The 57671-nt window shown below is 71.2% G+C and carries 53 protein-coding genes (2 of these 53 cut by a window edge); 47 read left to right on the top strand and 6 right to left on the bottom strand.

From position 1 onward, the window contains the following. Together thrS and KUM32_RS08180 are read left to right on the top strand one after the other, a co-directional pair. On the top strand, positions 1-488 hold the 3' end of the coding sequence (gene thrS / locus KUM32_RS08185) for a threonine--tRNA ligase (protein ID WP_217141130.1). The gene continues 1489 nt to the left of window position 1, outside the view; 488 of the gene's 1977 nt are visible here — the last part of the coding sequence; its start codon lies off the left edge, out of view; the stop codon is at positions 486-488. Positions 489-574: 86 nt separating this feature from the next. Then, the gene (locus KUM32_RS08180) at positions 575-1123 is read left to right on the top strand and encodes an HIT domain-containing protein (protein ID WP_217141129.1); all 549 of its coding nucleotides are present in this window, start codon (positions 575-577) and stop codon (positions 1121-1123) included. Between the two features lie 70 nt (positions 1124-1193). On the opposite strand, the gene KUM32_RS08175 is transcribed toward KUM32_RS08180, so the two are convergent. Both KUM32_RS08175 and KUM32_RS08170 read right to left on the bottom strand, forming a co-directional pair. Then, positions 1194-2855: a hypothetical protein gene (locus tag KUM32_RS08175; RefSeq protein ID WP_217141128.1), complete on the bottom strand. Its 1662-nt coding sequence runs from the start codon at positions 2853-2855 to the stop codon at positions 1194-1196. Between the two features lie 221 nt (positions 2856-3076). Then, on the bottom strand, positions 3077-5284 hold the full coding sequence (locus KUM32_RS08170) for an elongation factor G-like protein EF-G2 (RefSeq protein WP_217141127.1): 2208 nt from the start codon (positions 5282-5284) through the stop codon (positions 3077-3079). 206 nt (positions 5285-5490) lie between these two features. Here KUM32_RS08170 and pgsA point away from each other — a divergent pair, with 206 nt between their 5' ends. The 15 genes from pgsA (at position 5491) to relA (ending at position 20960) form a co-directional block, all read left to right on the top strand. Further along, positions 5491-6216, top strand: a complete 726-nt coding sequence (gene pgsA, locus KUM32_RS08165) for a phosphatidylinositol phosphate synthase (protein WP_217141144.1) — start codon at positions 5491-5493, stop codon at positions 6214-6216. Next, positions 6213-7142: a phosphatidylinositol mannoside acyltransferase gene (locus KUM32_RS08160; protein WP_217141126.1), complete on the top strand. Its 930-nt coding sequence runs from the start codon at positions 6213-6215 to the stop codon at positions 7140-7142. The genes pgsA and KUM32_RS08160 overlap by 4 nt, the downstream gene beginning before the upstream one ends. After that, complete coding sequence (locus tag KUM32_RS08155) at positions 7139-8302, top strand: glycosyltransferase family 4 protein (protein ID WP_217141125.1); 1164 nt, start codon at positions 7139-7141, stop codon at positions 8300-8302. Before KUM32_RS08160 ends, KUM32_RS08155 begins: the two co-directional genes overlap by 4 nt. A gap of 165 nt (positions 8303-8467) precedes the next feature. Then, the gene (locus tag KUM32_RS08150) at positions 8468-9010 is read left to right on the top strand and encodes a hypothetical protein (protein WP_217141124.1); all 543 of its coding nucleotides are present in this window, start codon (positions 8468-8470) and stop codon (positions 9008-9010) included. A 158-nt stretch (positions 9011-9168) separates the two neighbouring features. Next, a complete protein-coding gene (gene pdxS / locus KUM32_RS08145) occupies positions 9169-10080 on the top strand; it encodes a pyridoxal 5'-phosphate synthase lyase subunit PdxS (RefSeq protein WP_217141123.1) in 912 nt (303 codons plus the stop codon). 32 nt (positions 10081-10112) lie between these two features. Then, positions 10113-10721, top strand: coding sequence for a pyridoxal 5'-phosphate synthase glutaminase subunit PdxT (gene pdxT / locus KUM32_RS08140; RefSeq protein ID WP_217141122.1), 609 nt, complete (start codon positions 10113-10115; stop codon positions 10719-10721). A gap of 47 nt (positions 10722-10768) precedes the next feature. Beyond that, positions 10769-11521 carry a YebC/PmpR family DNA-binding transcriptional regulator gene (locus tag KUM32_RS08135; protein WP_217141121.1) on the top strand — a complete coding sequence of 251 codons (753 nt, stop codon included), beginning with the start codon at positions 10769-10771 and terminating at the stop codon, positions 11519-11521. Between the two features lie 120 nt (positions 11522-11641). Then, entirely contained in the window at positions 11642-12226 is a 585-nt protein-coding gene (gene ruvC, locus KUM32_RS08130; RefSeq protein ID WP_217141120.1) for a crossover junction endodeoxyribonuclease RuvC, read from the top strand. Continuing rightward, positions 12223-12828: a Holliday junction branch migration protein RuvA gene (ruvA, locus tag KUM32_RS08125; RefSeq protein WP_217141119.1), complete on the top strand. Its 606-nt coding sequence runs from the start codon at positions 12223-12225 to the stop codon at positions 12826-12828. The genes ruvC and ruvA overlap by 4 nt, the downstream gene beginning before the upstream one ends. Positions 12829-12872: 44 nt before the next feature. Then, positions 12873-13946, top strand: coding sequence for a Holliday junction branch migration DNA helicase RuvB (gene ruvB, locus KUM32_RS08120; RefSeq protein ID WP_217141118.1), 1074 nt, complete (start codon positions 12873-12875; stop codon positions 13944-13946). Positions 13947-14133: 187 nt separating this feature from the next. Further along, on the top strand, positions 14134-14637 hold the full coding sequence (gene yajC, locus KUM32_RS08115) for a preprotein translocase subunit YajC (protein WP_217141117.1): 504 nt from the start codon (positions 14134-14136) through the stop codon (positions 14635-14637). A 132-nt stretch (positions 14638-14769) separates the two neighbouring features. Continuing rightward, positions 14770-16572 carry a protein translocase subunit SecD gene (gene secD, locus KUM32_RS08110; RefSeq protein ID WP_217141116.1) on the top strand — a complete coding sequence of 601 codons (1803 nt, stop codon included), beginning with the start codon at positions 14770-14772 and terminating at the stop codon, positions 16570-16572. Positions 16573-16575: 3 nt separating this feature from the next. Next, a complete protein-coding gene (gene secF, locus KUM32_RS08105) occupies positions 16576-17697 on the top strand; it encodes a protein translocase subunit SecF (RefSeq protein ID WP_217141115.1) in 1122 nt (373 codons plus the stop codon). Then, positions 17694-18242: an adenine phosphoribosyltransferase gene (locus tag KUM32_RS08100; protein ID WP_217141114.1), complete on the top strand. Its 549-nt coding sequence runs from the start codon at positions 17694-17696 to the stop codon at positions 18240-18242. The genes secF and KUM32_RS08100 overlap by 4 nt, the downstream gene beginning before the upstream one ends. Positions 18243-18416: 174 nt before the next feature. Then, positions 18417-20960 carry a GTP pyrophosphokinase gene (gene relA / locus KUM32_RS08095; protein WP_217141113.1) on the top strand — a complete coding sequence of 848 codons (2544 nt, stop codon included), beginning with the start codon at positions 18417-18419 and terminating at the stop codon, positions 20958-20960. Positions 20961-21032: 72 nt separating this feature from the next. On the opposite strand, the gene KUM32_RS08090 is transcribed toward relA, so the two are convergent. Further along, positions 21033-22262 carry a DUF349 domain-containing protein gene (locus KUM32_RS08090; protein WP_217141112.1) on the bottom strand — a complete coding sequence of 410 codons (1230 nt, stop codon included), beginning with the start codon at positions 22260-22262 and terminating at the stop codon, positions 21033-21035. 135 nt (positions 22263-22397) lie between these two features. After that, positions 22398-23222 (bottom strand): peptidylprolyl isomerase, encoded by an 825-nt coding sequence (locus KUM32_RS08085; protein ID WP_217141111.1) that lies wholly within the window; start codon positions 23220-23222, stop codon positions 22398-22400. A gap of 183 nt (positions 23223-23405) precedes the next feature. Between KUM32_RS08085 and KUM32_RS08080 the strand changes: the two genes are divergently transcribed. The 5 genes from KUM32_RS08080 (at position 23406) to rpsD (ending at position 28620) form a co-directional block, all read left to right on the top strand. Then, on the top strand, positions 23406-24122 hold the full coding sequence (locus KUM32_RS08080; RefSeq protein ID WP_217141110.1) for an MBL fold metallo-hydrolase: 717 nt from the start codon (positions 23406-23408) through the stop codon (positions 24120-24122). 13 nt (positions 24123-24135) lie between these two features. Beyond that, positions 24136-25398, top strand: a complete 1263-nt coding sequence (hisS, locus tag KUM32_RS08075) for a histidine--tRNA ligase (RefSeq protein ID WP_217141109.1) — start codon at positions 24136-24138, stop codon at positions 25396-25398. A 200-nt stretch (positions 25399-25598) separates the two neighbouring features. Further along, a complete protein-coding gene (locus KUM32_RS08070; RefSeq protein ID WP_217141108.1) occupies positions 25599-26261 on the top strand; it encodes a vitamin K epoxide reductase family protein in 663 nt (220 codons plus the stop codon). A gap of 92 nt (positions 26262-26353) precedes the next feature. Beyond that, entirely contained in the window at positions 26354-27709 is a 1356-nt protein-coding gene (locus KUM32_RS08065) for a replication-associated recombination protein A (protein WP_217141107.1), read from the top strand. A gap of 296 nt (positions 27710-28005) precedes the next feature. Continuing rightward, positions 28006-28620, top strand: coding sequence for a 30S ribosomal protein S4 (gene rpsD, locus KUM32_RS08060; RefSeq protein ID WP_030973190.1), 615 nt, complete (start codon positions 28006-28008; stop codon positions 28618-28620). Positions 28621-28652: 32 nt separating this feature from the next. Here rpsD and KUM32_RS08055 read toward each other — a convergent pair whose 3' ends face one another. After that, the gene (locus KUM32_RS08055) at positions 28653-30839 is read right to left on the bottom strand and encodes an AAA family ATPase (RefSeq protein ID WP_217141106.1); all 2187 of its coding nucleotides are present in this window, start codon (positions 30837-30839) and stop codon (positions 28653-28655) included. Between the two features lie 162 nt (positions 30840-31001). Here KUM32_RS08055 and KUM32_RS08050 point away from each other — a divergent pair, with 162 nt between their 5' ends. From KUM32_RS08050 to nusB, 13 genes are all read left to right on the top strand, one after another. Beyond that, a complete protein-coding gene (locus KUM32_RS08050; protein ID WP_217141105.1) occupies positions 31002-31436 on the top strand; it encodes a DUF948 domain-containing protein in 435 nt (144 codons plus the stop codon). A gap of 7 nt (positions 31437-31443) precedes the next feature. Next, positions 31444-31806 (top strand): hypothetical protein, encoded by a 363-nt coding sequence (locus KUM32_RS08045; protein ID WP_217141104.1) that lies wholly within the window; start codon positions 31444-31446, stop codon positions 31804-31806. Beyond that, on the top strand, positions 31806-34478 hold the full coding sequence (gene alaS / locus KUM32_RS08040; RefSeq protein WP_217141103.1) for an alanine--tRNA ligase: 2673 nt from the start codon (positions 31806-31808) through the stop codon (positions 34476-34478). Before KUM32_RS08045 ends, alaS begins: the two co-directional genes overlap by 1 nt. Beyond that, entirely contained in the window at positions 34475-34969 is a 495-nt protein-coding gene (gene ruvX / locus KUM32_RS08035) for a Holliday junction resolvase RuvX (RefSeq protein WP_217141102.1), read from the top strand. Before alaS ends, ruvX begins: the two co-directional genes overlap by 4 nt. A gap of 127 nt (positions 34970-35096) precedes the next feature. Further along, the gene (mltG, locus tag KUM32_RS08030) at positions 35097-36920 is read left to right on the top strand and encodes an endolytic transglycosylase MltG (RefSeq protein ID WP_217141101.1); all 1824 of its coding nucleotides are present in this window, start codon (positions 35097-35099) and stop codon (positions 36918-36920) included. Next, entirely contained in the window at positions 36901-37740 is an 840-nt protein-coding gene (locus KUM32_RS08025) for a shikimate dehydrogenase (RefSeq protein WP_217141100.1), read from the top strand. Before mltG ends, KUM32_RS08025 begins: the two co-directional genes overlap by 20 nt. A 229-nt stretch (positions 37741-37969) precedes the next feature. Beyond that, positions 37970-39154: a chorismate synthase gene (gene aroC, locus KUM32_RS08020; RefSeq protein WP_217141099.1), complete on the top strand. Its 1185-nt coding sequence runs from the start codon at positions 37970-37972 to the stop codon at positions 39152-39154. Then, positions 39151-39666 (top strand): shikimate kinase, encoded by a 516-nt coding sequence (locus KUM32_RS08015; RefSeq protein WP_217141098.1) that lies wholly within the window; start codon positions 39151-39153, stop codon positions 39664-39666. The genes aroC and KUM32_RS08015 overlap by 4 nt, the downstream gene beginning before the upstream one ends. Next, positions 39663-40754, top strand: a complete 1092-nt coding sequence (gene aroB / locus KUM32_RS08010) for a 3-dehydroquinate synthase (protein ID WP_217141097.1) — start codon at positions 39663-39665, stop codon at positions 40752-40754. Before KUM32_RS08015 ends, aroB begins: the two co-directional genes overlap by 4 nt. Positions 40755-40953: 199 nt before the next feature. After that, complete coding sequence (locus KUM32_RS08005; protein WP_217141096.1) at positions 40954-41874, top strand: Pro-rich N-terminal domain-containing protein; 921 nt, start codon at positions 40954-40956, stop codon at positions 41872-41874. Between the two features lie 193 nt (positions 41875-42067). After that, on the top strand, positions 42068-43174 hold the full coding sequence (locus tag KUM32_RS08000) for an aminopeptidase P family protein (RefSeq protein ID WP_217141095.1): 1107 nt from the start codon (positions 42068-42070) through the stop codon (positions 43172-43174). Positions 43175-43237: 63 nt separating this feature from the next. Further along, positions 43238-43804, top strand: a complete 567-nt coding sequence (gene efp, locus KUM32_RS07995; RefSeq protein ID WP_217141094.1) for an elongation factor P — start codon at positions 43238-43240, stop codon at positions 43802-43804. 2 nt (positions 43805-43806) lie between these two features. Further along, positions 43807-44241, top strand: a complete 435-nt coding sequence (nusB, locus tag KUM32_RS07990; protein WP_217141093.1) for a transcription antitermination factor NusB — start codon at positions 43807-43809, stop codon at positions 44239-44241. Between the two features lie 173 nt (positions 44242-44414). Here nusB and bldD read toward each other — a convergent pair whose 3' ends face one another. Then, positions 44415-44918, bottom strand: coding sequence for a transcriptional regulator BldD (gene bldD, locus KUM32_RS07985; RefSeq protein WP_006131213.1), 504 nt, complete (start codon positions 44916-44918; stop codon positions 44415-44417). Between the two features lie 297 nt (positions 44919-45215). On the opposite strand from bldD, the gene pyrR reads away from it, so the two are divergent. From pyrR to coaBC, 12 genes are all read left to right on the top strand, one after another. Further along, a complete protein-coding gene (pyrR, locus tag KUM32_RS07980) occupies positions 45216-45809 on the top strand; it encodes a bifunctional pyr operon transcriptional regulator/uracil phosphoribosyltransferase PyrR (protein WP_217141092.1) in 594 nt (197 codons plus the stop codon). Between the two features lie 124 nt (positions 45810-45933). Continuing rightward, positions 45934-46914: an aspartate carbamoyltransferase catalytic subunit gene (locus tag KUM32_RS07975; RefSeq protein WP_217141091.1), complete on the top strand. Its 981-nt coding sequence runs from the start codon at positions 45934-45936 to the stop codon at positions 46912-46914. Between the two features lie 5 nt (positions 46915-46919). Continuing rightward, the gene (locus KUM32_RS07970) at positions 46920-48206 is read left to right on the top strand and encodes a dihydroorotase (RefSeq protein ID WP_217141090.1); all 1287 of its coding nucleotides are present in this window, start codon (positions 46920-46922) and stop codon (positions 48204-48206) included. Continuing rightward, positions 48203-48778 (top strand): hypothetical protein, encoded by a 576-nt coding sequence (locus tag KUM32_RS07965; RefSeq protein WP_217141089.1) that lies wholly within the window; start codon positions 48203-48205, stop codon positions 48776-48778. Before KUM32_RS07970 ends, KUM32_RS07965 begins: the two co-directional genes overlap by 4 nt. Then, a complete protein-coding gene (gene carA / locus KUM32_RS07960) occupies positions 48775-49917 on the top strand; it encodes a glutamine-hydrolyzing carbamoyl-phosphate synthase small subunit (protein ID WP_217141088.1) in 1143 nt (380 codons plus the stop codon). Before KUM32_RS07965 ends, carA begins: the two co-directional genes overlap by 4 nt. Beyond that, positions 49910-53218, top strand: a complete 3309-nt coding sequence (carB, locus tag KUM32_RS07955) for a carbamoyl-phosphate synthase large subunit (RefSeq protein WP_217141087.1) — start codon at positions 49910-49912, stop codon at positions 53216-53218. The genes carA and carB overlap by 8 nt, the downstream gene beginning before the upstream one ends. 97 nt (positions 53219-53315) lie before the next feature. Continuing rightward, positions 53316-54422, top strand: coding sequence for a quinone-dependent dihydroorotate dehydrogenase (locus KUM32_RS07950; RefSeq protein WP_217141086.1), 1107 nt, complete (start codon positions 53316-53318; stop codon positions 54420-54422). After that, positions 54419-55264, top strand: a complete 846-nt coding sequence (pyrF, locus tag KUM32_RS07945) for an orotidine-5'-phosphate decarboxylase (protein WP_217141085.1) — start codon at positions 54419-54421, stop codon at positions 55262-55264. Before KUM32_RS07950 ends, pyrF begins: the two co-directional genes overlap by 4 nt. Before the next feature lie 265 nt (positions 55265-55529). Continuing rightward, the gene (locus KUM32_RS07940; RefSeq protein WP_003977346.1) at positions 55530-55853 is read left to right on the top strand and encodes an integration host factor; all 324 of its coding nucleotides are present in this window, start codon (positions 55530-55532) and stop codon (positions 55851-55853) included. Positions 55854-55890: 37 nt separating this feature from the next. Then, positions 55891-56484, top strand: coding sequence for a guanylate kinase (gene gmk / locus KUM32_RS07935; protein ID WP_217141084.1), 594 nt, complete (start codon positions 55891-55893; stop codon positions 56482-56484). A gap of 81 nt (positions 56485-56565) precedes the next feature. Next, entirely contained in the window at positions 56566-56838 is a 273-nt protein-coding gene (rpoZ, locus tag KUM32_RS07930) for a DNA-directed RNA polymerase subunit omega (protein ID WP_003977348.1), read from the top strand. A 144-nt stretch (positions 56839-56982) separates the two neighbouring features. Next, positions 56983-57671, top strand: partial view of a bifunctional phosphopantothenoylcysteine decarboxylase/phosphopantothenate--cysteine ligase CoaBC gene (coaBC, locus tag KUM32_RS07925; protein ID WP_217141083.1) — the 5' portion only. The gene runs 514 nt beyond the window's last position; only the first 689 of its 1203 coding nucleotides appear in the window; the start codon lies at positions 56983-56985; its stop codon lies beyond the right edge, outside the window.

Here is a 57671-nt window from a genome sequence, read left to right as displayed (position 1 = left end):
CCTGGCAGATGTCGACCATCCAGCTCGACTTCAACCTGCCCGAGCGCTTCGACCTGGAGTACACGGCGGCGGACGGCACGAAGACCCGCCCGGTCATGATCCACCGCGCGTTGTTCGGCTCCATCGAGCGCTTCTTCGCGGTGCTCCTGGAGCACTACGCGGGTGCCTTCCCGGCCTGGCTCGCGCCGGTGCAGGCGATCGGCATCCCGATCGGCGACGCGCACGTCGAGTACCTGGAGAAGTTCGCCGCGGCGGCCCGCAAGCAGGGCCTGCGCGTCGAGGTCGACTCCTCCTCCGACCGGATGCAGAAGAAGATCCGCAACGCCCAGAAGCAGAAGGTGCCCTTCATGGTCATCGCGGGCGACGAGGACATGGCCAACGGCGCGGTCTCCTTCCGCTACCGCGACGGCTCCCAGGAGAACGGCATTCCCGTCGACGAGGCCATCGCGAAAATCGCGAAGGTCGTCGAGGAGCGGGTGCAGGTCTGATCGCGGGGTTCGACAGGGCGTGACGGGCCCCCGGTGATCCCGGGGGCCTTGCCCTGTCGTCGTACGCGACGCCATATGCTGCACGTATGACGAGTGAGCCGGAGCAGCAGTTGGGAGTGGGGACGCAGGACGCGTTCCAGCGCCTGTGGACGCCCCACCGGATGGCCTACATCCAGGGGGAGAACAAGCCGAGCGGCCCCGGCGCCGACGACGGCTGCCCCTTCTGCTCGATCCCGGCCAAGTCCGACGAGGACGGGCTGGTCATCCGGCGCGGCGAGCACGTGTACGCGGTGCTCAACCTCTACCCGTACAACGGCGGCCACCTGATGACCGTGCCGTACCGGCACGTCGCCGACTACACCGACCTGACCGGCGCGGAGACCGCGGAGCTCGCCGAGCTGACCAAGCAGGCGATGAGGGCGCTGCGCACCGCCTCCGGTGCCCATGGCTTCAACATCGGCATGAACCAGGGCTCGGTGGCCGGCGCGGGCATCGCCGCCCACCTCCACCAGCACATCGTGCCCCGCTGGGGCGGCGACACGAACTTCATGCCGGTCGTCGGCCACACGAAGGTGCTGCCGCAGTTGCTGGGGGACACCCGCAAGATGCTGGCGGAGGTGTGGCCGACGGGCTGACGCTCGGCTCGCGCCGCTCCATCAGCCCGTCCGAACGTGCCCGCACGCCTCCGGCCGAACCGCCGGAGGCCTACGCGTCGTACAGGTCGGCCTTCCGCGGTGCCGGATCCTGCGCGGCCGTACTGAGGAACGCCGACCGCGACCCGAACTTCTCGGTGTCCGCGCCGTTCTCCTCCAGCACCTTGATCGCCGCCGAGTGCACCACGCGCAGCACCGGTGCGGCGGCCCGCAGCGCGTCGTCCGCCATGAAGCGGTGCCGCCACGGCTGGTCCGCCCAGGCGTGCCGCAGCCCGAACGGCTCCGGCAGCCCGATCGTGCCGCCGAGCCAGTTCAGCAGCGGCGGGTACCAGGTGAGCGGGGCGCGGACGGCCAGCCGTACCACCTCGTTGGCGGTGACCAGCGGGAGCATGATCTTGCGCGTCTCCCACGGCTTGAACGACTTGGCGACCTCCTTGGAGGGAGCCTCCGGCTTGGTGGTGAACAGGGAGTTCACAGGACCCAGGGCGTGACCGGTGACCTCGATGCGCAGCGTCGAGTGGAGCACGGTGACGGTGATCAGCATGGTGATGACCAGCTGGCCGTCCCACAGCGTCCACTGGACGCCCAGGTAGTGCCGGTCGCCCGCACCGAACTGCTGCTTGTTGCAGATGTCCTGTATCGCGTGCGGCTTGACCTGGTACGCCTCGACGTCCGTGCCCTCCGGTCGGGACACCGCCTTGGCGTTCTCCCCGATCGGCGTGACGATCCAGTGCCGTATGGAGGGCGTCGTGAAGCCGCCGGTGTTCAACGGGCCGCGCTCCAGCATGCGCAGCTGGTCGTGGATGGACCGGATGACGTCCCAGCTGCGGAAGGGGTGGATCTCCCGGGTGGGGTCGGCCGGCACCAGCTCCTCGGCGAGCTGCCAGCTGCCCCAGCGTGTGCCCATGCCGAGTATGCCCTTGGGGCCGGCGTAGAAGACGGAGTTGGACTGCTGCTCGGCGCCGAGCTTGGCCAGGGACTGGCGCAACTGCTCGGCCGCGGTCTCGCCCGGGTTGCTGGGCACCGCCTCCGGCACCTTGGCACCGACGCCGCTGCCCGACAGGAGGCCGTCCCAGCGCTCCCGCAGGTCCTTCGCCGTGCTCTCGCAGATCCGCTTGGCCCAGAACCAGCCGATGACGGGCATCACGACCGCGGCGCGCGCGTACCAGGCCCAGAAGCCGGAGAAGGGCATCTTGACGAGGAACAGCGCGGCCAGCGCGGCGATGGCCACGAGTACGGCGGTGCCCAGCGCGCCGGCCTGCTTGTTCTCCGCCTTGGCGACGGTGGTGCGGATCTGGAAGCCGAGCAGCCAGACGAGCATGCCGGGCAGGAACAGCAGGCCGCACAGCACGATCACCGTGGACAGCCGGGCGTCGCGCGCCTTGCGGATGCCGTTGGCCGCCAGGCAGTGCTCGACGACCACCTGGGGCTCGGCTCCGAAGGACTGGATGAGGGGCTTGCGGCCGCTGCCCAGCATGCGGTCGGCGACCGCGCGGGAGAAGGCCTCACCGAGGTTGGGACGGAAGATCGTGGCCCAGGAGCGGCCCGCGTTGACGGTCGTCTGGTGCCACTCGTTGTCGGCCTTCTTGATCTCCTCCATCGAGTTGTCCCGGTAGGCGGCAGAGGCCAGCGCGAAGGTGGCCGTCTGCCCCCCGTCGTCCGTACGCGGCACCTGCGGTCCGAAGAAGTCCGCGTAACCGCCGTCAACGGTCATTCCCGCCCCCGATCGCCACCACTGTCGCTCCTGCGGCCTTCCCGACTTGCCTGCCCCGCACACCTGTTGATCAGGTCATCAGCGTATCCGCCGGGACCGGCATGCGTCACCGGACGCCCAAAGGCGCCTGTGCGCGCGCGGGTTGCCCGCGAGGCGCGCCGTCGCGCGCCGGGGGTGCGCGACGGCGCGGGCGGTGCCGCGCCGGGGGTCGCGAGGCGCCGTCAGGACGCCGTCCGCACCTCCTCGCGCAGCCGTTCGGCGATCTGCCCGGGCATCGGTTCGTGCCGTGCGTACCGGCGGGCGAAGCGTGCGGTGCCGTGCGAGAGGGAGCGCAGGTCCACCGCGTACCGGCCGATCTCGATCTCGGGCACCTCGGCCCGGACCAGGGTCCGCCCGGCGTTCGTCTGCTCGGTGCCGAGGACCCTGCCGCGCCGTCCGGACAGGTCGCTCATCACGGCGCCCACGTAGTCGTCACCGACCAGGACGCTCACCTCGGCCACCGGCTCCAGCAGGTGGATCCTCGCCTCGGCCGCGGCCTCCCGCAGGGCCAGGGCGCCGGCTGTCTGGAAGGCGGCGTCGGAGGAGTCCACCGAGTGCGCCTTGCCGTCGAGCAGTGTGACGCGGACGTCGATCAGCGGATGGCCCGAGGCGACGCCCTTGGCGGCCTGTGCGCGGACGCCCTTCTCGACCGACGGGATGAACTGCCGGGGCACCGCGCCCCCGACGACCTTGTCCACGAACTCGATGCCCGAGCCGCCCGGAAGCGGCTCGACCTCGATCTCGCAGATGGCGTACTGCCCGTGCCCGCCGGACTGCTTGACGTGCCGTCCGCGCCCGGTCGCCCGGTTCCCGAACGTCTCCCGCAGGGAGACCCGGTGGGGTACGACGTCGACCTGGACGCCGTAGCGGCCCCGCAGCCGCTCCAGCGCGACATCGGCGTGGGCCTCGCCCAGACACCACAGGACCACCTGGTGCGTGTCCTGGTTCTGCTCCAGGCGCAACGTCGGATCCTCGGCGACCAGCCGGGCCAGCCCTTGGGAGAGCTTGTCCTCGTCGGGTTTGCTGTGCGCCTCGATGGCGACCGGCAGCAGGGGGTCGGGCATCTCCCACGGGGCCATGAGCAGGGGGTCGTCCTTGGCCGAGAGCGTGTCCCCGGTCTCCGCGCGGCTGAGCTTGGCCACGCACGCCAGGTCGCCCGCGATCACGTGCGGGACCGGCCGCTGCTGCTTGCCGAACGGTGTCGACAGGGCGCCGATCCGTTCGTCCGCCTCGTGGAGGGCACGGCCCTCGTGGCCCCGGTCGGCCAGCCCGTGTCCGGAGACGCGCACCGTCTGGTCGGCGCGCAGGGTGCCGGAGAAGACGCGGACCAGGGAGATCCGGCCGACGTACGGGTCGGAGGACGTCTTGACGACCTCAGCGACCAGCGACTCGTCCGGATCGCACATCCGCAGTTCGCGCGCGACGCCCTCGGGCGTGGTGACCCGGGGCGCCTCCCGCTCCAGGGGCGTGGGGAAGCCGCGGGTGATCAGCTCCAGCAGTTCGACCGTGCCCAGGCCCTGCCGGGCGCCGTCGGCGGCGGGGGCGGCGGCCAGGACGGGGAAGAACACGCCGCGTGCCACGGCCCGCTCCAGGTCCTCGACGAGCGTCTCGAGGCCGACCGGTTCGCCGCCCAGGTACCGCTCCATGAGGGACTCGTCCTCGCTCTCCGAGATGATCCCCTCGATCAGCATGCCGCGGGCCTCGTCGAGCTGTGGCAGATGCTCCTCGCCCGGCTCCGACTCCACGCGCTCGCCCGAGGCGTAGTCGAACAGCTTCCGCGTCAGCAGCCCGACGAGCCCCGTCACGGGTGCGTGCCCGTCGGGGGCCTGCGGCCCGCGCAACGGCAGGTAGAGCGGCAGTACGGCGTCGGGGTCGTCCCCGCCGAAGGCGTCCGCGCAGATCCGCGTCATCTCCTCGAAGTCCGCGCGGGGGGATTCCAGGTGCGTGATCACGATGGCGCGGGGCATGCCGACGGCGGCGCACTCCTCCCACACCGCGCGGGTCGCCCCGTCCACCCCGTCGGCGGCCGAGACGACGAAGAGGGCCGCGTCCGCCGCGCGCAGACCGGCCCGCAGCTCACCGACGAAGTCGGCGTACCCGGGCGTGTCCAGGAGGTTGATCTTGATGCCGTCCCATTCGACCGGCACCAGGGAGAGCTGCACGGAGCGGTGCTGCCGGTGCTCCATCTCGTCGTAGTCCGAGACGCAGCCGCCGTCCTCCACGCGGCCCGCCCGGTTCACCGCTCCCGCCGTCAGGGCGAGAGCTTCCACCAATGTCGTCTTGCCCGCCCCGGAGTGGCCGACCAGCACCACGTTCCGTACGGACGCGGGGTGGTCGGCCGCCGTCGCCCTTCCGGCGGCTCCGGGGTGGGTGTGTGACTTGTCGCCCATGTCCTTGCCTCCCGTACACGGTGAGGTCACTGTGGGCGCGGACACGCGGGACCGCGTGCACTGGCGGCTCCGGCGACGCCCGCGGTCCTTCGAGCTTTCCACTCCCCACACGCCGCGTCCATACGACGGGCCCGGTCCCGCCGCCCACCGGCCGTCCACCAGGGGGCGGGGTGCCCGGCCGTCACCCACCCGCGCGCGTGACTACGATGGGCCAGCCGGTGGCCAGCAAGGGCCGCGCGGCCACACCGACCGTCGGGAAGGCCATGCTGAACAAGTACGCGCGTGCATTTTTTACGCGTGTCCTCACACCGTTCGCCGCGTTTCTCATCCGCCGCGGGGTCAGCCCCGACACGGTCACGCTCCTCGGCACCGCCGGTGTCGTCGCGGGTGCGCTGGTCTTCTACCCCATGGGTGAGTTCTTCTGGGGCACGGTGGTGATCACACTCTTCGTCTTCTCCGACCTCGTCGACGGCAACATGGCCCGCCAGCTCGGCCGCTCCAGCCGCTGGGGCGCCTTCCTGGACTCCACGCTGGACCGGGTCGCGGACGGCGCGATCTTCGGCGGCTTCGCCCTCTGGTACGCGGGCGGCGGCGACGACAACGTGCTGTGCGCCGTGTCGATCTTCTGCCTGGCGAGCGGCCAGGTGGTGTCGTACACCAAGGCGCGCGGCGAGTCGATCGGCCTGCCGGTCGCCGTCAACGGACTGGTCGAGCGCGCCGAGCGCCTCGTCGTCTCGTTGGTCGCGGCCGGTTTCGCGGGGCTGCACAAGTTCGGCGTTCCCGGCATCCAGTACCTGCTGCCGATCGCCCTGTGGATCGTCGCCGTCGGCAGCCTCGTCACACTGGTCCAGCGCGTCGTCACGGTCCGCCGGGAGGCCGCCGAGGCGGACGCCGCCGCGCAGGAGAGCCAGGGCACCGAGGCGGCCAAGTGAGCGTTCGGGAGCGGTTGGCCGACGCCCTGTACGGCGTCGGCTGGAGCACCGTGAAGAAGCTCCCCGAGCCGGTCGCCGTACGCCTCGGCCGCACCGTCGCGGACCTCGCCTGGAAACAGCGCGGCGCGGGCGTGCGGCGGCTGGAGGGCAACTACGCGCGCGTGGTGCCGGGCGCGAGCCCGCAGCGGCTCGCCGCGCTCTCCCGCGCGGGCATGCGTTCGTACCTGCGCTACTGGATGGAGTCCTTCCGGCTCCCGGCGTGGAGCGCCGAACGCGTCGAGGCCGGCTTCGCCCCGGATGACCTGCACCACCTGACCGACGGCCTGGACGCGGGCAGGGGCGTGATCCTCGCCCTCCCGCACCTGGCCAACTGGGACCTCGCCGGCGCCTGGGTCACCACGAAACTCGGCATCCCCTTCACGACGGTCGCAGAACGGCTCAAGCCGGAGACCCTCTACGACCGCTTCGTCGCCTACCGCGAGGGCCTCGGCATGGAGGTCCTGCCGCACAGCGGCGGCACGGCGTTCGGCACGCTCGCCAGGCGGCTGCGCGACGGCGGCCTGGTCTGCCTGGTCGCCGACCGGGACCTGTCCGCCTCCGGGGTGGAGGTCGGCTTCTTCGGCGAGACCGCCCGCATGCCGGCCGGCCCCGCGCTGCTCGCCCAGCAGACCGGCGCGCTGCTGCTGCCGGTGACGCTCTGGTACGACGACTCGCCCGTCATGCGGGGCCGGGTGCATCCGCCGGTCGAGGTACCCGGGTCCGGTACGCGGGCCGAGAAGACGTCCGCCATGACACAGGCGCTGGCCGACGCCTTCGCCGCGGGGATCGCCGACCACCCGGAGGACTGGCACATGCTGCAGCGCCTGTGGCTGAAGGACCTGGATCCGGCCAGGGCCCCCGCGGCCCGGGAGCGGGGCGCCCCGTGAGGATCGGCATCGTCTGCCCGTACTCCTGGGACGTGCCGGGCGGCGTCCAGTTCCACATCCGGGACCTGGCCGAGTACTTCATCCGCCTCGGCCACGAGGTGTCCGTCCTCGCGCCCGCCGACGACGACACCCCGCTGCCCCCGTACGTCGTCTCGGCCGGCCGCGCGGTTCCGGTGCCGTACAACGGCTCGGTGGCCCGCCTGAACTTCGGCTTCCTCTCGGCGGCCCGGGTACGGCGCTGGCTGCACGACGGCGCCTTCGACGTCATCCACATCCACGAGCCGACCTCGCCCTCCCTCGGCCTGCTGACCTGCTGGGCGGCGCAGGGCCCGATCGTGGCCACCTTCCACACGTCCAACCCGCGCTCCCGCGCGATGATCGCCGCGTACGCGATCCTCCAGGCCGCCCTGGAGAAGATCAGCGCCCGCATCGCGGTGAGCGAGTACGCCCGGCGCACGCTCGTCGAGCACCTGGGCGGGGACGCGGTCGTCATCCCCAACGGTGTCGACGTCGACTTCTTCGCCGGCGCCGAGCCCAAGCCCGAGTGGCAGGGGGACACGATCGGCTTCATAGGGCGCATCGACGAGCCCCGCAAGGGCCTGCCGGTGCTCATGCGGGCCCTGCCCGCGATCCTCGCGGCCCGCCCGGGGACCCGGCTGCTGGTCGCCGGGCGCGGCGACGAGGAGGAGGCCGTGGAGAGCCTGCCGAAGGAGCTGCGCTCCCGCGTGGAGTTCCTCGGCATGATCAGCGACGAGGACAAGGCCCGCTTCCTGCGCAGCGTCGACCTGTACGTGGCGCCCAACACCGGCGGCGAGAGCTTCGGGATCGTCCTCGTCGAGGCCATGTCGGCGGGCGCCCCCGTGCTCGCCTCCGACCTGGACGCCTTCGCCCAGGTCCTGGACCAGGGGGCGGCCGGTGAGCTGTTCCCCAACGAGGACGCCGGCGCGCTGGCCGACGCGGCGGTGCGGCTGCTGGCGGACCCTGAGCGCCGGGCCGCGCTGCGGGAGCGGGGCAGCGCCCACGTACGGCGCTTCGACTGGTCCACGGTCGGCGCGGACATCCTGTCGGTCTACGAGACGGTGACGGCGGGCGCGGCGGCGGTGGCCACGGACGACCGGGCGACGGGACTGAGGGCACGATTCGGACTGGCGCGGGACTGAACGCCGGGAGCCGCTTTCCAGCCCGCCCCGGCTCTCCCGTCCGTCCGGAACCCGAGGGCGAGGCCGTTCGGGCGGATGAGGGTGCCCGGGGGCGGCAGCCCCCGGTGACGCCCACGACGAGGCACCCGAGCAGCCCGGCGGAGCGCCCCCGTAGGCTTGCGGCCCGTGACCGCAACCCTGATCTGGATCCTGGTCGTCCTCGTCGCGATCGGCCTGTACCTGAGCTGGACGGCCGGACGGCTGGACCGGCTGCACGCCCGGATCGACGCCGCCCGCGCCGCGCTCGACGCCCAGCTGCTGCGCAGGGCGTCCGTGGCCCAGGAACTGGCCACCTCGGGGGTCCTGGACCCGGCCGCCTCGATCGTCCTGTACGAGGCCGCGCACGCCGCCCGGCAGGCGGAGGAGGAGCAGCGGGAGGTCGCCGAGAGCGAGCTGAGCCAGGCCCTGCGCGCCGTGCTGGCCGATCCGCAGCAGGTGGACGCCCTCCGTGAGGCACCCGGGGGAGAGGAGGCGGCCCACGAGCTGGCCGAGGCCGTACGGCGCGTTCCGATGGCCCGGCGCTTCCACAACGACGCGGTGGGAGCCGCGCGCAGGCTGCGCGAGCACCGCAAGGTCCGCTGGTTCCGCCTCGCCGGACACGCCCCCTTCCCGCTGGCCTTCGAGATGGACGACGAGCCGCCGACGGCCCTGGTGGAGCGGGCGGCATAGCGGGCCGCCCGCTCCACCAGGGCCGGGCGGCGTAGCGGGACTCCGCCGGGCGCGGCGCGAAAAGGATCCACCGCCTTCCCATTGGCCCTTGCTGTGGCCTGCTCTCCTCGCGTTTCCTCGGTGCTGCAGAGACTCCCATTTCCCTCAGCGAGGTACCCGTGTCCAGCACGTTCTCCGAAAACCAGGCCCCCGAGACCGGCACCGCCCGCGTGAAGCGCGGCATGGCCGAGCAGCTCAAGGGTGGCGTGATCATGGACGTGGTCACGCCGGAGCAGGCGAAGATCGCGGAGGACGCGGGAGCCGTGGCCGTCATGGCCCTCGAGCGGGTCCCGGCCGACATCCGCAAGGACGGCGGCGTGGCCCGCATGTCCGACCCGGACATGATCGAGGGCATCATCGACGCGGTGTCGATCCCCGTGATGGCCAAGTCCCGCATCGGCCACTTCGTCGAGGCCCAGGTGCTGCAGTCCCTCGGCGTCGACTACATCGACGAGTCCGAGGTCCTCACCCCGGCCGACGAGGTCAACCACTCCGACAAGTGGGCCTTCACCACCCCCTTCGTGTGCGGGGCCACCAACCTCGGTGAGGCCCTGCGCCGCATCGCCGAGGGCGCCGCGATGATCCGCTCCAAGGGCGAGGCCGGCACCGGCAACGTCGTCGAGGCCGTGCGCCACCTGCGTCAGATCAAGAACGAGATCGCCCGGCTGCGCGGCTACGACAACAACGAGCTGTACGCCGCCGCCAAGGAGCTGCGCGCCCCGTACGAGCTGGTCAGGGAGGTCGCCGAGCTGGGCAAGCTCCCGGTGGTCCTCTTCTCCGCGGGCGGCGTCGCCACCCCGGCCGACGCCGCGCTCATGCGGCAGCTCGGCGCCGAGGGCGTCTTCGTCGGCTCCGGCATCTTCAAGTCCGGCGACCCGGCCAAGCGCGCCGCGGCCATCGTGAAGGCGACCACCTTCTACGACGACCCGAAGGTCATCGCGGACGCGTCCCGCAACCTCGGAGAGGCGATGGTCGGCATCAACTGCGACACCCTCCCCGAGGCCGAGCGCTACGCCAACCGCGGCTGGTAGGACGAGGACACCGAGACGAGGACACCGAACCGATGAGCGACACCCCCGTCATCGGCGTCCTGGCCCTCCAGGGCGACGTACGGGAGCACCTCGTCGCCCTGGCCGCGGCCGACGCCGTGGCCAGGCCGGTCAGGCGCCCCGAAGAACTCGCCGAGGTCGACGGCCTGGTCCTGCCCGGCGGCGAGTCCACCACCATCTCCAAACTGGCCGTCCTGTTCGGAGTGATGGAGCCGCTTCGCGCGCGCGTGCGCGACGGCCTGCCCGTCTACGGCACCTGCGCCGGCATGATCATGTTGGCCGACAAGATCCTCGACCCGCGTTCGGGGCAGGAGACCGTCGGCGGCATCGACATGATCGTGCGCCGCAACGCCTTCGGCCGGCAGAACGAGTCCTTCGAGGCGGCCGTCACCGTCAAGGGCGTCGAGGGCGATCCTGTGGAGGGCGTGTTCATCCGCGCACCCTGGGTGGAGTCCGTGGGCGTCCGGGCCGAGGTGCTCGCCGAGCACGACGGCCACATCGTCGCCGTCCGTCAGGGCAACGCGCTGGCCACGTCGTTCCACCCGGAGCTGACCGGTGACCACCGGGTACACCGCCTCTTCGCCGACATGGTGCGCGCGAAAGGGGCGGCGGAGTCCTTGTAGGATTCCTGCGTTCGTTCAAAGACGGGTTACGCGAAGGAGACAGGCAGATGTCCGGCCACTCTAAATGGGCCACGACGAAGCACAAGAAGGCCGTCATCGATGCCAAGCGCGGCAAGCTCTTCGCGAAGCTGATCAAGAACATCGAGGTCGCGGCCCGCATGGGTGGTGCCGACATCGACGGCAACCCGACGCTGTACGACGCCATTCAGAAGGCGAAGAAGCAGTCGGTGCCGAACAAGAACATCGACTCCGCGGTCAAGCGCGGTGCCGGCCTGGAGGCCGGTGGCGCCGACTACGAGACGATCATGTACGAGGGCTACGGCCCGAACGGTGTCGCGGTGCTCATCGAGTGCCTCACCGACAACCGCAACCGCGCCGCCTCCGACGTCCGCGTGGCCATGACCCGCAACGGCGGCTCCATGGCCGACCCGGGCTCGGTGTCGTACCTGTTCAACCGCAAGGGCGTCGTGATCGTCCCCAAGGGCGAGCTGAGCGAGGACGACGTGCTCGGCGCCGTCCTCGACGCGGGCGCCGAGGAGGTCAACGACCTCGGCGAGAGCTTCGAGGTCCTCAGCGAGGCCACCGACCTGGTCGCGGTCCGCACCGCTCTCCAGGACGCCGGCATCGACTACGAGTCCGCCGACGCCAACTTCGTCCCGACCATGCAGGTCGAGCTGGACGAGGAGGGCGCCCGGAAGATCTTCAGGCTGATCGACGCCCTGGAGGACAGCGACGACGTGCAGAACGTCTTCGCCAACTTCGACGTGAGCGACGAGATCATGGAGAAGGTCGACGCGTAGCGCTCCCGCGTGCACGGCGATGTCCGGCGGGCCGGAGGGACACGTCCCCCGGCCCGCCGCCGTTGTCGGTGGCACCCGATAGCCTGCACAAACAGGTGATCGAGCAGAGGGGACCACGGCGTGCGCGTACTGGGGGTGGACCCGGGGCTGACCCGCTGCGGGGTCGGCGTCGTGGAGGGCGTCGCGGGCAGACCGCTCACCATGGTCGGTGTCGGCGTCGTCCGCACACCCGCGGACGCCGACCTCGGCCACCGCCTCGTCGTCGTCGAGCAGGGCATCGAGCGGTGGCTGGACGAGCACCGGCCGGAGTACGTGGCGGTGGAGCGCGTCTTCAGCCAGCACAACGTCCGTACGGTCATGGGCACCGCCCAGGCCAGCGCCGTGGCGATCCTGTGCGCCTCCCGCCGCGGCATCCCGGTCGCCCTGCACACCCCCAGCGAGGTCAAGGCCGCCGTCACCGGCAGTGGTCGAGCGGACAAGGCGCAGGTCGGTGCCATGGTCACCCGTCTGCTGCGGCTCGCCGCGCCCCCGAAGCCCGCCGACGCCGCCGACGCCCTCGCGCTCGCCATCTGCCACATCTGGCGCGCCCCCGCGCAGAACCGCCTCCAGCAGGCCGTGGCCCTGCACGCATCGAACGGAGCCGGGGGCCGCAAAGCCCCCCGGTCTTCGACATCCCCGCACGCACCGAAAGGCCGTACGGCATGATCGCCTTCGTCAGCGGTACCGTCGCCGCCCTCTCCCCCGACACCGCGGTGGTCGAGGTCGGCGGCGTCGGCATGGCCGTCCAGTGCACGCCGAACACCCTTTCCACCCTCCGTCCGGGCAAGCCCGCCAGGCTCGCCACCTCCCTCGTCGTCCGCGAGGACTCGCTCACCCTGTACGGATTCGCCGACGACGACGAGCGCCAGGTGTTCGAGCTCCTCCAGACCGCCAGCGGCGTCGGCCCCCGCCTGGCCCAGGCGATGCTCGCCGTGCACAGCCCCGACGCCCTGCGCAGAGCCGTCTCCACCGGCGACGAGAAGGCGCTCACCGCCGTCCCCGGCATCGGCAAGAAGGGCGCGCAGAAGCTGCTCCTGGAGCTGAAGGACCGCCTCGGCGAGCCGGTCGGCGCCCCCGTCGTCGGCGCCCCGGTCACCACCGGCTGGCGCGACCAGCTGCACGCCGCCCTGATCGGCCTCGGGTACGCGACCCGCGAGGCCGACGAGGCCGTCTCCGCCGTGGCGCCCCAGGCGGAGGCCGCCGAGGGCACGCCCCAGGTGGGGCAGCTGCTGAAGGCGGCCCTGCAGACCCTCAACCGCGCCCGCTGAACCGCGCCCGCCCAACCGCCACCCCCGACCCCGAGGCACACGACATGAACTGGGACGACACGACCGACACCGGTGCCGCCGCCGAGCGGTTGGTGGGCCCCGTCGCCGATGGCGAGGACCAGGCGGTGGAGGCCGCCCTGCGCCCCAAGGACCTGGGCGAGTTCATCGGCCAGGAGAAGGTCCGCGAGCAGCTCGACCTCGTGCTGCGTGCCGCACGCGCGCGCGGTGCGACCGCCGATCACGTGCTGCTCTCCGGCGCGCCCGGCCTCGGCAAGACGACCCTCTCGATGATCATCGCGGCCGAGATGGGCGCCCCCATCCGCATCACCTCCGGCCCCGCCATCCAGCACGCCGGCGACCTCGCGGCGATCCTGTCCTCCCTCCAGGAGGGCGAGGTCCTCTTCCTCGACGAGATCCACCGCATGTCGCGGCCCGCCGAGGAGATGCTCTACATGGCGATGGAGGACTTCCGCGTCGACGTCATCGTCGGCAAGGGACCGGGCGCCACCGCGATCCCCCTGGAACTGCCCCCGTTCACCCTGGTCGGCGCCACCACGCGCGCGGGCCTGTTGCCGCCCCCGCTGCGCGACCGCTTCGGCTTCACCGCGCACATGGAGTTCTACGGACCGGCCGAACTGGAACGCGTGGTCCACCGCTCGGCGGGCCTGCTCGACGTCGAGATCGACGCCGCCGGCGCCGCCGAGATCGCCGGCCGCTCCCGTGGCACGCCCCGTATCGCCAACCGTCTGCTGCGCCGGGTCCGGGACTACGCCCAGGTCAAGGCCGACGGCCTGATCACCCAGGAGATCGCCGCGGCGGCCCTCGCGGTGTACGAGGTCGACGCCCGGGGCCTGGACCGCCTGGACCGGGCCGTGCTGGAGGCCCTGCTCAAGCTGTTCGGGGGCGGCCCGGTGGGCCTGTCCACGCTCGCCGTCGCCGTGGGGGAGGAGCGTGAGACAGTGGAAGAGGTCGCCGAACCCTTCCTCGTGCGGGAGGGCCTGCTGGCCCGCACCCCGCGCGGACGGGTCGCGACCCCGGCGGCGTGGACGCACCTCGGCCTGACCCCGCCGCGTTCGCAGAACGCCGGAAACGGACAACCGGACCTGTTCGGGGCGTGACAGCCCCGTGACGGCCCCGGCACGGCGAGCGCATTCGCCGGAGCAGGAACCCCGGTGCGATGCTGAGCGTTGTTCCATGCGCGCGGACTCGCTTAGACTCCGCCGATGCCGCCCTTGTCCGGCGGCGTACACACCCCCAACCATCAGGCCGCTCACCACCGCGGTCGTGTGAAGGAAGTACCGACCCGTGAGTCTCGTGACCCTCCTCCCGTTCATCGTGCTCATCGGGGCCATGTTCCTGATGACCCGGTCGGCGAAGAAGAAGCAGCAGCAGGCCGCCGACATGCGGAACCAGATGCAGCCCGGTTCCGGTGTCCGCACCATCGGGGGCATGTACGCCACGGTCAAGGAGGTCAACGAGGACACGGTCCTCCTCGACGCCGGCCCGGGCGTCGAGCTGCTCTTCGCCAAGAACTCCATCGGTGCCGTCCTCTCCGACGACGAGTACAACCGCATCGTCCACGGCATCGAGCACGACCTGAAGTCCGACGCCGACATCGTCCCGGACGATGCCTCCTCCCTCACCGAGACCGACGCCTCCGCCGACGACGCTGCCGCCGCCTCCGACGACAAGCCCGTCGACCTCGGCAAGAAGGACGCGGACGACGAGCCGACGGCCGACGCCGCTCCCGCCGAGGCGAAGACGGACGAGCAGGCGAAGAAGTCCGACGGCGGTTCCGAGGCGAAGTAGCCGCGCTCCGGGGCGCGCGGGTCGTTCCCGTGCCCCTCGTGCGACGCGCGGCGCGCACGGATCCCGACACCATGTGATGGCCGCCGGTGACGCCTACCCGGCGCGAAGCGGCCCGAGAGGGAGTACGCAAAGGTGGTAGCACCTAAAAAGGGAAAGAATGCGAGCGCTCAGAGTAAGCCCGGGCGCTCGCTGGCCCTGATCCTGATCGCCATCGTGGCGCTCACCGGAGGCATGTTCCTCTCCGGTCACACGACTCCGCGTCTCGGTATCGACCTGGCCGGCGGCACCAGCATCACGCTCCGGGCGGTGCCGGAGGCGGGCCAGGAGTCCGCGATCAACAAGACCAACATGGACACCGCGGTCGAGATCATGAACCGCCGTGTCAATGGTCTGGGTGTTTCCGAGGCCGAGGTCCAGACCCAGGGCGACCGGAACATCATCGTCAACATCCCCAAGGGGATGAACTCGAAGGAAGCACGGGAGCAGGTCGGCACCACCGCCAAGCTCTACTTCCGTCCCGTCGTCGCCACCGAGCTCTCCGGCGCCGCCGCGCCGGGCAGCCCCTCGCCCAGCGCCACCGGCGGCGCCTCGGACAAGGCGACCGACAAGGCCACCGACAAGGCCACGGACAACGCCAGCGACAAGGCGACGGACAAGGACAAGGCGAGTTCCTCCCCGTCCGGCTCCTCGTCGGCGAGCGCCAGCCCCCAGGGCCGCGCCGCCAGCGACGCGCTGAAGGCCGACCCCAGCCCGTCCGCCAAGGCCTCCGACGGCACCTCCCCGTCCCCGGGCACCAGTGCCTCCGGCGACGACGCGACCACCAAGCTCCAGGCCCAGTACGCGGCGCTGGACTGCACCGACGAGGCGGCCCGCGCCAAGGCCGGCGACGGAGCGAAGCCCGGCGACTCGACGGTGGCCTGCGGCCAGAACGCCCAGGGCCAGTGGCAGAAGTACATCCTCGGCCCCGCCGAGGTCGACGGCACGGACGTCGACAAGGCCGAGGCCGTCTTCAACACGCAGACCGCCGCGGGCTGGACCGTGACCATGGAGTTCACGGACAAGGGCGCCGAGAAGTTCGCGAGCATCACCGGCAAGCTGGCGAAGAACCAGTCCCCGCAGAACCAGTTCGCCATCGTCCTGGACAACGAGGTCGTCTCCGATCCGTACGTCAGCCAGGCGCTCACCGGCGGCAACGCGGAGATCTCCGGCAACTTCGACCAGGAGGAGGCCCAGGGCCTCTCCAACATGCTGTCCTACGGCGCTCTGCCGCTGACCTTCAAGGAGGACAGCGTCACCACCGTCACCGCCGCGCTCGGCGGTGAGCAGCTCAGGGCCGGACTGATCGCCGGCGCGATCGGCCTCGCGCTGGTCGTCATCTACCTGCTGGTGTACTACCGCGGCCTGTCGTTCATCGCCGTCGCCTCGCTGCTGGTCTCCGCCGGTCTCACGTACGTGATCATGTCGCTGCTCGGTCCGACCATCGGCTTCGCGCTGAACCTGCCGGCCGTCTGCGGTGCGATCGTCGCCATCGGCATCACGGCGGACTCGTTCATCGTGTACTTCGAACGCGTCCGCGACGAGATCCGCGAAGGCCGCTCGCTGCGGCCCTCCGTCGAGCGGGCCTGGCCGCGCGCCCGGCGCACCATCCTGGTCTCCGACTTCGTGTCCTTCCTCGCCGCCGCGGTGCTCTTCATCGTCACCGTCGGCAAGGTGCAGGGCTTCGCGTTCACCCTGGGTCTGACGACCCTGCTCGACGTGGTGGTGGTGTTCCTCTTCACCAAGCCGTTGCTGACGCTGATGGCCCGGCGCAAGTTCTTCGCGAGCGGTCACAAGTGGTCCGGCCTCGACCCGAAGAGCCTGGGTGCCAAGCCGCCGCTGCGCCGCTCCCACCGTCCCTCCCGCCCCGCCGGCCCTGTCGACCCGAAGGAGGCGTGAGAGATGTCGAAGCTCGGCAACCTCGGCGCCCGACTGCACCATGGCGAGGTCGGCTATGACTTCGTCAAGAATCGCAAGCTCTGGTACGGCATCTCGATCCTCATCACCATCACGGCCATCGTCGGCCTGGCGGTGCGCGGCCTGCACATGGGCATCGAGTTCCAGGGCGGCGCGGTCTTCACCACCCCGAAGAACATGTCCGCCTCCGTGTCCCAGGCGGAGACCTACGCGGAAGACGCCTCCGGCCACGACGCGATCGTCCAGAAGCTCGGCGACGGCAGCCTCCGCATCCAGATCGCGGGCACCGACACCTCGGCGTCGGACCAGATCAAGGACAAGCTCTCCAAGGACCTGGACGTCCCGGCGGAGAAGATCAACGCCGAGCTGGTCGGCCCCAGCTGGGGTGACCAGATCGCGAACAAGGCCTGGCAGGGCCTCGGGATCTTCATGGTCCTGGTGGTGATCTACCTGGCGATCGCGTTCGAGTGGCGCATGGCGCTCGCCGCGTTCGTCGCGCTCATCCACGACATCACCATCACGGTCGGCATCTACGCCCTCGTCGGCTTCGAGGTCACGCCGGGCACGGTGATCGGTCTGCTGACCATCCTCGGTTACTCGCTCTACGACACGGTCGTCGTCTTCGACAGCCTCAAGGAGCAGACGAAGGACGTCACCAAACAGACCCGCTGGACCTACGCCGAGATCGCCAACCGCTCGATCAACAGCACCCTGGTCCGCTCCGTCAACACCACGGTGGTCGCCCTGCTGCCGGTGGCCGGCCTGCTGTTCATCGGTGGTGGTGTCCTCGGCGCCGGCATGCTCAACGACATCTCGCTGTCGCTGTTCGTCGGCCTCGCCGCGGGCGCGTACTCGTCGATCTTCATCGCCACGCCGCTCGTCGCCGACTTCAAGGAGGCCGAGCCGCAGATGAAGGCCCTCAAGAAGCGCGTACTCGCCAAGCGCGCCCAGGCCGCGGCCAAGGGCGAGCCGGCGGAGTCAGCCGTCGACGGTGGGCCGTACGCCGACGACGGGCCCGAGGACGAGGCCGCCGCGGTCGTCGGTCCGCGCAACCAGCCCGGGTCCCGTGCCAGGGGCCGCGGCCGGCCCTCGGGGAAGCGCCGATGACCGGGACGACCGACCTCACGGAGCTGCTGCTCAGCCGGATCCGGGACGTGGCGGACTACCCGGAGCCGGGCGTGGTGTTCAAGGACATCACCCCGCTCCTGGCGGACCCCGTGGCGTTCACCGCGCTCACCGACGCCTTCGCCGAGGTCGCCGAGCACACCGGCGCCACCAAGATCATCGGCCTGGAGGCCCGGGGCTTCATCCTCGGCGCCCCGGTCGCCGTCCGGGCCGGGCTCGGCTTCGTCCCCGTACGCAAGGCGGGCAAGCTCCCCGGAGCCACCCTCAGCCAGGCGTACGACCTGGAGTACGGCTCCGCCGAGATCGAGGTGCACGCCGAGGACCTGACCGCCGACGACCGGGTACTGGTCGTCGACGACGTCCTCGCCACCGGTGGCACCGCTGAGGCGTCGCTGGAGCTGATCCGCAGGGCGGGCGCGCAGGTCGCCGGCCTCGCCGTCCTGATGGAGCTGGGCTTCCTCGGCGGACGGGCCCGCCTGGAGCCGGCCCTGGCCGGGGCACCGCTCAGGGCGCTGCTCACGGTCTGACAGCCCTCGTCGCACGGCGGAGGCGGGCACCGGAGGAATTCCGGTGCCCGCCTCAGGCGTTTCTCCGGTTGAAGGCCCTCACAGTGGCCTGAAGGCGTTCCTGCGGTGCAGGATCGCTACCATGGGGTTTCCGGAGCCTGACCGGGGGACCCGGATCGCGCACGAGGAGTCCTCTTGCCAGACGAGGCCCAGCCACTGACCGCCGCAAAGCCCGAGTCCGTCTCGGCGTCCGCGGCGAAGCCCGCGCCGAGCGCGCCGCAGGCGAAGAACGACACGCACGGGCCGATCCGGCACGCCCCGGCCGCGCCCGTGGACAAGCCGGCCGAGCAGCAGTCGCGTCCCAAGCCCCTGCCGTCCGAGCGCCCACAGAACGCGCCCGTGGTCCGCACGCCCGCCGGACAGCCGGCCCGCTCCGGCTCCTCGAACCGCGTGCGCGCCCGCCTCGCCCGCCTCGGCGTCCAGCGTGCCAACCCGTACAACCCGGTCCTGGAGCCGCTGCTGCGGATAGTGCGCAGCAACGATCCCAAGATCGAGACGGCGACGCTGCGCCAGATCGAGCGGGCCTACCAGGTCGCCGAACGCTGGCACCGCGGCCAGAAGCGCAAGAGCGGCGACCCGTACATCACGCACCCCCTCGCCGTCACCACCATCCTCGCCGAGCTGGGCATGGATCCGGCCACGCTGATGGCCGGTCTGCTGCACGACACGGTCGAGGACACGGAGTACGGCCTGGAGGACCTGCGCCGCGACTTCGGCGACGTGGTCACCCTGCTCGTCGACGGCGTCACCAAGCTGGACAAGGTCAAGTTCGGCGAGGCCGCGCAGGCCGAGACCGTGCGCAAGATGGTCGTCGCCATGGCCAAGGACCCGCGCGTCCTGGTCATCAAGCTCGCCGACCGCCTGCACAACATGCGCACCATGCGCTACCTCAAGCGCGAGAAGCAGGAGAAGAAGGCGCGCGAGACCCTGGAGATCTACGCGCCGCTCGCCCACCGGCTGGGCATGAACACCATCAAGTGGGAGCTGGAGGACCTCGCCTTCGCGATCCTCTACCCCAAGATGTACGACGAGATCGTCCGCCTGGTCGCCGAGCGCGCCCCCAAGCGCGACGAGTACCTCGCCATCGTCACCGACGAGGTCCAGCAGGACCTGCGCGCGGCCCGCATCAAGGCGACCGTCACCGGCCGCCCCAAGCACTACTACAGCGTCTACCAGAAGATGATCGTCCGCGGCCGGGACTTCGCGGAGATCTACGACCTGGTGGGCATCCGCGTCCTGGTGGACACCGTCCGCGACTGCTACGCGGCGCTGGGCACGGTCCACGCCCGCTGGAACCCGGTTCCGGGGCGGTTCAAGGACTACATCGCGATGCCCAAGTTCAACATGTACCAGTCGCTGCACACGACGGTCATCGGACCCAACGGCAAGCCGGTCGAGCTGCAGATCCGCACCTTCGACATGCACCGCCGCGCGGAGTACGGCATCGCCGCGCACTGGAAGTACAAGCAGGAGGCCGTGGCCGGCGCTTCCAAGGTGCGTACCGACGCGCCCAAGTCGTCCGGCAAGGGCAAGGACGACCACCTCAACGACATGGCCTGGCTGCGGCAGCTGCTGGACTGGCAGAAGGAGACCGAGGACCCCGGCGAGTTCCTGGAGTCCCTGCGCTTCGACCTCTCCCGCAACGAGGTCTTCGTCTTCACTCCCAAGGGCGACGTCATAGCGCTGCCCGCGAGTGCCACTCCCGTCGACTTCGCGTACGCGGTGCACACCGAGGTCGGTCACCGCACCATAGGGGCGCGCGTCAACGGGCGCCTCGTGCCGCTGGAGTCCACGCTGGACAACGGCGACCTGGTGGAGGTCTTCACCTCCAAGGCGGCCGGCGCGGGCCCCTCCCGCGACTGGCTCGGTTTCGTGAAGTCGCCGCGCGCCCGCAACAAGATCCGGGCCTGGTTCTCCAAGGAGCGTCGCGACGAGGCGATCGAGCAGGGCAAGGACGCCATCGTCCGCGCCATGCGCAAGCAGAACCTGCCGATCCAGCGCATCCTGACCGGCGACTCCCTGGTCACGCTCGCCCATGAGATGCGCTACTCGGACATCTCCGCGCTGTACGCGGCGATCGGCGAGGGCCACGTCTCCGCGCAGAACATCGTGCAGAAACTGGTCCAGGCGCTCGGCGGCGAGGAGGCCGCCACCGAGGAGATCGACGAGTCGGTACCGCCCTCCCGTGGCCGCGGCCGCAAACGCCGGACGAGCGCCGACCCGGGCGTCGTCGTCAAGGGCGTCGAGGACGTGTGGGTCAAGCTGGCCCGCTGCTGCACGCCCGTCCCAGGCGACCCGATCATCGGCTTCGTCACCCGCGGCAGCGGCGTCTCCGTTCACCGCAGCGACTGCGTGAACGTGGACTCGCTCTCCCGCGAGCCGGAACGCATCCTCGAGGTCGAGTGGGCGCCCACCCAGTCGTCGGTCTTCCTGGTCGCCATCCAGGTGGAGGCCCTGGACCGCTCCCGGCTGCTGTCGGACGTCACACGCGTGCTGTCCGACCAGCACGTCAACATCCTCTCGGCGGCCGTCCAGACCTCCCGCGACCGCGTCGCCACCTCTCGCTTCACCTTCGAGATGGGCGACCCGAAGCACCTCGGACACGTCCTGAAGGCGGTACGGGGCGTGGAGGGCGTCTACGACGTGTACCGGGTGACATCGGCGCGCAGGCCCTCGTAGGCACACGCACGCGCACACGCGAGGGGCTCCCGTACCCACCGTACGGGAGCCCCTCGCGCGGGAGTCGGGTGGTCAGCCGCCGAACTCGTGCAGGCCCTTCAGCGCCTGGTCCAGCAGCGCCTGCCGGCCCTCCAGCTCGCGCGCGAGCTTGTCGGCCCTGGCGTTGTTGCCCTGGGCGCGCGCCTGCTCGATCTGGGAGCGCAGCTTGTCCACGGCGGCCTGCAGCTGACCGGTCAGACCCTCGGCACGCGCGCGTGCCTCCGGGTTCGTCCGGCGCCACTCGGTCTCCTCGGCCTCCTGCAGCGCCCGCTCGACCGCGTGCATCCGGCCCTCGACCTTCGGCCGGGCGTCGCGCGGCACGTGGCCGATGGCCTCCCACCGCTCGTTGACCGAGCGGAACGCCGCGCGGGCCGCCTTCAGGTCGGTGACCGGCAGGAGCTTCTCGGCCTCCTCGGCCAGCTCCTCCTTGAGCTTCAGGTTCTCGGCCTGCTCGGCGTCCCGCTCGGCGAAGACCGAGCTGCGGGCGGCGAAGAACACGTCCTGGGCGCCGCGGAAGCGGTTCCACAGGTCGTCCTCGTGCTCGCGCTGGGCGCGGCCCGCGGCCTTCCACTCGGACATCAGGTCCCGGTAGCGCGCCGCCGTCGGACCCCAGTCCGTCGAGTTCGACAGCGCCTCGGCCTCGGCGACCAGCCGTTCCTTGATCTGGCGCGCCTCCTCGCGCTGGGCGTCCAGCTGCGCGAAGTGCTGCTTGCGGCGCTTGGAGAACGCCGACCTCGCGTGCGAGAAGCGGTGCCACAGCTCGTCGTCGGACTTGCGGTCCAGACGCGGCAGGCCCTTCCAGGTGTCCACCAGGGAGCGCAGCCGCTCACCGGCCGCCCGCCACTGGTCGGACTGCGCCAGCTCCTCGGCCTCGGCGACCAGTGCCTCCTTGGCGCCGCGCGCCTCGTCGGACTGCTTCGCCCGCTGCGCCTTGCGCTCCTCGCGACGCTTCTCCACCAGGGCGACGAGCTTGTCGAGCCGGGCCCTGAGGGCGTCCAGGTCGCCGACCGCGTGGTGCGCGTCGACCTGCTCCCGCAGGTGGTCGATGGCCGCCTGGGCGTCCTTCGCCGACAGGTCGGTCGTCTTCACCCGCTTTTCGAGGAGGCCGATCTCGACAACCAAGCCTTCGTACTTGCGTTCGAAATAGGCCAGCGCCTCCTCGGGGGAGCCTGCCTGCCAGGAACCGACGACCTTCTCGCCGTCGGCCGTACGCACGTACACGGTCCCCGTCTCGTCGACGCGGCCCCACGGGTCGCTGCTCACAGCGCCTCCTCCACATGATGCCTGCGGAGGGCTTCGCTACCCCCGGGCATCGTCCACAGTTTCGTCACGGCCAACATAGGCGACCGGCGGGGGGCCTGTCCGCATCCCGCGCGACCGAACTTTCGCTGATGAGGGTCAGGATTTCGTGACGGTGGCCTTGTCGATCACGACCGTCGCGTTGGGCGCTCCGTCTCCCGCGCCGGTGCTCTCGCCCGCCGCGGCGATCTTCTTCAGCACCGTCATGCCCTCGTCCGAGATGGTGCCGAACGGCGTGTAGCTGGGCGGCAGCGGGCTGTTCTGGTACACGAGGAAGAACTGGCTGCCGCCGGAGCCCGGCTGACCGGTGTTCGCCATCGCCACCGTGCCCGCCGGGTACGTGTTGTCCTTCAGGCTCTTGTCCTTCAGGTTCTCGTCCGGGATGTTGTAGCCCGGTCCGCCGTTGCCCTGGCCCGTCGGGTCGCCGCACTGGAGCACGTAGATGCCGTTGGTGGTGAGCCGGTGGCACGGCGTGTGGTCGAAGTAGCCCTTGCCGGCCAGGAAGTCGAACGAGTTGACGGTGTGCGGCGCCGCCGACGGCTTCAGGGCGATGTCTATGTCGCCGCAGGTCGTGGCCAGTTTCATCGTGTACTTCGCCGACTTGTCGATGGTCATCGCAGGTTCCTTCTTCCAGGTCTGCGTCTTGACCTTGCCCTCGGCGGGCTTGTCGCACGGGTCCTGCGCCTTGCCGCTCGCCGAGGCGCTCGGCGTGACCTCCGCGCTCGCGTTCGCCTTGTCGTCGTCGTCCCCCAGGACCACCCCGGTCGTGTACAACGCGACACTGCCGATCAGGACCACGCCGAGCACCGACGCGATCGCGGCGTTGCGCATGCGCGCCTTGCGCCGCGCGGAGGTGCGTCGCTGCTGCTGCCGCAAGAACTTCTCCCGGGCGAGCTGACGCCGCCGCTGCTCCTGGGTGACCACCGGGTTCTCTCCTCATGCGTCTTCGTGTGCCGACCGGTACGCGTGGGCGCGATGAACCGACCGTCTGCGTGTAGCCCCGTACCGTATATGGGTTCGCTGAGGAATCGGCACCGCCGGTAGGCTCTGACCGTGGGCGCGGCTCGTTCGCAAGCCCACCCGTACCGACACAAACGAAGGACGATCGTGCTCATTGCCGGGTTCCCCGCCGGGGCCTGGGGGACGAACTGCTACCTCGTCGCCCCTGCCGCCGGTGAGGAGTGCGTGATCATCGACCCGGGCCATCAGGCCGCCCAGGGAGTCGAGGAGGCACTCGCCAAGCATCGGCTCAAGCCCGTCGCCGTCGTCCTCACCCACGGCCACATCGACCACGTGGCCTCGGTCGTCCCCGTGTGCGGCGCGCACGGCGTCCCGGCGTGGATCCACCCCGACGACCGGTACATGATGAGCGACCCCGAGAAGGGGATCGGCCGCACCATCGGCATGCCGCTCATGGGCGAGCTGACCGTGGGGGAGCCGGACGAGGTCCGCGAGATGACCGACGGCGCGAAGCTGGAGCTGGCGGGCCTGGAGCTGACGGTCGCGCACGCGCCGGGCCATACCAAGGGGTCGGTGACCTTCGGCCTGCCCGAGGCGGCGGACATCCCGCCGGTCCTCTTCTCGGGCGACCTGCTGTTCGCCGGCTCCATCGGACGCACGGACATGCCGGGTGGCTCCATGGACGACATGCTGGCGTCCCTCGCCCGTGTCGTCCTGCCGCTCGACGACCAGACCGTGGTGCTGTCCGGCCACGGCCCCCAGACGACCATCGGCCAGGAGCGCGCCACCAACCCGTATCTGCGGCAGGTGGCGGCGGGCCGCCAGGAGCACGGCGCCCCCGATGCTCCCCGACGAGGAATGTGACGAGAGACCTTCCGTGAGCACCTTCAAGGCCCCCAAGGGCACGTACGACCTGCTGCCGCCGGACTCGGCCAAGTACCTGGCCGTCCGCGAGGCGATCGCGGCCCCGCTGCGCAACTCCGGTTACGGCTACATCGAGACGCCCGGTTTCGAGAACGTCGAGCTGTTCGCACGCGGTGTCGGTGAGTCGACCGACATCGTGACCAAGGAGATGTACGTCTTCGAGACCAAGGGCGGCGACCGGCTCGCCCTGCGCCCGGAGACCACCGCCCCCGTCCTGCGCGCGGTCCTGGAGGCCAACCTGCACAAGGCGGGCAACCTGCCGGTGAAGGTCTGGTACTCCGGCTCGCAGTACCGCTACGAGCGGCCCCAGAAGGGCCGTTACCGCCACTTCTCCCAGGTCGGCGCCGAGGCGATCGGTGCCGAGGACCCGGCGCTGGACGCCGAACTGATCATCCTGGCCGACCAGTCGTACCGCGCGCTGGGCCTGAGCGACTTCCGCATCCTGCTCAACAGCCTCGGCGACAAGGAGTGCCGCCCCGTCTACCGGGCCGCCCTCCAGGACTTCCTGCGCGGCCTCGACCTGGACGAGGACACGCTGCGCCGCGCCGAGATCAACCCGCTGCGCGTCCTGGACGACAAGCGCCCCGAGGTGCAGAAGCAGCTGACCGGCGCCCCGCTGCTGCGCGACTACCTGTGCGACGCCTGCAAGGCGTACCACGAGGAGGTCCGCGAGCTGATCACGGCGGCGGGCGTGGCCTTCGAGGACGACCCGAAGCTGGTGCGCGGGCTGGACTACTACACGCGCACGACGTTCGAGTTCGTCCACGACGGCCTCGGCTCCCAGTCCGCGGTGGGCGGCGGCGGCCGCTACGACGGCCTGTCCGAGATGATCGGCGGCCCGTCCCTGCCGTCCGTGGGCTGGGCCCTCGGCGTCGACCGCACCGTCCTCGCCCTGGAGGCGGAGGGCATCGAACTGGACATCCCGTCCGCGACCTCCGTCTTCGCGGTCCCGCTCGGCGAGGAGGCCCGCCGGATCCTCTTCGCCAAGGTCACCGAGCTGCGCAAGAACGGCGTCGCCGCGGACTTCTCCTACGGCGGCAAGGGCCTCAAGGCCGCGATGAAGGCCGCCAACCGCTCCGGCGCCCGCTACGCCCTGGTACTGGGGGAGCGCGACCTGGCCGAAGGCGTCGTCCAGCTCAAGGACATGGAGACCGGCGAGCAGACCGCGATCGGCGTCAACGAGATCGTGGCCGAGCTGGAGTCGAGGCTCGGCTAGCAGGCCCGTACGCCTCGTCGGCCCAGGGGTGCACGTATTCGTTCACGTGTGCCCCTGGGGACGGGAAACGGCCGGAACGCACCCGTTCGGAGCGATCCGCGGTGCGCTCTTATGCTCATCCAACGGTGGTCTCACAGAGTGGTGCGGCACAATGGCCCTGCCCGAAGCAGGTCCCACTCTCAAGTGACGGAATCGGCGTGATGAGCAAGACGACAGTGAAGGACGTCTCCACCGTGGCAGAGTCCGCGCCGGAACCCACCGCAGGAGCACCGCGCACCGAGGGCGGCAGCCGGGCCCTCGCACTGCTTCTGGTGATCACGGGCGCGGCCGGCCTGCTCGCCGCGTGGGTCATCACGATCGACAAGCAGAAGCTGCTCGAAGCCAAGATCGCCGGCACGACGTTCACACCCGGCTGCAGCCTCAACCCCGTCGTCTCCTGCGGCAGCGTCATGGAGAGCGACCAGGCCACCGTCTTCGGCTTCCCCAACCCGATGCTGGGGCTGGTCGCGTACGGCATGGTGATCTGTGTCGGGATGAGCCTGCTCGGCCGGGCGAGCTTCCCCCGCTGGTACTGGCTCACCTTCAACGCCGGCTGCCTGTTCGGCGTCGGGTTCGTGACGTGGCTGCAGTTCCAGTCCCTGTACCGGATCAACGCGCTGTGCCTGTGGTGCTGCCTGGCCTGGGTCGCCACGATCCTGATGTTCTGGTACGTGACGTCCTTCAACGTCCGCAAGGGCCTCCTGCCCGCGCCGAACTGGCTCAAGGGCTTCTTCGGCGAGTTCACCTGGGTGCTGCCGGTGCTGCACATCGGCATCGTCGGCATGATGATCCTGACCCGCTGGTGGGACTTCTGGACCAGCTGACGGGCCCGTGGACGGATCCGCCGGCGGACCGGCGGACGGCCGCCCCCGCCGCGCCCGCCGCGTTGTCAGTGCGGTGATTTAGGGTTCAGAGCGTGGAGCCCGACCTGTTCACCGCCGCAGCAGAAGAACGCCAGGAGAAGGACCCGACCGGCAGCCCCCTCGCCGTGCGGATGCGCCCGCGCACCCTCGACGAGGTCGTCGGCCAGCAGCACCTGCTCAAGCCCGGATCACCGCTGCGCCGCCTGGTCGGCGAAGGCGCCTCCGGCCCCGCGGGGCCCTCCTCGGTCATCCTCTGGGGCCCGCCGGGCACGGGCAAGACCACCCTCGCGTACGTCGTCTCCAAGGCCACCAACAAGCGCTTCGTGGAGCTCTCGGCGATCACCGCGGGCGTCAAGGAGGTCCGCGCGGTCATCGACGGCGCCCGCCGCGCCGTCGGGGGATACGGCAAGGAGACCGTCCTCTTCCTCGACGAGATCCACCGCTTCAGCAAGGCCCAGCAGGACTCCCTGCTCCCGGCCGTGGAGAACCGCTGGGTCACCCTCATCGCCGCCACCACCGAGAACCCGTACTTCTCGGTGATCTCCCCCCTGCTCTCCCGCTCCCTCCTCCTCACCCTCGAGCCCCTCACCGACGACGACGTCCGGGGCCTCCTCCGCCGCGCCCTGACCGACGAACGCGGCCTCAAGGAGGCCGTCACGCTCCCCGAGGACACCGAGGGACACCTGCTGCGCATCGCCGGCGGCGACGCCCGCCGCGCGCTGACCGCCCTGGAGGCCGCCGCCGGTGCCGCGCTCGACAAGGGCGAGACCGAGGTCACCCTGGCGACGCTGGAGGAGACGGTCGACCGGGCGGCCGTGAAGTACGACCGCGACGGCGACCAGCACTACGACGTCGCCAGCGCCCTGATCAAGTCCATCCGCGGCTCCGACGTGGACGCCGCCCTGCACTACCTGGCCCGGATGATCGAGGCCGGCGAGGATCCCCGATTCATCGCGCGGCGCCTGATGATCTCCGCCAGTGAGGACATCGGCCTCGCCGACCCGAACGCGCTGCCCATCGCCGTCGCCGCCGCCCAGGCCGTCGCCATGATCGGCTTCCCCGAGGCCGCCCTCACCCTCAGCCACGCCACCATCGCCCTGGCCCTCGCCCCCAAGTCCAACGCCGCCACCACCGCCATCGGCGCCGCCCTGGACGACGTGCGCAAGGGTCTGGCCGGACCGGTTCCGCCGCACCTGCGCGACAGCCACTACAAGGGCGCGGGCAAGCTCGGACACGGGCAGGGATACGTGTACCCGCACGACCTGCCCGAGGGCATCGCCGCCCAGCAGTACGCCCCGGACGAGCTGAAGGAACGGACGTACTACGCCCCCACCCGGCACGGCGCCGAGGCCAGATACGCGGACGCGGTGGAGTGGACCCGGGAGCACCTCGGTCGCAGGCGGTCCTGAGCAGCCTGTAGAATGGCCCGAAGCGCTGAGTCCCGTGCAGTCAGAACGGGACAACCAGCCGGAACCCCCAGCGGGTTCCAGGAGCGTCGCGCACCGTCGACCGGTGTCGCGGGCAGCCCACCACCGCCCGGAGTTCCGGGACCGGTCGGTGGGCCACTCGCGTGCTGCACGTATGTGCCCAGACCAGGGGAGCGGCTGCCCGGCAGGTCCCGAGCGGACCCGGCGGGATTCCCCGGCTGCGGATGCGACCTCCCTCAACCCTGACAAGCCGGAAACTCAGAAAAGAGACACAGACAGTGGCGAACCAGTCCCGCCCCAAGGTCAAGAAGTCGCGTGCCCTCGGCATCGCGCTGACGCCGAAGGCCGTCAAGTACTTCGAGGCCCGCCCCTACCCGCCGGGTGAGCACGGCCGCGGCCGCAAGCAGAACTCGGACTACAAGGTGCGTCTGCTCGAGAAGCAGCGTCTGCGCGCGCAGTACGACCTCAGCGAGCGCCAGCTCGTCCGCGCCTACGAGCGTGCCTCCAAGACCAACATGAAGACCGGCGAGGCCCTGGTCATCGAGCTCGAGCGCCGTCTCGACGCGCTGGTCCTGCGTTCGGGCATCGCCCGCACGATCTACCAGGCCCGCCAGATGGTCGTGCACGGCCACATCCAGGTCAACGGCCAGAAGGTCGACAAGCCGTCCTTCCGCGTCCGCCCGGACGACGTCGTGCAGGTGCGCGAGCGCTCCAAGGAGAAGACCCTCTTCACGATCGCCCGTGAGGGTGGCTTCGCCCCCGAGGGCGAGACCCCGCGCTACCTCCAGGTGAACCTCAAGGCCCTGGCGTTCCGCCTGGACCGCGAGCCGAACCGCAAGGAGATCCCGGTGATCTGCGACGAGCAGCTCGTCGTCGAGTACTACGCCCGCTGACCCCAGCCCCGGCGCAGTACACCAGCGGTACCTCAGCCCGCCGTCTCCCCGCCCTTCCGGGTGGGCGAGGCGGCGGGCTTCGCCGTCCGCGCGCCCGACGCGGCACGCCTCACGGGCCCCCGCGGCACCGGCGGCGAGGCCGGCACCCCGGGCCGCCGCAGCGCCCGCGACACGGCCTCCCGGCGGCCGAGCCGCGCGCCGTGCCGGACGTACTCCTCGTACCGCTCGTCGCCCAGCTGCTCCCGCGCGGCCGCCTCGCACAGCTCGTGCGGCACGTTGTAGTGCGCCGAGCCGAACAGCGGCAGTCCCACCGACGGCCACATCCGTCCGGCCGCGCCCTGGAGCACCGCCGCCTCCGCCGCGTCGCCCTCGGCCAGCGTGACCAGGGCCAGCAGCTCCACCGCCAGCACCGAGCCCAGCTGGTCCCGGAAGCGGTGCGCACCGCCCAGGCAGTCGGCCAGCAGCTCGCGGGCGCGCGCCGGCTCGCCGTCGTTCCAGGCCGCGTAGGCCAGCACGTACAGCGCGTAGCCCCGGGCCCAGCGCTCGCCGTGGTCCTCGCACACCTGGCGCACGTCCTCGCACAGCCGCACCGCGTCCGGCAGATCGCCCTGGAACGCCCGGGTCATCGCCAGCTCCACCTGACCCATCAGGACGTTGCTGTTGAGCTCGCCGATCTCCCGGTAGCGGTGCAGAGCGGAACGCAGCAGCGCTTCCGCGCGCGGCATGTCGTCCATGACCAGCGCCAGACAGCCGGTGCGGTGCTCCGCGTACGCCAACGCCGTGGGGTTGGCCGACCGCTCGGCCACCGCCCGGCACTCCTGGAGCGCCGCCAGCGCGGGCACCGTGTCCCCCTGGAGGATCGCCACGTGGCCGAGCACCCACAGCGCCTTCAGCCGGGGCTGCTCGCCCGCCGTCCGCTCCGTGTCCAGGCGCACCGCCTGCTCCAGCCAGCGCCGACCCTCCGACAGCCGTCCACACCCGACCCAGTGGAACCACAGGGCGCCCGCCAGGTACTGACCCAGGTGCGCCTCGTCCGGCTCGGCCAGGCAGTACTCCAGGGCGCCGCGCAGATCGGGCAGCTCCGCCTCCACGCGCGCGGCGACCTCGCGCTGGCGCGGCGAGAACCACTCCAGCTCGCACCAGGTGGCCAGACCCACGTACCAGTCCCGGTGCCGCCGCCGCAGCCGCACCGCGTCGCCCATGGCCTCCAGCCAGTCGGCGCCGTAGGCGCGCACGGTGTCGAGCATCCGGTAACGCACCCCGGCCGGAGTCTCCTCGCGGGTCAGCACGGACTGGGCGAGGAGCGCGGAGAGCACGTCGAGCACGTCGTCGGCGGACAGCCCGCCGCCGCTGCACACGTACTCCGCGGCCTCCAGGTCGAACGGCCCCGCGAACACCGACAGCCGTGCCCACAGCAGCCGCTCCGCCGGCGTGCACAGCTCGTGGCTCCAGCCGATCGCCGTGCGCAGCGTCCGGTGGCGGGGCAGCGCGGTGCGGTCCCCGCCGGTCAGCAGGCGGAAGCGGTCGTCCAGCCGTTGCAGCACCTGCCTCGGCGACAGCACGCACAGCCGTCCCGCGGCCAGCTCGATCGCCAGCGGGATCCCGTCCAGACGTCGGCACAGCTCCCGCAGTTCCCCGCCGCCCTCGTCCGGGTCGCCGTCGCCGCCGTACCTCACGTGCCGCTGCGCCGCCCGGACGGTCAGCAGCTCCACCGCCTCCTCCGGGGCCAGCGGCGGCAGCGGAACCAGCCGCTCCCCGGCCACGCCCAGTGGTCTGCGCCCCACGGCCAGGATCCGCAGGCCCGGGGCGCGGCCCAGCAGGTCGGACGCCAGCGCGGCGCAGGCGTCCACCAGGTGCTCGAATCCGTCGAGGACCAGCAGCAGCTCCCGCTCGGCGACGTGCTCGAGCAGTGTCTCGCGCGGCAGCCGCGTCGTGTGGTCGGTCAGGCCCAGCGCCTCCACGACCGCGTAGTCGACGAACTCCTCGTCGCGCACCGGAGCCAGCTCCACCCGCCAGACCCCGTCCCGGGGCGTGCGCCGGGAGGCCGCCCGCGCCGCCAGCCGGGACTTCCCGACCCCGCCGGCCCCGGTCACCGTCACCAGCCGCGCGGAGTCCAGCGCCCGGGCCAGGCCGGCGAGTTCCGACGCCCGCCCCACGAAGGTGTCGAGTTCCAGCGGGAGGTTGCCGCGCGGGGTGCCGCCGCGCCGAAGGTCTCGCATGAGACACGCAGCGTACTCAGTCGTATTCATTCCGTACAATCGCCGCGCATCCCTCCTCCGCGCGCGGACGGTAATGCGGTACGGAGCTCCGCGCCCGGCGCGATAGGCTCGGTACACGACTTTCTTGATGTTCAGGCACGTCTTTCAGGGAGCGGGTGCACAGTGTCCGGTGGCGAGGTGGCCGGGATCCTGGTGGCCGTCTTCTGGGCGATCCTGGTCTCCTTCCTCGCCGTCGCGCTGGCGAGGCTGGCCCAGACGCTCAGGGCGACCACCAAGCTCGTGGCGGACGTGACCGACCAGGCCGTCCCGCTGCTGGCCGACGCCTCCTCGGCGGTACGTTCCGCGCAGACCCAGATCGACCGGGTCGACGCGATCGCCTCCGACGTCCAGGAGGTCACGTCGAACGCCTCCGCTCTGTCGACCACCGTGGCCTCCACCTTCGGCGGCCCCCTGGTCAAGGTCGCGGCGTTCGGGTACGGCGTGCGCCGGGCACTCGGCGGCCGCAAGGAGGACCCGCCGGCCAAGGAGCCGCGGCGCACCGTGATCGTCGGCCGTACGATCCCGGCCGCGCGGCGGACGAAGCGGAAGAAGGACTGATCCAGCGATGTTCCGCCGTACGTTCTGGTTCGGCACCGGCGTGGCCGCCGGCGTCTGGGCCACCACCAAGGTCAACCGGAAGCTCAGGCAGCTGACCCCCGACAGTCTCGCCGCGACCGCGGCCAACAAGGCACTCGACGCCGGCACCCGGCTCAAGGACCGAGCGGTGGGTTTCGCCCTGGACGTCCGCGACAACATGGCCCAGCGGGAGGCCGAACTGGACGACGCGCTCGGGCTGAACGCCCCCGTCGACCGTGAACTCCCCGCACCCCGGCGTCACACCGCCATCGAGAACCGCAACAATCCGAGGTCCGCCCCGTCGCAGATCGACAGGACGACGTACTCGTACAACCGGAATGAGGACCACTGATGGAGTCGGCCGAGATTCGCCGCCGCTGGTTGAGCTTCTTCGAGGAGCGCGGTCACACCGTCGTCCCTTCGGCGTCGCTCATCGCGGACGACCCGACTCTGCTGCTCGTCCCGGCCGGCATGGTGCCCTTCAAGCCCTACTTCCTGGGTGAGGTCAAGCCCCCCTTCGACCGTGCCACCAGCGTGCAGAAGTGCGTGCGCACGCCCGACATCGAAGAGGTCGGCAAGACCACGCGCCACGGCACGTTCTTCCAGATGTGCGGCAACTTCTCCTTCGGCGACTACTTCAAGGAAGGCGCCATCAAGCTCGCCTGGGAGCTGCTCACCAGCCCCCAGGACAAGGGCGGTTACGGCCTCGACCCCGAGCGCCTGTGGATCACCGTCTACCAGGACGACGACGAGGCCGAGCGCATCTGGCACGACGTCGTCGGCGTGCCCGCCGAGCGCATCCAGCGCCTGGGCAAGAAGGACAACTACTGGTCCATGGGCGTGCCCGGCCCCTGCGGCCCGTGCTCCGAGATCAACTACGACCGCGGCCCCGAGTTCGGCGTCGAGGGCGGCCCCGCCGTCAACGACGAGCGGTACGTGGAGATCTGGAACCTCGTCTTCATGCAGTACGAGCGGGGCGAGGGCATCGGCAAGGAGGACTTCGAGATCCTCGGGGAGCTGCCGAGCAAGAACATCGACACGGGGCTCGGCCTGGAGCGCCTCGCCATGATTCTGCAGGGCGTGCAGAACATGTACGAGATCGACACCTCCATGGCGGTCATCAAGAAGGCCACCGAGCTGACCGGCGTGGCCTACGGCGACGCCCACGCCTCGGACGTCTCCCTGCGCGTGGTCACCGACCACATGCGCACCTCCGTGATGCTCATCGGTGACGGCGTCACCCCCGGCAACGAGGGCCGCGGCTACGTGCTGCGCCGCATCATGCGCCGCGCCATCCGCAACATGCGCCTGCTCGGCGCCACCGGTCCGGTCGTCAAGGACCTGATCGACGTCGTGATCGGGATGATGGGGCAGCAGTACCCCGAGCTGATCACCGACCGGGAGCGGATCGAGAAGGTCGCCCTCGCCGAGGAGAACGCCTTCCTCAAGACGCTGAAGGCCGGCACCAACATCCTCGACACCGCCGTGAGCGACACCAAGGCCGCCGGCGGCACCGTCCTCGCCGGCGACAAGGCCTTCCTGCTCCACGACACCTGGGGCTTCCCGATCGACCTCACCCTGGAGATGGCCGCCGAACAGGGGCTCTCCGTGGACGAGGACGGGTTCCGCCGCCTCATGAAGGAGCAGCGGGAGCGCGCCAAGGCCGACGCCCAGGCCAAGAAGACCGGCCACGCCGGCGCGGGCGCCTACCGCGAGATCGCCGACCAGGCCGGCGCCACCGACTTCGTCGGCTACACCGACACCGAGAGCGAGTCCACGATCGTCGGCATCCTCGTCGACGGCGCCTCCTCCCCGGCCGCCACGGAGGGCGACGAGGTCGAGATCGTCCTCGACCGCACCCCCTTCTACGCCGAGGGCGGCGGCCAGATCGGCGACACCGGACGGATCAAGGTCGACTCCGGTGCCGTCATCGAGGTCCGCGACTGCCAGAAGCCGGTCCCGGGCGTGTACGTCCACAAGGGCGTCGTCCAGGTCGGCGAGATCACCGTCGGCGCCAAGGCCCACGCCTCCATCGACGACCGGCGGCGCAAGGCCATCGCCCGCGCCCACTCGGCCACCCACCTCACCCACCAGGCCCTGCGCGACGCCCTCGGCCCGACGGCCGCCCAGGCCGGTTCCGAGAACCAGCCCGGCCGCTTCCGCTTCGACTTCGGCTCGCCGTCCGCCGTTCCGACGGCCGTGATGACCGACGTCGAGCAGAAGATCAACGAGGTGCTCGCCCGCGACCTGGACGTGCGTGCCGACGTCATGGGCATCGACGAGGCCAAGAAGCAGGGCGCCATCGCCGAGTTCGGCGAGAAGTACGGCGAGCGCGTGCGCGTGGTGACCATCGGCGACTTCTCCAAGGAGCTGTGCGGCGGCACCCACGTGCACAACACCGCCCAGCTCGGCCTGGTCAAGCTGCTCGGCGAGTCGTCCATCGGCTCCGGCGTCCGCCGCATCGAGGCCCTGGTCGGCGTGGACGCCTACAACTTCCTCGCCCGGGAGCACACGGTCGTCGCCCAGCTCCAGGAGCTGATCAAGGGCCGCCCGGAGGAGCTCCCGGAGAAGGTCTCCGCCATGCTCGGCAAGCTGAAGGACGCCGAGAAGGAGATCGAGAAGTTCCGCGCCGAGAAGGTCCTCCAGGCCGCCGGCGGCCTCGCCGACTCCGCCAAGGACGTGCGCGGCGTCGCCCTGGTCACCGGCCAGGTCCCCGACGGCACCACCGCCGACGACCTGCGCAAGCTGGTCCTCGACGTCCGCGGCCGCATCCAGGGCGGCCGGGCCGCGGTCGTGGCCCTGTTCACCACGGTGGGCGGCAAGCCCCTGACGGTGATCGCCACCAACGAGGCCGCCCGTGAGCGCGGTCTCAAGGCCGGTGACCTGGTCCGGGCCGCCGCCAAGACCCTCGGCGGCGGCGGTGGCGGCAAGCCCGACGTCGCCCAGGGCGGCGGCCAGAACCCGGCCGCCATCGGCGACGCCGTGGAAGCCGTCGAGCGGCTCGTGGCGGACACCGCCAAGTGAGCGCCGACCAGCAGGGGACCCCGGCGCTGCGCCGGGGCCGCCGCCTCGCCATCGACGTCGGGGACGCCCGTATCGGGGTCGCTTCGTGCGACCCCGACGGGATCCTCGCCACGCCGGTGGAGACCGTCCCCGGACGGGACGTTCCGGCGGCGCACCGCCGTCTGAGGCAGCTCGTCGACGAGTACGAGCCGATCGAGGTCGTCGTCGGCCTCCCTCGCTCCCTCAAGGGGGGCGAGGGCCCGGCGGCGGTCAAGGTCCGCGGCTTCGCGCAGGAGCTGGCCAGGGGCATCGCGCCCGTCCCGGTGCGTCTCGTCGACGAGCGGATGACGACCGTGACCGCCAGTCAGGGACTGCGCGCCTCCGGAGTGAAGTCGAAGAAGGGGCGGTCCGTCATCGACCAGGCCGCCGCTGTGATCATCCTCCAGCAGGCGCTGGAATCCGAACGGGTGTCAGGCAGAGCCCCCGGTGAGGGCGTCGAAGTGGTCAGCTGATCGCGATACGGTAACGTTCCGCGCGATGCGGAGGCATTCGAACAGCCACCGCACAGCAAGAGGCGGAACGGAAGCCGGCCCCCATGACAGGCCGCGCGCACCACCGTCTCGCGGCTCTAGGGGATCGATGACTGAGTATGGCCGGGGCCCAGGCTCCGAACCGTGGCATCCGGAGGACCCGTTGCACGGGGACGGCGGATGGGGCGGACAGCAGGCTCATACGGGTCAGCAGTCACCCTACGGCGGCCAGCCACAGCAGTATCCGGAGCAGCAGCCCGAGCAGCCGCAGTACGGCGAGTGGGGCGACGGAGGCCAGGCCTCGTACGGTCAGCAGCCGCAGCACGACCAGTACGGTCAGCAGTACTCCGCGCAGCAGTACGACCAGTACGGTCAGCAGCACTCCGGGCACCAGTACGACCAGTACGGCCGGCATCAGCAGCACCCCGAGCCGCAGTACGACCAGTACGGTCAGCAGCGGCACGAGCAGCCGCACGACCAGCAGCAGTACCCCTCCCAGGAACAGCCGCAGCAGGGCTACGACAACACGGGCTGGGGCACCGGCGCGCAGCCCCACGCCCAGTACCCCCCCGACCCGTCGGACCCCTACGGTCAGCAGACCCCCTCCTACGGCGGCGAGCAGCAGGACCCGTACGGAACGCCGGAGGCGTACCCGCCGCCGGAGCCCCCCACCCGGCGGCGCGCGGAACCCGAGCCGCAGCGCACCGACTGGGACCCCGGTCCCGACGAGGGCGAACACGCCTTCTTCGCCGGCGGGGACGACGGCGGGGACGCCGGAGCCGACGACGGCGCCGACGACAAGGGCGAGGACGCCGGGCGCGGTGAACGCAGGGGCCGGGGCGGCAAGCCCAGGAAGCGCCGCAACGGATGTGCCTGCCTCGTGGTCTGCCTGGTGCTGGGCGGTGGCGTGGCCGGGGTCGGCTATTTCGGTTACCAGTTCTACCAGGATCGTTTCGGCGCGGCTCCGGACTTCGCGGGCGACGGCAACGGTGAGGCGGTGACCGTCACCATCCCGAAGGGCGCGGGCGGCTCGACCATCGGCCAGGAGCTCAAGCGCCAGGGCGTGGTGAAGAGCGTCGACGCCTTCATCGCCGCCCAGGAGAGCAATCCCCGCGGCAAGACCATCCAGGACGGCGTGTACACGCTGCAGAAGGAGATGTCGGCCGCGAGCGCGGTCGAACTGCTGCTCAGCCCCAAGAGCCGCAGCAACCTGATCATCGCCGAGGGCAAGCGCAACGCCGACGTCTACAAGCTCATCGACAAGCGCCTCGAGGTGGCCGAGGGCACCACGGCCCAGGTCGCCAAGACCCAGTGGAAGAGCCTCGGCCTGCCCGACTGGGCGATGAACCACAAGAACGTGAAGGACCCCCTGGAGGGCTTCCTCTACCCGTCCAGCTACTCGGCGGCCAAGGGCCAGAAGCCCGCGGACGTGCTGAAGCAGATGGTGGCACGTGCCAACGAGCAGTACGAGAAGGCCGGGCTCGCGGAGAAGGCGGAGGGCCTCGGTCTCGAAGGTCCCTGGCAGCTGCTCACCGTGGCGAGCCTGGTGCAGGCCGAGGGCAAGACCCACGAGGACTTCCGCAAGATGGCCGAGGTCGTCTACAACCGGCTCAAGCCCGGCAACACCGAGACCAACCAGGAGCTTCAGTTCGACTCGAGCTTCAACTACCTGATGGGGCAGAGCAAGATCCGCATCAGCGAGGCCGAGATCAACAGCAACCCGGACCCGTACAACACCTACACCAACAGGGGCCTGCCGCCCGGGCCCATCGGCAATCCCGGCGAAGAGGCCATGCAGGCGGCGCTGAACCCCACGCAGGACGGCTGGATGTACTTCGTGGCCACCGACGGCGTGAACAAGACCGAGTTCGCCAAGACACACGACGAGTTCCTGACGCTGAAGGACAAGTTCGATGCCGCCGCAGGCAACTGACCGCCGTCGAGCCGCCGTTCTCGGCTCCCCGATCGGTCACTCCCTCTCCCCGGTACTGCACCGCACCGCCTACGCCGAGCTGGGGCTGGACAACTGGACGTACGACCGCTTCGACGTCGACGAGGCGGCGTTGCCGGGCTTCTTCGAGGAACTCGGCCCCGAGTGGGCCGGGCTGTCGCTGACCATGCCGCTCAAGCGGGCGGTCATCCCGCTGCTCGACGGGATCAGCGAGACGGCGGCCTCCGTGGACGCGGTGAACACCGTCGTCCTCACCGAGGACGGCCGGAAGACCGGCGACAACACCGACATCCCCGGCATGGTCGCCGCCCTGCGCGAGCACGGCGTCGAGAAGGTCGAGACCGCCGCGGTCCTCGGCGCCGGCGCCACCGCGTCCTCCGCGCTGGCCGCGCTGGCCCGGATCTGCACGGGCGAGGTCGCCGTCTACGTGCGCAGTGAGGCACGCGCCGCCGAAATGCGGGGCTGGGCCGAGCGGCTGGAAGTCGAGGTGCGCGTCGCGGACTGGTCGGACGCCGAGGAGGCGCTGCGCGCCCCGTTGGTCGTGGCCACCACCCCGGCCGGCACCACCGACGCCCTCGCCGCTGCCGTACCCGGGATGCCGTCGACCCTCTTCGACGTGCTCTACGACCCCTGGCCCACCGCGCTCGCCGCCCGCTGGTCGGCGTACGGCGGTGCCGTCGTCAGCGGACTCGACCTGCTGCTGCACCAGGCGGTCCTCCAGGTGGAGCGGATGACGGGCCGCGCGCCGGCCCCGCTCGCCGCCATGCGCACGGCGGGGGAGCGGGCCCTCGCGGGCCGTTAGGCGCCCGAGCAGGAGACCGCCCGTCGGAGGGCGGTGCGGACGGTCAGCCCTTCCCGGCCGCGGCGGGGCGGCAGCCCGTCCGGCAGATGGACCGGCGACCGGCCACGGCCGCCGACGTGGGAGGATCGGAGGTGGCGGACCGGGGCCCGCGCACCCGGACCCGCCGTCGCCGTACGCACAGCAGACGCGTACACAGGCATAACCGGGGCGCGAGCACTGAGGAGCACCGTTGAGCAGGTTGCGCTGGCTGACCGCGGGGGAGTCCCACGGTCCCGCACTCGTCGCGACGCTGGAGGGTCTGCCCGCCGGCGTACCGATCACCACGGACATGGTGGCGGACCATCTGGCGAGGCGGCGGCTCGGCTATGGTCGCGGTGCCCGGATGAAGTTCGAGCGGGACGAGGTGACCTTCCTCGGCGGCGTCCGGCACGGCCTCACCCTCGGCTCCCCCGTCGCGATCATGGTGGGCAACACCGAGTGGCCCAAGTGGGAACAGGTCATGGCGGCCGACCCGGTGGACCCGGAGGTACTCGCCGGCCTCGCCCGCAACGCGCCGCTGACCCGCCCCCGTCCCGGCCACGCCGACCTCGCGGGCATGCAGAAGTACGGTTTCGACGAGGCCCGGCCGATCCTGGAGCGCGCCTCCGCGCGGGAGACGGCCGCCCGGGTCGCGCTGGGTGCCGTGGCGCGGTCGTACCTCAAGGAGACGGCCGGCATCGAGGTCGTCAGCCACGTCGTCGAGCTGGCCGCCGCCAAGGCCCCCTACGGCGTGTACCCGACCCCCGCGGACGTCGAGCGGCTGGACGCCGACCCGGTGCGCTGCCTGGACGCGGACGCCTCGAAGGCGATGGTCGCGGAGATCGACCAGGCCCACAAGGACGGTGACACCCTCGGCGGAGTGGTCGAGGTGCTGGCGTACGGCGTCCCCGTGGGCCTCGGCTCGCACGTGCACTGGGACCGGCGGCTGGACGCGCGGCTGGCCGCCGCCCTCATGGGCATCCAGGCCATCAAGGGCGTGGAGGTCGGCGACGGCTTCGGTCTCGCGCGGGTGCCCGGTTCCAAGGCGCACGACGAGATCCTCACCGGCCCCGACGGCATCAGGCGGGCGTCCGGCCGCTCCGGTGGCACCGAGGGCGGTCTCACCACCGGCGAGCTGCTGCGCGTGAAGGCGGCGATGAAGCCCATCGCGACCGTGCCGCGGGCCCTGCGGACGGTGGACGTCGCCACCGGCGAGGCCGCGCAGGCCCACCACCAGCGCTCCGACGTGTGCGCGGTGCCGGCCGCCGGCATCGTCGCCGAGGCCATGGTCGCCCTGGTCCTGGCGGACGCGGTGGCGGAGAAGTTCGGCGGCGACAGCGTGCCGGAGACCCGGCGCAACGTGCGGTCGTACCTCGACAATCTGGCCGTCCGATGAGCACGCCGCTGGTCGTCCTGGTCGGCCCCATGGGCGTCGGCAAGTCCACGGTCGGGCGGCTGCTGGCCGAGCGCCTCGGCACCGGTTACCGGGACACCGACGAGGACATCGTCTCCGCGCAGGGGCGGACCATCGCCGAGATCTTCGTGGACGAGGGCGAGCCCGCCTTCCGCGCCCTGGAGAAGCAGGCCGTGCGCACGGCCCTCGCCGAGCACGACGGCGTCCTCGCCCTCGGCGGCGGCGCGATCCTGGACGCGGACACCCGCGGCCTGCTCGCCGGGCAGCGCGTCGTCTACCTCTCGATGGACGTCGACGAGGCCGTCAGGCGCACCGGCCTCAACGTCGCGCGCCCGCTCCTGGCGGTCAACCCGCGCAAACAGTGGCGCGAGCTGATGGAGGCCCGCCGGCACCTCTACGAGGAGGTCGCCACGGTCGTCGTGGCCACGGACGGCCGTACGCCGGAAGAAGTCACCCAAGCCGCTCTCGACGCAGTGGAGCTGAAGGAAGCATGAGCGAGGCAGTCACCCGGATCCAGGTCGGCGGCACCGCGGGATCCGACCCCTACGAGGTCCTGGTGGGCCGCCAGCTCCTGGGCGAGCTCGGCGGTCTGATCGGCGCGCAGGCCAAGCGGGTCGCGGTGATCCACCCCGAGGCGCTGGCCGAGACGGGGGACGCGCTGCGCGCCGACCTCGCCGAGCAGGGCTACGACGCGATCGCCATCCAGGTGCCCAACGCCGAGGAGGCCAAGACCGCGGAGGTCGCCGCCTACTGCTGGAAGGCGCTCGGCCAGTCCGGGTTCACCCGCACCGACGTCATCGTCGGTGTCGGCGGCGGTGCCAGCACCGACCTGGCCGGGTTCGTGGCGGCCACCTGGCTGCGCGGGGTGCGCTGGATCGCCGTCCCGACCACCGTGCTGGCCATGGTCGACGCGGCCGTCGGCGGCAAGACCGGCATCAACACCGCCGAGGGCAAGAATCTCGTCGGCGCCTTCCACCCGCCGGCCGGCGTCCTGTGCGACCTCGCCGCCCTGGACTCCCTCCCGGTCAACGACTACGTCTCCGGCCTCGCCGAGGTCATCAAGGCCGGTTTCATCGCCGACCCGGTGATCCTGGACCTGATCGAGTCCGACCCCCAGGCCGCGCGCACCCCGGCCGGGCCGCACACCGCCGAGCTGATCGTGCGCTCGATCAGGGTCAAGGCGGAGGTCGTCTCGTCCGACCTGAAGGAAGCGGGCCTCAGGGAGATCCTGAACTACGGCCACACGCTCGGCCACGCCATCGAGAAGAACGAGCGCTACAAGTGGCGCCACGGCGCCGCGGTCTCGGTCGGCATGCACTTCGCGGCCGAACTGGGCCGCCTCGCGGGCCGCCTGGACGACGCCACCGCCGACCGCCACCGCAGCATCCTCGAAGCGGTCGGGCTGCCGCTGCACTACCGCCACGACCAGTGGCCCAAGCTGGTCGAGAACATGAAGGTCGACAAGAAGTCCCGCGGCGACCTGCTGCGCTTCGTCGTCCTGGACGGGCTGGCGAGGCCCACCATCCTGGAGGGACCCGACCCGGCCGTCCTCCTCGCCGCCTACGGCGAGGTGGGCGAGTAGTACCCCGGCGCACCTTCCGTCCGATTCGCCTTGCCGGACGGGCACTTCGAGCCGCCCCCGGCCGTTTCACCGAACGACGGCAGGGGGCGGTACCGTTCGGACGGGGGTTCCTCCACGCCCTTTAGGCTGTGGGGGAAAGCGGGCGGGCGACCGTCCCGCCGACAGCGCCCATCGCCTGTACGAGACGGAGTGGCACCGGATGCAGCACGCAGTGGGTTCTCCGCTGCCGCCGCCCCCTCAGCCGGGGCACGGACCGGCCGTCGGCTGGTCCCCGGCCGCACACCACCCGGGTCCGCCGCACCAGGGCTCCGCCCCCGTGCCGCCGCCAGGGACGCAGGGACACCCCGTGCGGGCCCCGCACCCCGTGACCCAGCAGCACCCCGCCGCGCAGCCGCCGCCCGCCCCGCAGCAGCCGCCCGCCCCGCGGCAGGTGCCGGGTCCGCACCAGGCGGCCCCGGTGCCGCCCGTGCCGGAAGCCACCGGTCACCTGTCGCTGCCGCCGGGCGGTCCCGTGACCGCCCCCAGCGTGCCCCCTGCCGCGGCAGCCGCGCCCGACCCCACCACGACGACCCTCGCGGTGCTGCTCATCGGCCCCGCGGGCGCCGGCAAGACCAGCGTCGCCAAGTACTGGGCGGACCACCGCAGGGTCCCCACCGCGCACATCAGCCTGGACGACGTCCGTGAATGGGTCCGCTCCGGCTTCGCCGACCCCCAGACGGGCTGGAACGAGCACTCCGAGGCCCAGTACCGTCTCGCTCGCCGCACCTGCGGTTTCTCCGCACGCAACTTCCTCGCCAACGGCATCTCCTGCATCCTGGACGACGCGGTCTTCCCGGACCGCCCGGTCGTCGGCCTCGGCGGCTGGAAGCGGCACGTGGGCCCCGGCCTGCTCCCCGTCGTCCTTCTGCCGGGCCTGGACATCGTCCTGGAGCGCAACGCCGAACGCAGCGGCAACCGGCGGCTCACCGACGAGGAGGTCGCCCGCATCCACGGCCGTATGGCCGGCTGGTACGGCTCGGGCCTTCCCATCATCGACAACTCCCAGCTCGACGTACCGGAAACGGCCCAGGTCCTGGACGAGGTCCTGTCCCGGTCGATAGCCAGCCCACCGAACTGGTAACGGACGGGGACAGAACAGAGGGGCACCCCCAAGAGGGCGCGGGGAACCGCGCACCCTCTTCGGGGCCGCCCCCGCCGGCCGACGCGAAACCACGACAGGCCCCGACCCGGCCGGCGCACCGGCCTGCCCGGACTCCTCCCCACTCGGCCTCTCCCGAGCGGCGCCCCCCGAGCGGAGCTCTTACGCTCGGCTCATGTCAGAGGTGTACGCGGCCCGCCGGACGCGCCTACGAGAACGCTGCAACGCGGGCGGCAGCGCGGCGGCGCTCGTCTCCCGGCCCGCCAACGTGCGCTATCTCGCGGGCGCCGCCCCGCACGGGGCCGTGCTGCTGCTGGGCAAGGCCGAGGACCTGCTGGTCTGCTCGGGACCTCCGGGCGACCGGCCGGCGGACGGCCGGCCCGACGAGTCGCTGCCGGTGCGGGTCCTGTCCGGCCCCGGCGGCGACCCGGCCGTCGCGGCCACCCGTCTCGCCGCGGCGCAGGGTGCAGAGTCCCTCGCCACGGAGGACCACCACCTCACCGTGGTCCGGCACCGCGCGATGCGCTCGGTGGCGCCTCGGCTCCGTCTGACCGACCTCGGTCAAGCGGTCGAACAGCTCCGGGTGGTCAAGGACGAGGAGGAGATCTCCTGCCTGCGCATCGGCGCGGAGATCGCCGACCAGGCCCTCGGCGAGCTCCTGGAGTCCATCCTGGTGGGCCGCACCGAGCGGCACCTCGCCCTGGAACTGGAGCGCCGCCTCGTCGACCACGGCGCCGACGGGCCCGCCTTTCCGACGTCCGTCGGCACCGGCCCCCATGCGGGGCGCCCCGGACACCGGCCCACCGACCGGCGTGTGGAGGAGGGCGACTTCCTCTCCGTCTGCCTGGGCGCGACGTACCGCGGATACCGCTGCGAGATCGGCCGTACGTTCGTCATCGGCACCTCGCCCGCCGACTGGCAGATCGAGCTGTACGACCTCGTCTTCTCCGCGCAGCGGGCCGGCCGGGAGGCCCTGGTACCCGGCGCCGCCTGCCGCGACGTGGACCGCGCGGCCCGCCACGTACTGGACTCAGCCGGGTACGCGGAGAACCTTCCGACCCTCACCGGACACGGTGTCGGACTGGAAATCGACGAGGACCCGCAGTTGGCCCCCGCGGCCATGGGTAAACTGGACGCTTGTGTGCCGGTCACCGTCGAACCGGGGGTCCACCTCCCGGGCCGGGGCGGGGTCCGGATCGATGACACGCTCGTCGTACGCCCCGAGGCGGACGGCGGACCCGAGCTACTCACCATCACGACCAAGGAGCTGCTCGCGCTCTAGCCTCGCGCTGTGCGCACGCCCCGGGGTCGTCCACGTCAGTCCAGTCCAGGAGATTCCGCAACCGTGGCTTCCACGAACGACCTCAAGAACGGCATGGTGCTCAAGCTCGAAGGCGGCCAGCTCTGGTCCGTCGTCGAGTTCCAGCACGTCAAGCCCGGCAAGGGCCCGGCCTTCGTGCGCACCAAGCTCAAGAACGTGCTCTCCGGCAAGGTCGTCGACAAGACCTTCAACGCCGGCGTCAAGGTCGAGACGGCCACTGTCGACAAGCGCGACATGCAGTTCTCGTACATGGACGGCGACTACTTCGTCTTCATGGACATGGAGACCTACGACCAGCTGCACATCGACCGCAAGGTCGTCGGTGACGCCGCCAACTTCCTCATCGAGGGGTTCGAGGCCACCGTCGCGCAGCACGAGGGCGAGGTGCTCTTCGTCGAGCTGCCGGCCGCCGTCGAGCTGACCATCCAGGAGACCGAGCCGGGCGTCCAGGGCGACCGCTCCACCGGCGGCACCAAGCCGGCGACCCTGGAGACCGGTCACCAGATCAACGTCCCGCTCTTCATCACCACCGGTGAGAAGATCAAGGTCGACACCCGCACGAGCGACTACCTCGGCCGGGTGAACAGCTAACCGTGGCTGCCCGCAACACGGCCCGCAAGCGCGCCTTCCAGATCCTCTTCGAGGGCGATCAGCGCGGCGCCGACGTCCTGACGGTCCTCGCGGACTGGGTCCGGCACTCCCGGTCCGACACCCGGCAGCCGCCGGTGAGCGAGTACACGATGGAGCTGGTGGAGGGCTACGCCGAGCGCGCGCAGCGCATCGACGAGCTCATCTCCCAGTACTCGGTCGGATGGACGCTCGACCGCATGCCGGTCGTGGACCGCAACATCCTGCGTCTCGGTGCATACGAGCTGATCTGGATGGACGCGACCCCGGACGCCGTCGTCCTCGACGAGATGGTGCAGCTGGCGAAGGAGTTCTCCACGGACGAGTCGCCGGCGTTCGTCAACGGCCTGCTCGGCCGGCTGAAGGAGCTCAAGCCCTCCCTGCGCCGCGACGAGGCCTGACAGAAGACCCGCACACGCCGGAGGGCCCGCAGCGAAGACTCACGCTGCGGGCCCTCCGGCGTGCGCCCGGGGTGCCGGGGCGCACGGTCAGGTCCGTACAACACCGCCGGGGTGGCCGGAACCGTTGGGTTCCGGCCACCCCGGCGGCACGTTTCTGCTGTGGCGGCTGTGGGTCAGGCGTCCTCGTGGGACGCCACCGCGCGACGCGCGTCCGCGTCCAGGACGCCCCAGCTGATCAGCTGCTCGGTGAGGACCGAGGGGGACTGGTCGTAGATGACGGCGAGTGTGCGCAGGTCGTCCTGGCGGATCGAGAGCACCTTGCCGTTGTAGTCACCGCGCTGCGACTGGATGGTGGCCGCGTAGCGCTGGAGCGGGCCCGCCTTCTCGGCCGGCACCGTGGCCAGTCGCTCCAGGTCCAGGACCAGCTTCGGCGGCGGCTCGGCGGCGCCGCCCGGGGTGGTGCCCGGCAGCAGCTCCTGCACGGGAACGCCGTAGAAATCCGCCAGCTCGGCGAGGCGCTGCACGGTCACGGCGCGGTCGCCGCGCTCGTACGAACCGACCACCACGGCCTTCCAGCGGCCCTGGGACTTCTCCTCGACACCGTGGAGGGAAAGGCCCTGCTGGGTGCGGATGGCCCGGAGCTTGGCCCCGAGCTGTTTGGCGTATTCGCTGGACATATGGCTCCCCGGACAAGGTGTCGACGCGGCCTGCTGTGTTGCGTGCCGCGCGGCTGGTAACTCACTGTGAGGTTACGCAGCGTTACTCTCCTGCGTCAAGCCGAATGGTCCGCACCGGCTCTTCCGTGGTATCCGCGATCCATTGCTCCAAGCGGGTGACGTGCGCGTGGCGGGAGGGTGATGTGGGCGTGTCCGGGGGGTCGTCGGAGCGGTTCTGTGAGCCTGATACCGTAGGTGGCGCAAATCCGACGTCCTTTAAGGTCCGTCCCGTGAGGCGGAGAAGGAGGTCCGTTTCGTATGGACACGCAGCAGGACTCCCAGCCGGACCCGCGCTCCGACGCGCGGCCCGTTCTCGAGGGCCCCGACATCGCACGGGTCCTGACCCGCATCGCCCACGAGATCGTCGAACGCGCCAAGGGCGCCGACGACGTGGTGCTCCTCGGCATTCCGACCCGGGGCGTCTTCCTCGCCCGGCGGCTCGCCGCCAAGCTCGAGCAGATCACCGACCGCACGATGCCGGTCGGCTCGCTCGACATCACCATGTACCGCGACGACCTGCGCATGCACCCGCCGCGGACGCTCGCCCGCACCGAGATCCCCGGTGACGGCATCGACGGCCGCCTCGTCGTCCTCGTCGACGACGTGCTCTTCTCCGGTCGCACCATCCGCGCCGCCCTCGACGCGCTGAACGACATCGGCCGCCCGCGCGCGGTACAGCTCGCGGTCCTCGTCGACCGCGGCCACCGCGAACTGCCCATCCGCGCCGACTACGTCGGCAAGAACCTCCCCACGTCGCTGCGGGAGACGGTCAAGGTCCAGCTCGCCGAGGAGGACGGTCGCGACACCGTGCTGCTCGGCGCCAAGCCGGCCACCCCGGGCGCCCACCCGTAGCACTCCGGCGTACGCCCCGTGCCGTACGTCCGCTCGGCGCGCCCGCGCCCGCGCCCGCGCGCGTGCCAGGCCGCCCGGATCCTCCTGTTTTCTTCCGCATGAACCGTCTTACGGAGCCTGACAGATGCAGCGTCATCTCATCTCGGCCGCCGACCTCTCCCGCGACGACGCCGTCCTGATCCTCGACACCGCCGAGGAGATGGCCCGGGTCGCCGACCGGCCGATCAAGAAACTGCCGACCCTGCGCGGCCGGACCGTCGTCAACCTCTTCTTCGAGGACTCCACCCGGACCCGGATCTCCTTCGAGGCCGCGGAGAAGCGCCTGTCCGCGGACGTCATCAACTTCACGGCCAAGGGCTCGAGCGTCTCCAAGGGCGAGTCCCTGAAGGACACCGCCCAGACCCTGGAGGCCATGGGCGTCGACGCCGTCGTCATCCGGCACGGCGCCTCCGGCGCCCCGTACCGCCTGGCCACCTCGGGCTGGATCGACGCCCACGTCATCAACGCCGGCGACGGCACCCACCAGCACCCCACCCAGGCCCTGCTGGACGCCTTCACCATGCGCCGCCGCCTGGTCGGCCGTGACGCCGGCCTCGGCAAGGACCTGGACGGCCGCCGCGTCACCCTGGTCGGCGACGTCCTGCACAGCAGGGTCGCCCGTTCCAACGTCGACCTGCTGCACACCCTCGGCGCCGAGGTCACCCTCGTCGCCCCGCCCACCCTGCTGCCGGTCGGCGTGGAGACCTGGCCCTGCGAGGTCTCCTACGACCTCGACAGCACCCTGCCGAAGTCCGACGCGGTGATGATGCTGCGCGTGCAGCGCGAGCGCATGAACGCCGCGTTCTTCCCCACCGAGCGCGAGTACTCCCGCCGCTACGGCCTCGACGGCGACCGCATGGCGAAGATGCCCGAGCACGCCATCGTGATGCACCCCGGCCCCATGGTCCGCGGCATGGAGATCACCGCCGAGGTCGCCGACTCCGACCGCTGCACCGTGGTCGAACAGGTCACCAACGGCGTCTCCATCCGGATGGCCGTCCTGTACCTGCTGCTCGGCGGCAACGAACCCGCCGTCACCCACGCCCGCACCACCGAGGAGAAGTAAGACAGATGAGCAAGATCCTGATCCGTGGTGCGAAGGTGCTCGGCGGCGAGCCGCAGGACGTGCTGATCGACGGTGAGACGATCAGCCAGGTCGGCACCGGTCTGTCCGCCGAGGGCGCCGAGGTCGTGGAGGCGGACGGCAAGGTGCTGCTGCCCGGCCTGGTCGACCTGCACACCCACCTGCGCGAGCCCGGCCGCGAGGACTCCGAGACCGTCCTGACCGGCACGCGCGCGGCGGCGAGCGGCGGCTACACCAACGTCTTCGCCATGGCCAACACCTTCCCGGTCGCCGACACCGCCGGCGTCGTCGAGCAGGTCTGGCGGCTCGGCCAGGAGTCCGGCTACTGCGACGTGCAGCCCGTCGGCGCCGTCACGGTCGGCCTGGAGGGCAGCAAGCTCGCCGAGCTGGGCGCCATGCACGAGTCCGCGGCCGGCGTCACCGTCTTCTCCGACGACGGCAAGTGCGTCCACGACGCCGTGATCATGCGCCGCGCCCTGGAGTACGTGAAGGCCTTCGGCGGCGTCGTCGCCCAGCACGCGCAGGAGCCCCGGCTCACCGAGGGCGCCCAGATGAACGAGGGCGTCGTCTCCGCCGAGCTGGGCCTGGGCGGCTGGCCCGCCGTCGCCGAGGAGTCGATCATCGCCCGGGACGTGCTGCTCGCCGAGCACGTCGGCTCCCGCGTCCACATCTGCCACCTGTCGACGGCGGGCAGCGTCGAGATCGTCCGCTGGGCCAAGTCCCGCGGCATCGACGTCACCGCCGAGGTCACCCCGCACCACCTGCTGCTCACCGACGAGCTGGTCCGCTCGTACAACCCGGTGTACAAGGTGAACCCGCCGCTGCGCACCGAGCGCGACGTCATGGCGCTGCGCGAGGCGCTCGCCGACGGCACGATCGACATCGTCGCCACCGACCACGCCCCGCACCCGCACGAGGACAAGGACTGCGAGTGGGCCGCCGCCGCCATGGGCATGGTCGGCCTGGAGACCGCGCTGTCGGTGGTCCAGGACACCATGGTGGACACGGGCCTGCTGGACTGGGCCGGCGTCGCCGACCGCATGTCCTTCAAGCCCGCGCGGATCGGACGGGCCACCGGACACGGCCGTCCCGTCTCGGCTGGTGAGCCCGCCAACCTCACCCTCGTCGACACGGCATACCGTGGCCAGGTGGACCCCGCGGGCTTCGCCTCGCGCAGCCGCAACACCCCGTACGAGGGGCGTGAGCTGCCGGGCCGCGTGACGCACACGTGGCTGCGGGGCAAGGCCACGCTCGTCGACGGGAAGCTCACGTGACATCTGTAGCACCGGTAATCCTGCTGGCCGCCGAGAAGGAATCGGCGGAAGTGACCGACTGGGCCGCCCGCGTCGGCTGGGTCGTCGGCCTCGGCCTGTTCGTCGCGCTCGTCTACTGGCTGATGCGCGAGGGCTGGAAGTGGCGCGGCACCCTCCAGGGCGACCTCCCGGAGCTGCCCAGCGCGCCGGAAGGCGACTTCCCGGCCAGACTGGCGATGAGCGGCCGCTACCACGGCTCCACCACCGCCGGGCAGTGGCTGGACCGCATCGTGGCGCACGGCCTGGGCACCCGCAGCCGGGTGGAGCTCACCCTGACGGACGCGGGACTGGACGTCGTACGCCCCGGCGCGAACGACTTCTTCGTCCCCGTCGGCGCGCTGCGCGAGGCGCGGCTCGACAAGGGCATCGCCGGCAAGGTCCTCACCGAGGGCGGCCTGCTGGTCGTCACCTGGGCGCACGGCGACAAGCTGATCGACTCCGGCTTCCGCTCCGACCACGCGGCCGAGCACAACGAATGGGTCGAGACACTGAACGACATGATCAACAAGACGGAAACGGAAGGCGCACGATGACGACCTCCACCAGGGGAGTTGACAGGACTCCCGCCGTACTCGTCCTGGAGGACGGCCGGATCTTCCGCGGCCGTTCCTACGGGGCCGTGGGGGCCACCTTCGGCGAAGCCGTGTTCTCCACCGGCATGACCGGCTACCAGGAGACCCTCACCGACCCGTCGTACCACCGCCAGGTCGTCGTCATGACCGCCCCGCACGTGGGCAACACGGGCGTCAACGACGACGACATGGAGTCCGGGAAGATCTGGGTCGCCGGCTACGTCGTGCGCGACCCCGCGCGCGTGCCGTCCAGCTGGCGCTCCACCCGCTCGCTGGACGAGGAACTGGCGGCCCAGGGCGTCGTCGGCATCTCCGGCATCGACACCCGCGCCCTCACCCGCCACCTGCGCGAGCGCGGCGCCATGCGCGTCGGCATCTTCTCCGGCGACGCGGTCATCGCCGACGACGCCCTGCTCGCCCAGGTCCGCGAGGCCCCCGAGATGACCGGCGCCGACCTCTCCGCCGAGGTCGCCACCACCGAGGCGTACGTCGTCCCGGCGATCGGCGAGAAGAAGTTCACCGTCGCCGCCGTCGACCTCGGCATCAAGGGCATGACCCCGCACCGCATGGCCGAGCGCGGCATCGAGGTGCACGTGCTGCCGGCGACCACGACCGTCGAGGACGTGTACGCGGTCGACCCCGACGGCGTGTTCTTCTCCAACGGCCCCGGCGACCCGTCCACCGCCGACCACCCGGTCTCGGTCATGCGGGGCGTCCTGGAGCGCGGCACCCCGCTCTTCGGCATCTGCTTCGGCAACCAGATCCTGGGCCGCGCCCTCGGCTTCGGCACCTTCAAGCTGAAGTACGGCCACCGCGGCATCAACCAGCCGGTGCAGGACCGCACCACCGGCAAGGTCGAGGTCACCGCGCACAACCACGGATTCGCCGTCGACGCCCCGCTCGACAAGGTCTCCGACACCCCCTACGGCCGCGCCGAGGTCTCCCACGTCTGCCTCAACGACAACGTGGTGGAGGGCCTCCAGCTTCTCGACAGGCCGGCCTTCAGCGTCCAGTACCACCCCGAAGCGGCGGCCGGCCCGCACGACGCCGCCTACCTGTTCGACCGCTTCGTTTCCCTGATGGAGGGCCAGCGTGCCTAAGCGCACCGATATCCAGTCCGTCCTGGTCATCGGCTCCGGCCCGATCGTCATCGGCCAGGCCGCCGAGTTCGACTACTCCGGCACCCAGGCGTGCCGGGTCCTGAAGGCGGAGGGCCTGCGGGTCGTCCTGGTGAACTCCAACCCGGCGACGATCATGACCGACCCGGAGATCGCCGACGCCACCTACGTCGAGCCGATCACCCCGGAGTTCGTCGAGAAGATCATCGCCAAGGAGCGCCCCGACGCGCTGCTGCCCACCCTGGGCGGCCAGACGGCGCTCAACACCGCCATCTCGTTGCACGACAACGGCGTCCTGGAGAAGTACGGCGTCGAGCTGATCGGCGCCAACGTGCAGGCGATCCACAAGGGCGAGGACCGCGACCTGTTCAAGGAGGTCGTCGAGGAGGTCCGCAGGAAGATCGGCCACGGCGAGTCCGCCCGGTCCTACATCTGCCACTCCATGGACGACGTCCTCAAGGGCGTCGAGGAGCTCGGCGGCTACCCGGTCGTCGTCCGCCCCTCCTTCACCATGGGCGGCGCCGGCTCCGGCTTCGCCCACGACGAGGAGGAGCTGCGCCGCATCGCCGGCCAGGGCCTCACCCTCTCGCCGACCACCGAGGTGCTCCTGGAGGAGTCCATCCTCGGCTGGAAGGAGTACGAGCTGGAGCTGATGCGCGACAAGAACGACAACGTCGTGGTCGTCTGCTCCATCGAGAACTTCGACCCCATGGGCGTCCACACCGGCGACTCGATCACCGTCGCGCCCGCGATGACGCTGACCGACCGCGAGTACCAGGTGCTGCGCGACGTCGGCATCGCGATCATCCGCGAGGTCGGCGTCGACACCGGCGGCTGCAACATCCAGTTCGCGGTGAACCCGGCCGACGGCCGCGTCATCGTCATCGAGATGAACCCGCGCGTCTCCCGCTCGTCCGCCCTCGCCTCCAAGGCGACCGGCTTCCCCATCGCCAAGATCGCGGCCAAGCTGGCCGTCGGCTACACGCTCGACGAGATCCCGAACGACATCACGCAGGAGACCCCGGCCTCCTTCGAGCCGACCCTCGACTACGTGGTCGTCAAGGCCCCGCGGTTCGCCTTCGAGAAGTTCCCGTCGGCGGACTCCACGCTGACGACCACCATGAAGTCGGTCGGTGAGGCCATGGCCATCGGCCGTAACTTCACCGAGGCCTTCCAGAAGGCGCTGCGCTCGCTGGAGAAGAAGGGCAGCCAGTTCACCTTCGTCGGCGAGCCCGGCGACAAGGCCGCCCTGCTGGAGGAGGCCGTCCGCCCCACCGACGGCCGGATCAACGCCGTCATGCAGGCCATCCGCGCGGGCGCCACGCCCGAGGAGGTCTTCGAGTACACGAAGATCGACCCCTGGTTCGTCGACCAGCTCTTCCTGATCAAGGAGATCGCCGACGAGCTCGCCGGGGCTCCCGAGCTCACCGCCGACCTGCTCGCCGAGGCCAAGCGCCACGGCTTCTCCGACCAGCAGATCGGCGAGATCCGGGGTCTGCGCGAGGACGTCGTCCGCGAGGTGAGGCACGCGCTCGGCATCCGCCCGGTCTACAAGACGGTCGACACCTGCGCCGCCGAGTTCGCCGCGAAGACGCCGTACTTCTACTCCTCCTACGACGAGGAGACCGAGGTCGCCCCGCGGGAGAAGCCGGCCGTCATCATCCTGGGCTCCGGCCCGAACCGCATCGGCCAGGGCATCGAGTTCGACTACTCCTGCGTCCACGCCTCCTTCGCGCTGAGCGACGCCGGGTACGAGACCGTGATGGTCAACTGCAACCCGGAGACCGTCTCCACCGACTACGACACCTCCGACCGGCTGTACTTCGAGCCGCTCACCCTGGAGGACGTCCTGGAGATCGTCCACGCCGAGGCGCAGGCCGGCCCGATCGCGGGCGTGATCGTCCAGCTCGGCGGCCAGACCCCGCTCGGCCTGTCCCAGGCGCTCAAGGACAACGGCGTGCCGGTCGTCGGCACCTCGCCCGAGGCCATCCACGCCGCCGAGGACCGCGGTGCCTTCGGCCGGGTCCTGCAGGAGGCCGGCCTGCCGGCCCCCAAGCACGGCACCGCCACCACCTTCGCCGAGGCCAAGGCCATCGCCGACGAGATCGGCTACCCGGTCCTCGTCCGCCCGTCGTACGTCCTCGGCGGACGCGGCATGGAGATCGTCTACGACGAGACCCGGCTGGAGTCCTACATCGCCGAGTCCACCGAGATCAGCCCCTCCCGGCCGGTCCTGGTCGACCGCTTCCTGGACGACGCGATCGAGATCGACGTCGACGCGCTGTACGACGGCGAGGAGCTGTACCTCGGCGGCGTCATGGAGCACATCGAGGAGGCCGGCATCCACTCCGGCGACTCGGCGTGCGCGCTGCCCCCGATCACGCTGGGCGGCTTCGACATCAAGCGGCTGCGCGCCTCCACCGAGGGCATCGCCGCGGGCGTCGGCGTGCGCGGTCTGATCAACATCCAGTTCGCACTGGCCGGGGACATCCTCTACGTCCTGGAGGCCAACCCGCGCGCCTCGCGGACCGTGCCCTTCACCTCGAAGGCGACCGCGGTGCCGCTCGCCAAGGCCGCCGCGCGGATCTCCCTGGGCGCCACCATCGCCGAGCTGCGCGCCGAGGGCCTGCTCCCGGCGCACGGCGACGGCGGCGAGCTGCCGCTGGACGCGCCGATCTCCGTCAAGGAGGCCGTGATGCCGTGGTCCCGCTTCCGGGACATCCACGGCCGCGGCGTGGACACCGTCCTCGGCCCGGAGATGCGCTCCACCGGCGAGGTCATGGGCATCGACTCCGTCTTCGGCACGGCGTACGCCAAGTCGCAGGCGGGCGCGTACGGCCCGCTGCCGACCAAGGGACGGGCGTTCATCTCCGTCGCCAACCGCGACAAGCGCTCGATGATCTTCCCGGCCCGCGAGCTGGTCGCCCACGGCTTCGAGCTGCTCGCGACCTCCGGCACCGCCGAGGTCCTGCGGCGCAACGGCATCAACGCCACGGTCGTCCGCAAGCAGTCCGAGGGCACCGGTCCGAACGGCGAGAAGACCATCGTCCAGCTGATCCACGACGGCGGGGTCGACCTGATCGTCAACACCCCGTACGGCACCGGCGGCCGCCTCGACGGCTACGACATCCGCACGGCGGCCGTGGCGCGCTCCGTGCCGTGTCTGACGACGGTCCAGGCGCTGGCGGCGGCGGTCCAGGGCATCGACGCCCTCAACCACGGCGACGTGGGAGTGCGCTCCCTCCAGGAACACGCCGAGTTCCTGACCGCGGCCCGCGACTAGCAGCCCCGAGGGGGACACCGGAAACGGTGTCCCCCTCTTCATGAGCCCTTCTTCTCCAGAGCCCGGAAGGGCCCTGTACGAGGCTTCACGAGGACACATGTACACGATCTTCTTCAAGCTCTTCTTCTCCCGCACGGACCCGGAGCGGGCCCACCACATGGCCTTCCGCTGGATCCGCCTCGCCGCCCGCGTCCCCGTGCTGCGCACCTTCGTCGCCGCCGCGCTCGCGCCGCGCCACAAGGAGCTGCGTACGCAGGCCCTCGGACTGCGGATGCACGGGCCCTTCGGGCTCGCCGCCGGCTTCGACAAGAACGCGGTCGCGATCGACGGCATGGCGATGCTCGGCTTCGACCACGTGGAGATCGGCACGGTGACGGGGGAGCCGCAGCCCGGCAACCCCAAGAAGCGGCTGTTCCGGCTGGTGGCCGACCGTGCGCTGATCAACCGCATGGGCTTCAACAACGACGGTTCCCGGATCGTCGCGGCCCGCCTGGCCTCGCGCACGCCCGTCTTCCGGACCGTGGTCGGCGTCAACATCGGCAAGACCAAGGTCGTCCCGGAGGAGGAGGCCGTCGGCGACTACGTGAAGTCCGCCGAGCGGCTGGCGCCGTACGCCGACTACCTCGTGGTGAACGTCTCCTCGCCGAACACGCCCGGCCTGCGCGACCTCCAGGCGGTGGACCACCTGCGTCCGCTCCTGAGCGCCGTCCGCGAGGCCGCCGACCGCGTGGTCACCACGCGGCGCGTCCCGCTCCTGGTCAAGATCGCGCCGGACCTGGCCGACGAGGACGTCGACGCGGTCGCCGACCTGGCCCTGGAGCTGGGACTGGACGGGATCATCGCCACCAACACCACCATCGCGCGCGAGGGACTCGGGCTGACCTCCTCGCCCGCCCTGGTCCGGGAGACCGGAGGCCTGTCCGGCGCCCCCCTCAAGGCGCGCTCCCTGGAGGTGCTGCGCCGCCTCTACGCGCGCGTGGGCGACCGGATCACCCTGGTGGGCGTCGGCGGCATCGAGACCGCCGAGGACGCCTGGCAGCGCATCCTGGCGGGTGCCACGCTGGTGCAGGGCTACAGCGCGTTCATCTACCAGGGCCCGTTCTACGCTCGCCACCTCCACAAGGGGCTCGCCGCGCGCCTGCGGCAGAGCCCGTACGCCACCCTCGCCGACGCGGTCGGCACCGATGTGAGGAAGCCCCGATGACCGGTACGACCGAGCCCTTCGGCGCACGCCTGCGCCGAGCGATGGACGAACGCGGCCCGCTGTGCGTCGGCATCGACCCCCACGCCTCCCTGCTCGCCGAGTGGGGCCTGGGCGACGACGTGGCCGGTCTGGAGCGCTTCAGCCGCACCGTCGTCGAGGCGGTGGCCGACCGGGTCGCCGTCCTCAAGCCGCAGAGCGCGTTCTTCGAGCGCTTCGGCTCGCGCGGCGTGGCCGTCCTGGAGAAGGCGGTGCAGGAGGCGCGGGCGGCCGGGGCGCTGGTCGTCATGGACGCCAAGCGGGGCGACATCGGCTCGACCATGGCCGCGTACGCCGAGTCCTTCCTGCGCGAGGGCGCCCCGCTGTTCTCCGACGCGCTGACCGTCTCGCCCTACCTCGGCTACGGCTCCCTGAAGCCGGCCGTCGACATGGCGCGGGAGAACGGCGCGGGCCTGTTCGTGCTGGCGCTGACCTCCAACCCGGAGGGCGGCGAGGTCCAGCACGCCGTCCGGGCCGACGGTCGGACCGTCGGGGCGACGATGCTGGCGCACCTGGCCGCCGAGAACGCCGGGGAGGAGTCCCTCGGCTCCTTCGGCGCGGTCGTCGGCGCCACCCTCGGCGACCTCTCGTCGTACGACCTGGGCATCAACGGGCCGCTCCTCGCGCCCGGTATCGGTGCCCAGGGGGCGACGCCGGCGGACCTGCCGCGGGTGTTCGGCGCGGTGGTGCGCAACGTCGTGCCGAACGTCAGCCGGGGTGTTCTTCGTCACGGTCCCGACGTGGCCGCGCTGCGTACGGCAGCGGATCGCTTCGCCGACGAGGTCCGGACCGCGGTGGCGGGCTGAGCTCCCGGACCTTGGATACACCCTCAAATCCGAGGCAGTATGTCCTAAAAGTCCGGCATGACGGAGGCTGACCAGGACTTTTCCGCTGTTCTCGCTGACTCTGGCGGACATGAACGCTAGTCTCCGTCGAGTGAGGGCAGCTCCCACGCCCTCAAGACAGTGGGGGAGAACGGGCAAGCGTGTTGCTCGTGGCTCCCCAGGTGTGGGGCGACTAGGTTCCTCACCGGTCCGTATCCGACAGTTCGACATCCGAGGTGACGTAGGCGTGGCTCTTCCGCCCCTTACCCCTGAACAGCGCGCAGCCGCGCTCGAAAAGGCCGCCGCGGCTCGCCGGGAGCGGGCCGAGGTCAAGAATCGACTCAAGCACTCCGGCGCCTCCCTCCACGAGGTCATCAAGCAGGGCCAGGAGAACGACGTCATCGGCAAGATGAAGGTCTCCGCCCTCCTCGAGTCCCTGCCGGGCGTGGGCAAGGTCCGCGCCAAGCAGATCATGGAGCGACTGGGCATCTCCGAGAGCCGGCGTGTGCGTGGGCTCGGTTCCAACCAGATCGCATCCCTGGAGCGTGAGTTCGGCAGCACCGGCAGCTGAGTCCGGACCACTCCGGGATTGCTGGAATAATCGCTGCATGGCTGCAACACCCCGGGGGACGTCCCCCGTACCCCCGGACGCACGTCCGCGGCTGACCGTGCTCTCCGGCCCCTCCGGGGTCGGCAAGAGCACGGTCGTCGCTCATCTGCGCAAGGAACACCCCGAGGTATGGCTCTCGGTCTCGGCGACGACCCGGGCGCCCCGCCCCGGTGAGCAGCACGGAGTCCACTACTTCTTCGTCAGCGACGAGGAGATGGACAAGCTGATCGCCAACGGCGAGCTGCTGGAGTGGGCCGAGTTCGCAGGCAACCGCTACGGCACGCCCCGCGCGGCCGTGCTGGAGCGCCTGGAGGCCGGTGAGCCGGTGCTCCTGGAGATCGACCTCCAGGGGGCGCGACAGGTCCGCGAGTCCATGCCGGAGGCCCAGCTGGTGTTCCTGGCCCCACCCTCCTGGGAGGAGCTGGTGCGCAGGCTCACCGGCCGGGGCACCGAGCCGCCGGAGGTGATCGAGCGCCGCCTCGCCGCGGCCAAGGTCGAGCTGGCGGCCGAGCCGGAGTTCGACCAGACCCTGGTCAACACCTCCGTCGAGGACGTGGCGCGCGAGCTGCTAGCCTTGACGAACGTCGTGTGATCGCGACTGGTCCGCTGGTCCCCACCGATCAGCCGACCGATCACCTCGACTGAATCTTTCCCATCCATCGGAAGGTAGAGCGTGTCCTCTTCCATCTCCGCGCCCGAGGGCATCATCAACCCGCCGATCGACGAGCTCCTCGAGGCCACGGACTCGAAGTACAGCCTCGTGATCTACGCGGCCAAGCGGGCCCGACAGATCAACGCGTACTACTCGCAGCTCGGCGAGGGCCTCCTCGAGTACGTCGGTCCGCTCGTCGACACCCACGTCCACGAGAAGCCGCTCTCGATCGCCCTGCGCGAGATCAACGCGGGGCTGCTGACCTCCGAGGCCATCGAGGGTCCGGCGCAGTAGTGCCGACAGCATCGGCGGTAGTATCTTCAGCTTGAAGCTGACTTTTCCACAGGCCCGGCAGCGCGACTGCCGGGCCTGTGGTGTGTGATGGGGGCGTACGTTCCCAGCGTTCGGGCGTACGTTCGTCGAGGTCGGGGAGAGACGGTGGACAAGCCCAAGGTCGTTCTGGGTGTCAGTGGCGGCATCGCCGCGTACAAGGCCTGTGAGCTGCTGCGCAGGCTCACGGAGTCGGGGCACGAGGTCCGGGTCGTCCCCACCGCCTCCGCTCTGCACTTCGTCGGCGCGGCCACGTGGTCGGCCCTGTCCGGCAATCCGGTGTCGACCGAGGTGTGGGACGACGTCCACCAGGTCCCGCACGTGCGCATCGGCCAGCACGCCGACCTGGTCGTCGTCGCCCCGGCGACCGCCGACATGCTCGCCAAGGCGGCCCACGGCCTCGCCGACGACCTGCTCACCAACACGCTGCTCACGGCCCGCTGCCCGGTCGTCTTCGCGCCCGCCATGCACACCGAGATGTGGGAACACCCGGCCACCCAGGAGAACGTGGCGACGTTGCGCCGCCGCGGCGCCGTCGTGATCGAACCGGCCGTCGGCCGCCTCACCGGTGTGGACACTGGCAAGGGCCGGCTGCCCGACCCGGGCGAGATCTTCGAGGTCTGCCGCCGGGTGCTCGCCCGCGGGGTGCGGGAGCCGGACCTCGCCGGACGGCACGTCGTCGTCAGCGCCGGCGGCACCCGGGAGCCCCTGGACCCCGTCCGGTTCCTCGGCAACCGCTCCTCGGGCAAGCAGGGCTACGCGCTGGCCCGCACCGCGGCCGCGCGGGGCGCCCGCGT

The sequence above is a fragment of the Streptomyces sp. AC627_RSS907 genome, assembly GCF_019049165.1.
The sequence above is the reverse complement of the archived record's forward strand: the minus strand, read 5'-3'. Positions and strand labels throughout refer to the sequence as shown.

Excerpts from the sequence above, each read along its gene's own strand:
- KUM32_RS08175 (WP_217141128.1), bottom strand. The coding sequence starts at position 2,855 with ATGACCGTTGACGGCGGTTACGCGGACTTCTTCGGACCGCAGGTGCCG.
- KUM32_RS08055 (WP_217141106.1), bottom strand. The coding sequence starts at position 30,839 with ATGCGAGACCTTCGGCGCGGCGGCACCCCGCGCGGCAACCTCCCGCTG.
- pyrR (WP_217141092.1), top strand. The coding sequence starts at position 45,216 with ATGGACACGCAGCAGGACTCCCAGCCGGACCCGCGCTCCGACGCGCGG.
- carA (WP_217141088.1), top strand. The coding sequence starts at position 48,775 with ATGACGACCTCCACCAGGGGAGTTGACAGGACTCCCGCCGTACTCGTC.
- aroB (WP_217141097.1), top strand. The coding sequence starts at position 39,663 with ATGAGCGAGGCAGTCACCCGGATCCAGGTCGGCGGCACCGCGGGATCC.
- KUM32_RS08025 (WP_217141100.1), top strand. The coding sequence starts at position 36,901 with ATGCCGCCGCAGGCAACTGACCGCCGTCGAGCCGCCGTTCTCGGCTCC.
- KUM32_RS08045 (WP_217141104.1), top strand. The coding sequence starts at position 31,444 with ATGTTCCGCCGTACGTTCTGGTTCGGCACCGGCGTGGCCGCCGGCGTC.
- pgsA (WP_217141144.1), top strand. The coding sequence starts at position 5,491 with ATGGGCCAGCCGGTGGCCAGCAAGGGCCGCGCGGCCACACCGACCGTC.
- secF (WP_217141115.1), top strand. The coding sequence starts at position 16,576 with ATGTCGAAGCTCGGCAACCTCGGCGCCCGACTGCACCATGGCGAGGTC.
- KUM32_RS08135 (WP_217141121.1), top strand. The coding sequence starts at position 10,769 with ATGTCCGGCCACTCTAAATGGGCCACGACGAAGCACAAGAAGGCCGTC.
- KUM32_RS08005 (WP_217141096.1), top strand. The coding sequence starts at position 40,954 with ATGCAGCACGCAGTGGGTTCTCCGCTGCCGCCGCCCCCTCAGCCGGGG.
- ruvA (WP_217141119.1), top strand. The coding sequence starts at position 12,223 with ATGATCGCCTTCGTCAGCGGTACCGTCGCCGCCCTCTCCCCCGACACC.
- KUM32_RS07970 (WP_217141090.1), top strand. The coding sequence starts at position 46,920 with ATGAGCAAGATCCTGATCCGTGGTGCGAAGGTGCTCGGCGGCGAGCCG.
- KUM32_RS07975 (WP_217141091.1), top strand. The coding sequence starts at position 45,934 with ATGCAGCGTCATCTCATCTCGGCCGCCGACCTCTCCCGCGACGACGCC.
- KUM32_RS07950 (WP_217141086.1), top strand. The coding sequence starts at position 53,316 with ATGTACACGATCTTCTTCAAGCTCTTCTTCTCCCGCACGGACCCGGAG.
- mltG (WP_217141101.1), top strand. The coding sequence starts at position 35,097 with ATGACTGAGTATGGCCGGGGCCCAGGCTCCGAACCGTGGCATCCGGAG.
- KUM32_RS08170 (WP_217141127.1), bottom strand. The coding sequence starts at position 5,284 with ATGGGCGACAAGTCACACACCCACCCCGGAGCCGCCGGAAGGGCGACG.
- KUM32_RS08000 (WP_217141095.1), top strand. The coding sequence starts at position 42,068 with ATGTCAGAGGTGTACGCGGCCCGCCGGACGCGCCTACGAGAACGCTGC.
- alaS (WP_217141103.1), top strand. The coding sequence starts at position 31,806 with ATGGAGTCGGCCGAGATTCGCCGCCGCTGGTTGAGCTTCTTCGAGGAG.
- KUM32_RS08100 (WP_217141114.1), top strand. The coding sequence starts at position 17,694 with ATGACCGGGACGACCGACCTCACGGAGCTGCTGCTCAGCCGGATCCGG.
- pyrF (WP_217141085.1), top strand. The coding sequence starts at position 54,419 with ATGACCGGTACGACCGAGCCCTTCGGCGCACGCCTGCGCCGAGCGATG.
- KUM32_RS08015 (WP_217141098.1), top strand. The coding sequence starts at position 39,151 with ATGAGCACGCCGCTGGTCGTCCTGGTCGGCCCCATGGGCGTCGGCAAG.
- pdxT (WP_217141122.1), top strand. The coding sequence starts at position 10,113 with ATGAGCGACACCCCCGTCATCGGCGTCCTGGCCCTCCAGGGCGACGTA.
- gmk (WP_217141084.1), top strand. The coding sequence starts at position 55,891 with ATGGCTGCAACACCCCGGGGGACGTCCCCCGTACCCCCGGACGCACGT.
- bldD (WP_006131213.1), bottom strand. The coding sequence starts at position 44,918 with ATGTCCAGCGAATACGCCAAACAGCTCGGGGCCAAGCTCCGGGCCATC.
- ruvB (WP_217141118.1), top strand. The coding sequence starts at position 12,873 with ATGAACTGGGACGACACGACCGACACCGGTGCCGCCGCCGAGCGGTTG.
- KUM32_RS08180 (WP_217141129.1), top strand. The coding sequence starts at position 575 with ATGACGAGTGAGCCGGAGCAGCAGTTGGGAGTGGGGACGCAGGACGCG.
- KUM32_RS08070 (WP_217141108.1), top strand. The coding sequence starts at position 25,599 with ATGAGCAAGACGACAGTGAAGGACGTCTCCACCGTGGCAGAGTCCGCG.